Annotated in this window: 64 protein-coding genes, 5 tRNA genes and 1 pseudogene (2 of these 70 running past the window's edge); 51 read left to right on the top strand and 19 right to left on the bottom strand. The window is 49.0% G+C overall.

From position 1 onward, the window contains the following. Positions 1 to 205, top strand: partial view of an ABC transporter permease gene (locus DX130_RS13330; RefSeq protein WP_116046209.1) — the final stretch only. It extends 590 nt beyond the left edge of the window; the window shows 205 of its 795 coding nt (coding positions 591-795); the start codon falls outside the window, past its left edge; the stop codon is at positions 203 to 205. A gap of 94 nt (positions 206 to 299) precedes the next feature. Here DX130_RS13330 and DX130_RS13325 read toward each other — a convergent pair whose 3' ends face one another. Beyond that, the gene (locus tag DX130_RS13325; RefSeq protein WP_116046208.1) at positions 300 to 743 is read right to left on the bottom strand and encodes a bactofilin family protein; all 444 of its coding nucleotides are present in this window, start codon (positions 741 to 743) and stop codon (positions 300 to 302) included. Positions 744 to 792: 49 nt separating this feature from the next. Continuing rightward, positions 793 to 1836, bottom strand: a complete 1044-nt coding sequence (locus tag DX130_RS13320) for a M23 family metallopeptidase (RefSeq protein ID WP_133297929.1) — start codon at positions 1834 to 1836, stop codon at positions 793 to 795. Positions 1837 to 2080: 244 nt separating this feature from the next. Here DX130_RS13320 and cls point away from each other — a divergent pair, with 244 nt between their 5' ends. The 3 genes from cls (at position 2081) to DX130_RS13305 (ending at position 3977) form a co-directional block, all read left to right on the top strand. Next, on the top strand, positions 2081 to 3517 hold the full coding sequence (gene cls / locus DX130_RS13315) for a cardiolipin synthase (RefSeq protein WP_116046204.1): 1437 nt from the start codon (positions 2081 to 2083) through the stop codon (positions 3515 to 3517). A gap of 77 nt (positions 3518 to 3594) precedes the next feature. Then, positions 3595 to 3789 carry a hypothetical protein gene (locus DX130_RS13310; RefSeq protein WP_116046203.1) on the top strand — a complete coding sequence of 65 codons (195 nt, stop codon included), beginning with the start codon at positions 3595 to 3597 and terminating at the stop codon, positions 3787 to 3789. Positions 3790 to 3791: 2 nt separating this feature from the next. Next, positions 3792 to 3977: an H-type small acid-soluble spore protein gene (locus DX130_RS13305; protein WP_116046201.1), complete on the top strand. Its 186-nt coding sequence runs from the start codon at positions 3792 to 3794 to the stop codon at positions 3975 to 3977. Positions 3978 to 4057: 80 nt separating this feature from the next. On the opposite strand, the gene DX130_RS13300 is transcribed toward DX130_RS13305, so the two are convergent. After that, entirely contained in the window at positions 4058 to 4369 is a 312-nt protein-coding gene (locus DX130_RS13300; protein WP_116046200.1) for a dehydrogenase, read from the bottom strand. Between the two features lie 196 nt (positions 4370 to 4565). Here DX130_RS13300 and DX130_RS13295 point away from each other — a divergent pair, with 196 nt between their 5' ends. The 4 genes from DX130_RS13295 (at position 4566) to DX130_RS13280 (ending at position 8781) form a co-directional block, all read left to right on the top strand. After that, positions 4566 to 5174: a DedA family protein gene (locus DX130_RS13295; protein ID WP_116046198.1), complete on the top strand. Its 609-nt coding sequence runs from the start codon at positions 4566 to 4568 to the stop codon at positions 5172 to 5174. Between the two features lie 57 nt (positions 5175 to 5231). Continuing rightward, positions 5232 to 5798, top strand: a complete 567-nt coding sequence (locus tag DX130_RS13290) for a thioredoxin family protein (protein ID WP_116046196.1) — start codon at positions 5232 to 5234, stop codon at positions 5796 to 5798. Positions 5799 to 5801: 3 nt separating this feature from the next. Then, positions 5802 to 6446, top strand: a complete 645-nt coding sequence (locus DX130_RS13285) for an MBL fold metallo-hydrolase (protein ID WP_116046195.1) — start codon at positions 5802 to 5804, stop codon at positions 6444 to 6446. 88 nt (positions 6447 to 6534) lie between these two features. Further along, positions 6535 to 8781, top strand: coding sequence for a Tex family protein (locus tag DX130_RS13280; protein ID WP_116046193.1), 2247 nt, complete (start codon positions 6535 to 6537; stop codon positions 8779 to 8781). A 113-nt stretch (positions 8782 to 8894) separates the two neighbouring features. On the opposite strand, the gene DX130_RS13275 is transcribed toward DX130_RS13280, so the two are convergent. After that, on the bottom strand, positions 8895 to 9449 hold the full coding sequence (locus DX130_RS13275; RefSeq protein ID WP_116046191.1) for a GNAT family N-acetyltransferase: 555 nt from the start codon (positions 9447 to 9449) through the stop codon (positions 8895 to 8897). Between the two features lie 233 nt (positions 9450 to 9682). On the opposite strand from DX130_RS13275, the gene DX130_RS13270 reads away from it, so the two are divergent. Beyond that, positions 9683 to 10336, top strand: coding sequence for a nitroreductase family protein (locus tag DX130_RS13270; RefSeq protein ID WP_116046190.1), 654 nt, complete (start codon positions 9683 to 9685; stop codon positions 10334 to 10336). A gap of 137 nt (positions 10337 to 10473) precedes the next feature. Here the strand turns inward: DX130_RS13270 and cmpA are convergent, their stop codons facing one another. Then, positions 10474 to 10617: a cortex morphogenetic protein CmpA gene (gene cmpA / locus DX130_RS13265; RefSeq protein ID WP_116046188.1), complete on the bottom strand. Its 144-nt coding sequence runs from the start codon at positions 10615 to 10617 to the stop codon at positions 10474 to 10476. 82 nt (positions 10618 to 10699) lie between these two features. Next, the gene (locus DX130_RS13260) at positions 10700 to 11062 is read right to left on the bottom strand and encodes a hydrolase/acyltransferase (protein WP_116046187.1); all 363 of its coding nucleotides are present in this window, start codon (positions 11060 to 11062) and stop codon (positions 10700 to 10702) included. A 117-nt stretch (positions 11063 to 11179) separates the two neighbouring features. Here DX130_RS13260 and DX130_RS13255 point away from each other — a divergent pair, with 117 nt between their 5' ends. The 9 genes from DX130_RS13255 to DX130_RS13215 all read left to right on the top strand — a co-directional run bounded on the left by DX130_RS13255 (position 11180) and on the right by DX130_RS13215 (position 14639). Then, positions 11180 to 11659 carry a SprT family protein gene (locus tag DX130_RS13255; RefSeq protein WP_116046185.1) on the top strand — a complete coding sequence of 160 codons (480 nt, stop codon included), beginning with the start codon at positions 11180 to 11182 and terminating at the stop codon, positions 11657 to 11659. 26 nt (positions 11660 to 11685) lie between these two features. After that, positions 11686 to 11761, top strand: a tRNA-Asn gene (locus tag DX130_RS13250). 6 nt (positions 11762 to 11767) lie between these two features. Next, positions 11768 to 11858 (top strand) — tRNA-Ser (locus tag DX130_RS13245). 165 nt (positions 11859 to 12023) lie between these two features. Continuing rightward, a tRNA-Glu gene (locus DX130_RS13240) sits at positions 12024 to 12098 on the top strand. Between the two features lie 45 nt (positions 12099 to 12143). Beyond that, a tRNA-Lys gene (locus DX130_RS13235) sits at positions 12144 to 12219 on the top strand. Positions 12220 to 12277: 58 nt separating this feature from the next. Then, positions 12278 to 12359: transfer RNA gene (locus DX130_RS13230), tRNA-Leu, on the top strand. 412 nt (positions 12360 to 12771) lie between these two features. After that, positions 12772 to 13320 (top strand): hypothetical protein, encoded by a 549-nt coding sequence (locus DX130_RS13225; protein WP_133297928.1) that lies wholly within the window; start codon positions 12772 to 12774, stop codon positions 13318 to 13320. Between the two features lie 314 nt (positions 13321 to 13634). Next, a complete protein-coding gene (locus DX130_RS13220; RefSeq protein ID WP_116046182.1) occupies positions 13635 to 13976 on the top strand; it encodes a hypothetical protein in 342 nt (113 codons plus the stop codon). Positions 13977 to 14102: 126 nt separating this feature from the next. Then, the gene (locus tag DX130_RS13215) at positions 14103 to 14639 is read left to right on the top strand and encodes a GNAT family N-acetyltransferase (protein ID WP_116046181.1); all 537 of its coding nucleotides are present in this window, start codon (positions 14103 to 14105) and stop codon (positions 14637 to 14639) included. A gap of 435 nt (positions 14640 to 15074) precedes the next feature. On the opposite strand, the gene DX130_RS13210 is transcribed toward DX130_RS13215, so the two are convergent. Continuing rightward, entirely contained in the window at positions 15075 to 15671 is a 597-nt protein-coding gene (locus tag DX130_RS13210; RefSeq protein ID WP_116046179.1) for an acetylglutamate kinase, read from the bottom strand. Positions 15672 to 15910: 239 nt separating this feature from the next. Between DX130_RS13210 and DX130_RS13205 the strand changes: the two genes are divergently transcribed. The 9 genes from DX130_RS13205 (at position 15911) to DX130_RS13165 (ending at position 24147) form a co-directional block, all read left to right on the top strand. Beyond that, entirely contained in the window at positions 15911 to 16735 is an 825-nt protein-coding gene (locus tag DX130_RS13205) for a helix-turn-helix domain-containing protein (RefSeq protein WP_165861270.1), read from the top strand. A 116-nt stretch (positions 16736 to 16851) separates the two neighbouring features. Beyond that, complete coding sequence (locus tag DX130_RS13200; protein WP_116046176.1) at positions 16852 to 17280, top strand: NfeD family protein; 429 nt, start codon at positions 16852 to 16854, stop codon at positions 17278 to 17280. Positions 17281 to 17284: 4 nt separating this feature from the next. After that, positions 17285 to 18214 carry an SPFH domain-containing protein gene (locus DX130_RS13195; RefSeq protein ID WP_116046175.1) on the top strand — a complete coding sequence of 310 codons (930 nt, stop codon included), beginning with the start codon at positions 17285 to 17287 and terminating at the stop codon, positions 18212 to 18214. Between the two features lie 225 nt (positions 18215 to 18439). Further along, positions 18440 to 19555: an FtsH protease activity modulator HflK gene (gene hflK / locus DX130_RS13190; RefSeq protein WP_116047162.1), complete on the top strand. Its 1116-nt coding sequence runs from the start codon at positions 18440 to 18442 to the stop codon at positions 19553 to 19555. Beyond that, positions 19552 to 20418 carry a protease modulator HflC gene (gene hflC, locus DX130_RS13185; RefSeq protein ID WP_240644494.1) on the top strand — a complete coding sequence of 289 codons (867 nt, stop codon included), beginning with the start codon at positions 19552 to 19554 and terminating at the stop codon, positions 20416 to 20418. The genes hflK and hflC overlap by 4 nt, the downstream gene beginning before the upstream one ends. A 111-nt stretch (positions 20419 to 20529) precedes the next feature. Next, positions 20530 to 21306, top strand: a complete 777-nt coding sequence (locus tag DX130_RS13180) for a YheC/YheD family protein (protein ID WP_240644493.1) — start codon at positions 20530 to 20532, stop codon at positions 21304 to 21306. Between the two features lie 133 nt (positions 21307 to 21439). Next, complete coding sequence (locus DX130_RS13175) at positions 21440 to 22174, top strand: MBL fold metallo-hydrolase (protein ID WP_116046173.1); 735 nt, start codon at positions 21440 to 21442, stop codon at positions 22172 to 22174. After that, positions 22164 to 22733 (top strand): TetR/AcrR family transcriptional regulator, encoded by a 570-nt coding sequence (locus DX130_RS13170; protein WP_116046171.1) that lies wholly within the window; start codon positions 22164 to 22166, stop codon positions 22731 to 22733. The genes DX130_RS13175 and DX130_RS13170 overlap by 11 nt, the downstream gene beginning before the upstream one ends. 133 nt (positions 22734 to 22866) lie before the next feature. Continuing rightward, positions 22867 to 24147 (top strand): MFS transporter, encoded by a 1281-nt coding sequence (locus DX130_RS13165; RefSeq protein ID WP_240644492.1) that lies wholly within the window; start codon positions 22867 to 22869, stop codon positions 24145 to 24147. 69 nt (positions 24148 to 24216) lie between these two features. On the opposite strand, the gene DX130_RS13160 is transcribed toward DX130_RS13165, so the two are convergent. Next, positions 24217 to 24444 carry a 3-dehydroquinate dehydratase gene (locus tag DX130_RS13160; protein ID WP_116046169.1) on the bottom strand — a complete coding sequence of 76 codons (228 nt, stop codon included), beginning with the start codon at positions 24442 to 24444 and terminating at the stop codon, positions 24217 to 24219. A gap of 381 nt (positions 24445 to 24825) precedes the next feature. On the opposite strand from DX130_RS13160, the gene DX130_RS13155 reads away from it, so the two are divergent. From DX130_RS13155 to DX130_RS13140, 4 genes are all read left to right on the top strand, one after another. After that, entirely contained in the window at positions 24826 to 25602 is a 777-nt protein-coding gene (locus tag DX130_RS13155) for a sugar phosphate isomerase/epimerase family protein (RefSeq protein WP_116046167.1), read from the top strand. 16 nt (positions 25603 to 25618) lie between these two features. Continuing rightward, positions 25619 to 26644, top strand: coding sequence for a Gfo/Idh/MocA family protein (locus tag DX130_RS13150; RefSeq protein ID WP_116046165.1), 1026 nt, complete (start codon positions 25619 to 25621; stop codon positions 26642 to 26644). Positions 26645 to 26889: 245 nt separating this feature from the next. Then, the gene (locus DX130_RS13145; RefSeq protein WP_116046164.1) at positions 26890 to 27720 is read left to right on the top strand and encodes a CAP domain-containing protein; all 831 of its coding nucleotides are present in this window, start codon (positions 26890 to 26892) and stop codon (positions 27718 to 27720) included. A 102-nt stretch (positions 27721 to 27822) separates the two neighbouring features. Further along, positions 27823 to 28467 carry a 3D domain-containing protein gene (locus tag DX130_RS13140; protein ID WP_116046162.1) on the top strand — a complete coding sequence of 215 codons (645 nt, stop codon included), beginning with the start codon at positions 27823 to 27825 and terminating at the stop codon, positions 28465 to 28467. A 3-nt stretch (positions 28468 to 28470) separates the two neighbouring features. Here the strand turns inward: DX130_RS13140 and DX130_RS13135 are convergent, their stop codons facing one another. Both DX130_RS13135 and DX130_RS13130 read right to left on the bottom strand, forming a co-directional pair. Continuing rightward, positions 28471 to 29418, bottom strand: a complete 948-nt coding sequence (locus tag DX130_RS13135; RefSeq protein WP_240644491.1) for a polysaccharide deacetylase family protein — start codon at positions 29416 to 29418, stop codon at positions 28471 to 28473. A 150-nt stretch (positions 29419 to 29568) separates the two neighbouring features. After that, a complete protein-coding gene (locus tag DX130_RS13130) occupies positions 29569 to 30831 on the bottom strand; it encodes a methyl-accepting chemotaxis protein (protein ID WP_165861324.1) in 1263 nt (420 codons plus the stop codon). 269 nt (positions 30832 to 31100) lie between these two features. Here DX130_RS13130 and DX130_RS13125 point away from each other — a divergent pair, with 269 nt between their 5' ends. After that, positions 31101 to 31514 (top strand): O-methyltransferase, encoded by a 414-nt coding sequence (locus tag DX130_RS13125; protein ID WP_116046159.1) that lies wholly within the window; start codon positions 31101 to 31103, stop codon positions 31512 to 31514. Positions 31515 to 31558: 44 nt separating this feature from the next. Here the strand turns inward: DX130_RS13125 and DX130_RS13120 are convergent, their stop codons facing one another. The 3 genes from DX130_RS13120 to DX130_RS13110 form a co-directional block, all read right to left on the bottom strand. Further along, entirely contained in the window at positions 31559 to 31873 is a 315-nt protein-coding gene (locus tag DX130_RS13120) for a DUF1980 domain-containing protein (protein WP_165861269.1), read from the bottom strand. Then, a complete protein-coding gene (locus DX130_RS13115; RefSeq protein ID WP_116046155.1) occupies positions 31870 to 32892 on the bottom strand; it encodes a permease in 1023 nt (340 codons plus the stop codon). Before DX130_RS13115 ends, DX130_RS13120 begins: the two co-directional genes overlap by 4 nt. A gap of 84 nt (positions 32893 to 32976) precedes the next feature. Then, entirely contained in the window at positions 32977 to 33177 is a 201-nt protein-coding gene (locus DX130_RS13110) for a hypothetical protein (RefSeq protein ID WP_116046153.1), read from the bottom strand. A 143-nt stretch (positions 33178 to 33320) separates the two neighbouring features. Between DX130_RS13110 and DX130_RS13105 the strand changes: the two genes are divergently transcribed. Next, positions 33321 to 33530: an alpha/beta-type small acid-soluble spore protein gene (locus DX130_RS13105; RefSeq protein ID WP_116046151.1), complete on the top strand. Its 210-nt coding sequence runs from the start codon at positions 33321 to 33323 to the stop codon at positions 33528 to 33530. A 127-nt stretch (positions 33531 to 33657) separates the two neighbouring features. Here DX130_RS13105 and DX130_RS13100 read toward each other — a convergent pair whose 3' ends face one another. Then, positions 33658 to 34644, bottom strand: a complete 987-nt coding sequence (locus tag DX130_RS13100) for a metal-dependent hydrolase (protein WP_116046150.1) — start codon at positions 34642 to 34644, stop codon at positions 33658 to 33660. A 93-nt stretch (positions 34645 to 34737) separates the two neighbouring features. On the opposite strand from DX130_RS13100, the gene DX130_RS13095 reads away from it, so the two are divergent. After that, the gene (locus DX130_RS13095; RefSeq protein ID WP_116046148.1) at positions 34738 to 35034 is read left to right on the top strand and encodes a hypothetical protein; all 297 of its coding nucleotides are present in this window, start codon (positions 34738 to 34740) and stop codon (positions 35032 to 35034) included. A 12-nt stretch (positions 35035 to 35046) separates the two neighbouring features. On the opposite strand, the gene gerQ is transcribed toward DX130_RS13095, so the two are convergent. Both gerQ and DX130_RS13085 read right to left on the bottom strand, forming a co-directional pair. After that, a complete protein-coding gene (gene gerQ / locus DX130_RS13090; protein WP_420818524.1) occupies positions 35047 to 35535 on the bottom strand; it encodes a spore coat protein GerQ in 489 nt (162 codons plus the stop codon). Between the two features lie 71 nt (positions 35536 to 35606). Then, positions 35607 to 35802 (bottom strand): annotated as a pseudogene (locus tag DX130_RS13085) (cell wall hydrolase); the annotation flags it as partial. Between the two features lie 258 nt (positions 35803 to 36060). Here DX130_RS13085 and cyoE point away from each other — a divergent pair. Together cyoE and DX130_RS13075 are read left to right on the top strand one after the other, a co-directional pair. Next, on the top strand, positions 36061 to 36918 hold the full coding sequence (gene cyoE, locus DX130_RS13080; RefSeq protein ID WP_116046145.1) for a heme o synthase: 858 nt from the start codon (positions 36061 to 36063) through the stop codon (positions 36916 to 36918). Positions 36919 to 36963: 45 nt separating this feature from the next. Then, positions 36964 to 37572, top strand: a complete 609-nt coding sequence (locus DX130_RS13075; RefSeq protein ID WP_165861268.1) for an SCO family protein — start codon at positions 36964 to 36966, stop codon at positions 37570 to 37572. On the opposite strand, the gene DX130_RS13070 is transcribed toward DX130_RS13075, so the two are convergent. From DX130_RS13070 to DX130_RS13065, 3 genes are all read right to left on the bottom strand, one after another. Beyond that, positions 37569 to 37940 carry a DNA primase gene (locus tag DX130_RS13070; protein ID WP_116046142.1) on the bottom strand — a complete coding sequence of 124 codons (372 nt, stop codon included), beginning with the start codon at positions 37938 to 37940 and terminating at the stop codon, positions 37569 to 37571. The genes DX130_RS13075 and DX130_RS13070 overlap by 4 nt on opposite strands. A gap of 98 nt (positions 37941 to 38038) precedes the next feature. Beyond that, positions 38039 to 38149 carry a dihydroorotate dehydrogenase gene (locus tag DX130_RS26695; RefSeq protein WP_206098821.1) on the bottom strand — a complete coding sequence of 37 codons (111 nt, stop codon included), beginning with the start codon at positions 38147 to 38149 and terminating at the stop codon, positions 38039 to 38041. 125 nt (positions 38150 to 38274) lie between these two features. Further along, positions 38275 to 39444 carry an MFS transporter gene (locus tag DX130_RS13065; RefSeq protein WP_116046141.1) on the bottom strand — a complete coding sequence of 390 codons (1170 nt, stop codon included), beginning with the start codon at positions 39442 to 39444 and terminating at the stop codon, positions 38275 to 38277. 161 nt (positions 39445 to 39605) lie between these two features. On the opposite strand from DX130_RS13065, the gene DX130_RS13060 reads away from it, so the two are divergent. The 15 genes from DX130_RS13060 to DX130_RS12990 all read left to right on the top strand — a co-directional run. Continuing rightward, positions 39606 to 40055 (top strand): hypothetical protein, encoded by a 450-nt coding sequence (locus tag DX130_RS13060; RefSeq protein WP_165861267.1) that lies wholly within the window; start codon positions 39606 to 39608, stop codon positions 40053 to 40055. A 42-nt stretch (positions 40056 to 40097) separates the two neighbouring features. Beyond that, on the top strand, positions 40098 to 42155 hold the full coding sequence (locus DX130_RS13055) for a peptidoglycan D,D-transpeptidase FtsI family protein (RefSeq protein ID WP_116046139.1): 2058 nt from the start codon (positions 40098 to 40100) through the stop codon (positions 42153 to 42155). 347 nt (positions 42156 to 42502) lie between these two features. Continuing rightward, positions 42503 to 43468, top strand: a complete 966-nt coding sequence (locus tag DX130_RS13050) for a metal ABC transporter solute-binding protein, Zn/Mn family (protein ID WP_116046137.1) — start codon at positions 42503 to 42505, stop codon at positions 43466 to 43468. A gap of 32 nt (positions 43469 to 43500) precedes the next feature. After that, on the top strand, positions 43501 to 44286 hold the full coding sequence (locus DX130_RS13045) for a metal ABC transporter ATP-binding protein (protein WP_116046136.1): 786 nt from the start codon (positions 43501 to 43503) through the stop codon (positions 44284 to 44286). Continuing rightward, a complete protein-coding gene (locus DX130_RS13040) occupies positions 44283 to 45221 on the top strand; it encodes a metal ABC transporter permease (RefSeq protein ID WP_116046134.1) in 939 nt (312 codons plus the stop codon). The genes DX130_RS13045 and DX130_RS13040 overlap by 4 nt, the downstream gene beginning before the upstream one ends. Next, positions 45218 to 46102 carry a metal ABC transporter permease gene (locus DX130_RS13035; RefSeq protein WP_116046132.1) on the top strand — a complete coding sequence of 295 codons (885 nt, stop codon included), beginning with the start codon at positions 45218 to 45220 and terminating at the stop codon, positions 46100 to 46102. The genes DX130_RS13040 and DX130_RS13035 overlap by 4 nt, the downstream gene beginning before the upstream one ends. A gap of 126 nt (positions 46103 to 46228) precedes the next feature. Next, positions 46229 to 46975 carry a Cof-type HAD-IIB family hydrolase gene (locus DX130_RS13030; protein WP_116046130.1) on the top strand — a complete coding sequence of 249 codons (747 nt, stop codon included), beginning with the start codon at positions 46229 to 46231 and terminating at the stop codon, positions 46973 to 46975. An 81-nt stretch (positions 46976 to 47056) separates the two neighbouring features. Continuing rightward, entirely contained in the window at positions 47057 to 47542 is a 486-nt protein-coding gene (locus DX130_RS13025; RefSeq protein ID WP_116047151.1) for a DUF456 domain-containing protein, read from the top strand. 46 nt (positions 47543 to 47588) lie between these two features. Next, positions 47589 to 48314, top strand: a complete 726-nt coding sequence (locus DX130_RS13020) for a ThuA domain-containing protein (protein ID WP_116046129.1) — start codon at positions 47589 to 47591, stop codon at positions 48312 to 48314. 18 nt (positions 48315 to 48332) lie between these two features. Further along, a complete protein-coding gene (locus DX130_RS13015; RefSeq protein WP_116046127.1) occupies positions 48333 to 50012 on the top strand; it encodes a putative polysaccharide biosynthesis protein in 1680 nt (559 codons plus the stop codon). 99 nt (positions 50013 to 50111) lie between these two features. After that, positions 50112 to 51737 (top strand): copper amine oxidase N-terminal domain-containing protein, encoded by a 1626-nt coding sequence (locus DX130_RS13010; RefSeq protein ID WP_165861266.1) that lies wholly within the window; start codon positions 50112 to 50114, stop codon positions 51735 to 51737. 23 nt (positions 51738 to 51760) lie between these two features. Continuing rightward, positions 51761 to 52108 (top strand): thioredoxin family protein, encoded by a 348-nt coding sequence (locus DX130_RS13005; RefSeq protein WP_116046123.1) that lies wholly within the window; start codon positions 51761 to 51763, stop codon positions 52106 to 52108. A gap of 174 nt (positions 52109 to 52282) precedes the next feature. Then, positions 52283 to 53221 (top strand): COX15/CtaA family protein, encoded by a 939-nt coding sequence (locus tag DX130_RS13000; protein WP_116046122.1) that lies wholly within the window; start codon positions 52283 to 52285, stop codon positions 53219 to 53221. Continuing rightward, entirely contained in the window at positions 53218 to 54981 is a 1764-nt protein-coding gene (locus DX130_RS12995; protein WP_116046120.1) for a UbiD family decarboxylase, read from the top strand. Before DX130_RS13000 ends, DX130_RS12995 begins: the two co-directional genes overlap by 4 nt. Before the next feature lie 26 nt (positions 54982 to 55007). Further along, positions 55008 to 55595, top strand: partial view of a Cthe_2314 family HEPN domain-containing protein gene (locus DX130_RS12990; protein ID WP_116046118.1) — the 5' portion only. It continues 126 nt past the right edge of the window; only the first 588 of its 714 coding nucleotides appear in the window; it begins with the start codon at positions 55008 to 55010; its stop codon lies off the right edge, out of view.

Below are 55595 nucleotides of genomic sequence, written 5' to 3'. Positions count from 1 at the left end.
CTTGATGCAACTGCTGGCATTTGTCAAATACAAATGGATTGATTATGTATTGTTCGTTCACCTGGATTTGACCAAATTCGTAGGCGGCAATGTTGCCAGTGATGGGAAGACGCTCGGCTTTTCACTCTCGGTGCTCGGTGTATACTATGTGATATTCATAGCGCTGACTTGGATCATTTTCAACAAACGGGATGTAGCTTCCTAATCAATAAACAATCGAATGACTACAATGCAAAGCAAGCCGCGCCGTTCTTCCCTAAAGGGTTGGACGGCGCGGCTTTGCATCATTCAGGCATCGATTATCCGGCTTGCCTTGATTTCGCGCGATTGTCGTTTTTGTTGTCCTGCTTGGCATTCGTCTGTGATTCCAACTCAGAGAGCGGCTTATGCTTATTATCGGCAGTCTGCTCCATTCGGCAGTTACCGTTCAACATGCCGCCGTCCTGAATAATCAGGCAATGGGCTGTGACATTACCGATGAGCTGGCCGGAAGCGGTTATGATGAGCCGTCCTTTGGTCTGGATATCGCCGAACAGCTTGCCTGCCAGTGTGACGTCTTGGGCTGTAATATTGGAGCGCGCTATTCCGCATTCGCCAATAATGACATCCCCCCGGCATTCAATATCTCCGCGGTATTCACCCTCAATTCGCAAATTGGCTTCGCTCACAATCTTGCCCTCGGCTATCGTGCCTTGCCCGATCAGCGTATCGGTGGCCATGACGCGCTTATTTTCCTTGAACATATTATGAAGTCCTCCTTCAGCATGGAATCTGGAACTATGAGGCCGTCCTTCAGCTATGCTTCGCGAGAAATTTCAGTGGATTGACGGGCTCGTTTCTTTGCATAATTTGAAAATGAAGATGGGGACCTGTACTTCGCCCGCTGTTGCCGATCAGCCCGATCTTCTCTCCACGGACGACATCCTCCCCGATTTTGGTATCTATCCGCTTTAAGTGCATGTAGGTGGTTTGTAGCTCTCCAAGATGATCAATCACGATGTAATTGCCCAGTCTCGAATCATATCCCGTATCGCTAACCGTTCCGTCAGCAGCGCTGAACACGACGTCGCCGATCTCGCCGTCAATGTCAATGCCAGCATGGAAGGTGGCTCTTCCTGTGAAGGGATCCTTCCGATAGCCAAACCCTGATGTAAGCTGCTTGGATCGAGCGGGCCAGAGGGACGGGTATGCGTCCACCGTCGCCCTCTTATGTTGGGCTTTAATAAGCGTCTGCTCCATGGAAGCTTCCATAGCGTCAACCATTTCGCTTAAAGCTCCCAAATCTAGCGATGTGTGCTGTGCAAGCATGGCGATTTGCATCGTGCTGGCAGGTGAAGCCGTATACGTCGCCGCTTGTCTCTCCGACCGATTGGCCAAAGTCTGTACGACTCCGCTGGAGGGTTTGCCTGATCCGGAGGATGGCTCGCTGCTGGTTGTGTCATTGATGGACCCTCCGTATTTCTCGATAAACAGCTTAAGCTTGTTTTCGAGCTCATCAAGCTGACTCATCTTGCTCTTCATCTCTTGCGCTTGACGCGACAAATTCAGTATCTCTTGCTGCAAGGAGACGATCGCTTCATCCTTCCCGGCAATGACCCCATCCATCCCGGTAATCGTTTGTGTGAATTGTGCAGACTGGGAGAAGAGCTGATCCTCCAGATGCCTCAGTTCGTAGGCAGCCTTCAGTTGAAGGCCGGCAATAGCGCCTGTCACCGCAATTGCTGCGGCTACGGGAGCGACCACGACTGATCGCTTCGATACGGAGAATTGCTTCACTGTCTTGTCGGCGCCGCGCATCACAACAAATGACCATGACGGTCTCCGCGCTCGTTTCACTGGTTTACTCCTTCCGGCCGGCAGTATAGTCGTGCAGAACGTTCTATGACTATTTATTCTCGGAAGCTATAAAACATACCAGAAAACTTATTCCTTCATAGCGGCATAACTAGAGGGATATAAGCCATTGCTGAGAAAAATCGTGCAAAAAGCAAATTGATTGTCTCCTTGTATACATGGGAAGAGAGGGGATTAAACTAAGCAGCGGCGTTTGATTGATGCGAGCGGAGAAGAGGTGGCGGATATGGGGGGATGGCTATGGGGACTTATCGTCGTGCTGGCGGTTTATACGGCTCAGTTGGCAGCCTTATTGGCTCTGGAACATAGACGTCAGGCGCATATGACAGCCTGGATGTTCATTTGCATGGTATGTCCATTTCTGGGCTTCGCCTTGTACCTTCTAATCGGAAGAAGAAAATCCGGTCATACGATTCCTTTATTATGGGACAAAGCACCGAATAAGCGGGACAAGCCATCCGATCGCAAATTGTCGTCAAATCACAAAATGATTAAACGAGAGAAGGAGCATCCCTATCGTGAAACAGGGAAGTTGCTGGGCACACTGACTACCTACCCGATTACAGGGCATAACCGCACAAAGGTTTTGACGAATGGAGAAGCTGCATTCGAGGCCATCCTGGAAGCGATGGCATCTGCTAGGGATCATATTCATCTGGATTATTATACGATTCGCAACGATGGAGTCGGCCGACGATTTCTTGCTATGTTGACAGAAAAAGCACGCATGGGCATTGCCGTGCGAGTCGTATATGATGGCATCGGCAGCTTGAAGCTGGACGACCGTTATCTTCAATCCTTGGATGAAGCGGGAGTGGAGCATGCGTGCTTCGCTCCGCCGAAATGGGCTTTGCTGGACCGGAAATTGAATTATCGCGATCATCGCAAAATTGTCGTTGTCGATGGAAGGATCGGCTTTATGGGCGGCATTAATATAGGAGACGAATACATCGGGCTGGACCCGAAGCTCGGCTTCTGGCGTGACACGCATCTCCAGATAGAAGGGGAGGCGGTTCAGTATTTGCAGGAGACCTTTCTGAGGGATTGGCAATTGGCGAGGGGTGAATGGCTGGAGCGGCTGGAACGGTATATGCCGAAGACTTCGATCATTGATGAAGAACAGGTACTTATTGTACCTGGCGAGCCGGGCTCTAATGAGCAAGAGATTGAAGGGGCACTGTTCACTGCGTTGGCTTCTGCCAAGAAGCGAATTTATGCGGCTACCCCTTACTTTATCCCAGATGCAGCAATCGCGATAAGTCTGCGCACGGCAGCTCGGAGAGGGCTGGACGTTAAGCTGATTATTCCTGGAATTGCAGATTCCAAGCTTGTGCTGCTGGCAACGCTATCGTATGTGCAAGAGATGCTGGAAGCCGGAGTGCGCGTCTATCGTTATCAAAAAGGCTTCATTCACTCCAAAGTGCTTCTCGTAGACGATGAGCTCGCTTCAATTGGCACCGCGAATCTGGATTTGAGAAGCTTGTACAGCAATTATGAGCTGCTTGCCTTGTTGTTTGATGAGAAGCCGATTCGAAAGCTGGAGGAGGATTTTCTGGATGATCTGGCGCATAGCGAGGAGATCAACCCCGATGCTTTTGTCCGAAGATCAAAGGGACAGAAAGCGGCTGAAGCCATCATGCATATTCTCTCTCCGTTACTATGACGATGAATGAGCCGGGACGTAATGGGGTATATTTTTGTCGTAGGATAACATGATGACCATAATCAGGAGGCGACTCAATGAGCGATTCGGATAACGTGAAGGAAAGACAGGATTCTTCTGCTGAGCCGCATTATGAAGGACGCGATTCATATGACATGGATATTGACCGGATGGTGAATGAGGGACTGGGCGGCGGACAGGTTACGCTTCATAACGGCCTGGTTGCGGAATCCACTACCGATACGATGGAAGCCAAGCTGGAAGGGGAATAGGAATGGATACGGAAAGAGCTAAGCAAATCTACGATTCCAAAGATACGCATGCTGTTCATCTGGAGGGGGATTCCGTCTGGATCGAGCATGTAGATGAAGCGAACGGTATGGCTACGGTGACGGTGGGCAACAATCCCATTAATACACAGACGGTGTCTGTAGACCGGTTGAAGGAATCGAAGGAATAGGAACGAAGCATCAGGCCCGAGAGGAGCGGCAAAGTGCCGAATCGCTCGGGCTTTTTAGGGTGTGTGCCGGACGTCCGGATCTAACCGCCGTATGCCTCACGGAAAGCTTCGCAAAGGGCGGGCCTTTCCACTTCCCAAAGCTCGGCGATTTCGGCGCTGACGTTCTGATCCCACCAATCGGCTTGCGCCTTGCGGTTGCTTCGATGCTCGAAGATCCAGGTCAGGTTGGCGGCGACTTTTTTGAAGTAGATGGCTTCCGCTTGCTCCATCTTGTCGCTGGGAATCCATACTTTAAGACGCTTGGCTGTACGATACAGCTCGTTGCTGCAGGATCTTCGGATTTTGCGAGCCGACGGATAGGCTGTGGCATGTTTCTGCGCATTAGGCTTCAAATGAATCGACTCCTCTCCACTCCCAATGTATGCGCCGCCGGCAAGGTTGGTCACGGGCCTACCGGGGCGGTCATATCAGCATGCTTGGCGCATAGGATAGGACAGGTTGAAGAGTGGATGGGCACAGCTTGCGTATGATAGAATAGGAAGGGCGATCCAGCCTGCTAGGACCGCAAATCAGAGATGGAGGTATCGCATGGATAGTTGGATTACTGATTTCATGGAGCAATTCGGCTACTTGGGCATCTTGCTGATGATTGCCCTTGAAAACTTGTTCCCGCCGATTCCTTCTGAGGTCATCCTTACATTCGGCGGATTTATGACCACGTATACGAGCTTGACCGCTCTGGGTGTTATCGTGGTGGCCACACTGGGTTCCTTGATTGGAGCTATTATTTTGTTCTATATCGGCCGTTTGTTAGGGGTTGAGCGTCTGGAGAAAATAGTGGACCGTTGGGGTCGTTTTCTGCGTGTGAAGAAGGAGGATATCCGAAAAGCGGACGCTTGGTTCGATAAGTATGGATATTGGGCTGTCTTTCTGTGCCGCATGGTTCCGCTTATCCGCAGTCTCATCTCATTGCCGGCTGGCATGTCAGGCATGAAGCTGGTGCCATTCCTGTTCTTCACCACGATCGGAACGCTGATCTGGAATACGATCCTCGTCACTGTCGGTGCCGCTGTGGGGGACAACTGGACCGCAATTGTTGAATTCATGGATGTATATTCCAATATCGCTTATGCGATTATTGCGCTGGTAGCTATTATCGTATTGATTTTGTATATTCGCAGAGCACGCAAGTTTTAAGTATAATAGAACGAACAATAGAACTTACCTATACAGGATACAGAAAGAGGGATACATATGAGTAAAAGTGTAGCAGACAAGCTGGGAACAGGCATTAGCCCGCAACAATTCATAGACGGGATGACAAAGAACAAGGATGCTTTCATCGGCTGGATGGAGCAATTCAATTGGCCTTCTACGGAAGACCGCGAGTATTTCGAATCGCTGAATAGCCGAGATGATCTGAGATGTCTTATTCTAATGGCAGACTGGTGCGGTGATGTTGTTCGCAACATTCCAGTCGTATTCGGGGCGCTGGAGGTTAGCGGAATTCCAACCGAAGTGCTGATTATGGAAGAAAATCTTGATACGATGGATCAATTCCTCACGATGGGCGGCCGTTCCGTGCCGGTTGTCATTTTCACGGGTACAGATGGTGTTGTACGGGGTCAATGGGGCCCTCGTTCGACTTATGTGCAAGAGCCTATGGTTGCTTTCAAACAAGCGAATACAGATCGTGAAGCTGCGGACTACCAGGACAACCTGACTCTTACGCGTCAGGAAATTATGCGCCGCTATGGTGAAGGCCCGGGCTATCAGGCCGACGTCGTAAAAGAGCTGCGTGAATTGCTGGAGTCGTTCTAAGCGATGAGCGGCGCAACTTTCAAAGTAGAGACGTTCACGCTCGGCCCTTTGCAGACTAATGCTTATCTCCTTACTGTTCAAGACGGTGAAGAAGAGCGTGGCTTCGTCATCGATCCCGGCATGAACCCCAGACGCCTGCTGGAACGCATCCAGGGGTTGAAGCTAGAAGCTATCGTGCTTACGCATGCGCATTTCGATCACATGGGCGGAGTTGACGAAGTAAGGAAGGCAGCGGGCTGCCCAGTATATATTCATGATTTGGAGGCCGATTGGCTGACTGACCCGCGCAAGAACGGTTCCATGCGCTGGCAGGATGTTACGCCTCCGCTCTCCACAGATGCGGCAGAATATGCGCTGGATGAGGGACAGCAATTAGAGCTGATTGGCCATACCTTCCGTGTGATGCACACGCCGGGCCATTCGCCGGGAAGCGTAAGCTTGCTGTGCGGCGGCCACCTGTTCTCGGGCGACGTGCTCTTCAGGCAATCAGTGGGCAGGACGGATCTGCCAGGCGGCAAGGAGAGGGATCTCTATGATTCCATCCGCAATAAGCTGTATGTTCTTGATCCCGAGACGACAGTCTATCCGGGCCATGGCGGCAGAACGACGATTGGATTTGAGAAGGCGAATAATCCCTATACGGCTTAACGATGGAAGCATTTCTGAGGGGCGGCGAAGGCCTCTCGGGAATGCTTCTTAAGGCTTGCCGAATCGAAGCAAAGGATGGTGCTCAAGGATGGCAGACGCGACAAAATGGCCGGCTGGCGAATCATTGGAGGAGCAGAGTGGTAAGACCAAGCTTACTTCGGCAGAGAAGGAAGCGGAGAGCGCACGCATCATTACAGGTATTGCCGCTCAATTGTCCATTCCGCTGACGAAAGTGAAGTCGGCTGTAGCTTTGCTGGATGAAGGGAATACGATTCCGTTTATCGCCCGTTACCGCAAGGAGATGACCGGCGAGCTGGATGAAAACGATCTGAGATCGATTGAAGAAAAGCTGCAGTATATGCGTAATCTGGAAGAGCGCAAGCGTGAGGTTATTCGCCTGATTGATGAACAAGGTAAACTGACTGATGCACTAAGGTCATCGATTCAAGGCGCTGGCAAGCTTCAAGAGGTGGAGGACCTGTATCGACCATACCGGCAGAAGCGGAAGACAAGAGCCAGTGTAGCGAAGGAGCGGGGACTTGAGCCGCTTGCACTGTGGTTATGGTCGCAACCACGCCAAGGGGATCCGCTTGCCGAAGCTTCGCGGTATGTCCGTGAGGATAAAGGCGTGCCAACGGCGCAAGATGCTCTGAATGGGGCGAGCGACATCTTGGCGGAAAATATCGCTGACGATGCAGCCATCCGGTCATGGGTGCGCAAGTTCACATTTGACCAGTCGCTGCTGCGCACAGAAGCGAAAAATGCGGATACGGAATCCGTATACGAGATGTATTATCAATACCAGGAGCCGGTTCGCAAGCTTCCTCCGCACCGGACACTCGCCATTAACCGAGGCGAGAGAGAAGAGGTACTGCGGGTAGCTTTCGATACGCCGACTGAGCGCGTGTATGAGCATATGAAGCGTAAGGTGCTTCGCAATGGGACAGCTCCTGCCGTACGCGAAGTGCTGGAGACGCTGATCGAGGATGCGTATAAGCGGCTGATTGCCCCTTCGATTGAACGCGAGGTACGGGGTGAATTGACGGAGAAGGCCGAGGAGCACGCAATCATGATCTTCTCGGAAAATCTGCGCAACTTGCTCCTGCAGCCGCCTGTTCGCGGGCATGTCGTGTTGGGGGTTGATCCGGCTTTCCGGACGGGCTGTAAGCTGGCGGTCATCGATGACATTGGCAAGCTGCTGGATGTAGCGGTATGTTATCCCACACCGCCGAACAACAAAGTGGCCGAAGCTGAGAAGCTGGTGAACAGCTTGATCGACAAGCATAAGGTGGAACTGATCGTCATTGGCAACGGAACGGCTTCCCGCGAGACGGAGCAGTTCATCGCATCCTTGATTGGCGGACGGAAGCAATCTGTAGAGCTCAAGTATATTATCGTCAATGAGGCGGGCGCATCCGTCTATTCAGCTTCCAAGCTAGCTCAGGAGGAGTTCCCCAAGCTCGACGTTGCAGAGCGCAGTGCCGTGTCCATCGCCAGGCGATTGCAGGACCCGCTGGCCGAGCTGGTCAAGATCGAGCCGAAGGCGATCGGCGTTGGACAATACCAGCATGACGTCAGCCAGAAGCGTCTTGATGAATCGCTTGGCGGCGTGGTAGAGTCTGCCGTCAACCATGTTGGCGTTGACGTGAATACGGCGTCGGCTTCGCTGTTGTCTTACGTAGCGGGTGTGAATGCAACGCTGGCCAAAAATATCGTGAAGTTCCGCGAGGAGAATGGACGCTTCACGAAGCGGGAGCAGCTCCAGAAGGTACCAAGACTTGGAGCCAAATCGTATGAGCAATGTATTGGCTTTCTGCGCATACCGGACGGCGGAAACGCACTTGATCGTACGCCGATTCACCCTGAATCCTACGAGGTGGTTGATGGCCTGTTGGGTGAGCTGAACTTGAAGGCGGATAATATCGGATCAGAGGCGGCACGTGAGCGCCTCCTGGACCTGAACGCGGCGGAGATAGCCGCTAAGCTGAATGTAGGTGTGCCAACGCTTCGGGATATTATAGACAGCTTGCTGAAGCCCGGACGTGATCCGCGTGAGGAGCTACCGGCGCCTATCTTCCATACAGATGTTCTGCAAATGGAGGATTTGACGCCCGGTATGGAGCTTCACGGAACTGTACGCAACGTCATTGATTTTGGGGCATTCGTCGACATCGGCATTAAAAATGACGGCTTGGTCCACATCTCCCAATTGAGCGATAAGTTCGTCAAGCATCCGATGGATGTCGTATCGGTAGGCGATACGGTGACGGTGTGGGTGCTAGGTGTCGATTCCAAAAAAGGACGAGTCAGCTTAACGATGAAAAAGCCTGACTAAACGTGAATTTGGGCGTTTATCAACATAGGGCACAGGTTAGATGCTGTGGAAGCATAACAATAGGACAAGGACAGCCCGAAGGCTGTCCTTGTCCTATTGTTATGGGCATTTTGTCAGCTTGTACTCATGCGTTCCGCTTCGAATTCCGACTTCAAGAGTCCGAAGACTAGCTCATCATGTCGCTTGCCTAGTGTGAATATCATACTCCTGAGTCGGCCCTCCAGCGTAAAGCCCAATCGCTCCTGCAACCGAATGGAGCTTTCGTTGAATCCGTACACGATTGCGACAGCTTTCTCATATCGAAGCTCTTTGAAAAAGTAACGAAGCAAGAGGTTGATGGCATCGGAGGCGTAGCCCATACGCCAATGATCACGGAAGATAGCGACACCGTATTTGAATATCCCGTTTCGGCTATCGCAGCTATGTGCGTTAATGCACCCTACCAGTTCGCCATCCAGCTTTTCAATGGCAAGCATCATGGAATCCCCTGTAGCTCCCTTAGCGGCTGTCTCTTCTGTCCATTGCCTAGTGCCCGCCTCAGACCTTGGGAAATAGATAGCGTCGGATGTCCGGGCGCTATCTGTATCTTGATCGTTTTTGTGGAACTGGTGCCAGTCCTCTGCTACAATTGCTCGGAGCCTCACAGATGTCCCTGTCCAGCAATTCATTGGCCTATCCTCCTTTGTGTTGCTCTAACCTCAACATACTACATGCGAGTAGCCAAGTCTTGCTTATAATTGTTTATTACAAAGGTCTATTAAAGTGGCGGATGGATAGAAAAAATCGATTGGTAATTATAAGTAAGTTAATTGACAAACGAATGCATATCGAATTATACTGTGATATAAAATGTTACAGTTTAATTAAACAAATAGAAAATAGGATTTGGGGAGGAAATGATATGTCTACAGAGTTAAAGGTAGAGAATGCGGTGGATGCTTCGTTCAATGAAGTGGTGCAGGGTCGCCGTTCCGTGCGTAAATACGACAGCAGCGCAGTGATATCGGATAGTGAAATTATTGAGCTGCTGAAGGTGGCTACGCTGGCGCCGTCATCCTCCAATATGCAACCGTGGCGTTTTCTGGTTGTGACAGACCCCGAACTTAAGCAAAAGCTGTTACCGATCGCGAACAATCAGCAGCAAGTAGTTGAAGCGTCTGTAATCGTCTTGATTTTGGCTGATCTGGAAATGTATAAGATGGCAGGTCCGATCTATGAGGCCTCATTTGAAGCAGGGTACATGACCGAGGAAATTAAAAATCGTATGATCGAAAACTCCACCAAGCTGTATTCATCTCTGCCTGCCGAACGATTGAAGGAGATTGCTGTATTCGACACCGGTCTGGTTGCGATGCAGCTAATGCTGGCTGCTCGTGCGAAGGGCTATGATACCGTGCCAATGGGTGGTTATAACCGCGAAGAGGCGGCTAAGCTGCTTGGTGTGCCTAGTCGTTATCTGCCGACACTTATGCTGCCAATTGGCAAGGCTGCGGCATCCGGCCATCCGACTACGCGTCTGCCGATTGAACAAGTTGCCTTTTTCAACAAGTTGTAATCTGGATTATTTTCAAATCCACCTTTATAAAACGTACAAACCCGGCTTCTCCGAGGAGGCCGGGTTTTGTGTGCCCGCAAGCTGCGGGACTCATCTGCACGCGATACGATGCGAAACCGATGTATGGATATACGTAGTCATTGCATTACCGAACCGCTGTCATGCTCCTTCGGAGCTTGCTTGGTGCGGTAGAAATACCAACAATCGTTCAGCAGCTTAATCTGCCGGCGGTCCTTCTGCTGGAATGCGCGCATCATTTGGTTGCACAGCCACTGCGGCATACGCATCGTCCTCCTCCCGGGCCTTACCTGTTGTTCTACTACCATATGGCGGAGGGCGGATGTCCGTGCAGGTCCAACCGAATTAGCCTAGCTGCTCTTCCTCATATTCCTCGTACCATTGCTCTAACTGTGCTTGAAGCGCACGAATTTCGGTCAGGAGCGAGATGAGCGGATAGGATTTTTCCTGAATGCCGGCAAAGTCCTTTTCCAGACTGTTAATATACTGAAGGCCCCCAATGATGGAGATGGTGGCATCATGCAGATCGACATTATCACATTCTGCCAAAGCATAAGGCAAGCTAGGCACGCGATCCGCCGTCAATTTATCGATTTCTTTATGAAGACGCAGATTTAGCGCACTGAGTTGGTACGCATGAGATGCTGGCATCTCGACGAAGGATAGGGTATCCTTTTCTTTCATTAATACATAACGCATGGTAGCCATGATGGTGTAGCTCTCCCCTCGGTTTTGCTGCTCGATTTCTTGCAACGTATCATCAATCCTACTTGACAGTGTAGCTTATACAAGCGTTAAAATTCAAGTAGTTGGGGGAGGCTAAGTATGGATAATCAGGTTTTACAGCAATGGGTGGAGCGTGTGTCGCTGGAGTCGTTCGGCAGGCCGTTCCTGCATAAGGCTTCATTCAACAGCAGGTTAAAGGCGACGGGAGGACGTTATTTCACCCGCACTCATTATATCGAGATCAGTCCGCATCAGCTTGCCGCATTTGGCGTAGAGGAGACGGAGAAGATTATTAAGCATGAGCTATGCCACTATCATCTTCATCTGATGAAGCGGGGCTATCGCCATCGTGATGCCGACTTCAAGACATTGCTGGCGCATGTAGGCGGCTCCAGATATTGCAATTCGCTGCCAGAACGCTCGGGACGCGAGGCTATGCCGTACAAATACAAGCTGATTTGTATTCATTGCGGAATGGAATATTTGCGGAAAAGGAAGGTCGATCCTGCACGTTATGCTTGTGGTAAATGCAGGGGGAAATTAAAGCTGTTTGTGCTTGACAATGTAGACATGCCATGATAAATTATTGGAAGTCACTTTAATATTCCCTGATAGCTCAGTTGGTAGAGCACTCGACTGTTAATCGAGTTGTCACAGGTTCGAGTCCTGTTCGGGGAGCCATTATCTGGAGAAGTACCCAAGTGGCTCAAGGGGACCCTCTGCTAAGGGGTTAGACTGCGTAAGTGGTGCGAGGGTTCGAATCCCTCCTTCTCCGCCACATTTTTTCTCAGGACTCATGAGTAAGGAGGCCGGGTATCGGTCTTTTTTATTTGTCTCAAGTTCGAAGAAATGAATGATTTGAAATAGTGCTTGCAATATGGAGTACAAGTTGATATAATCATTCTTGTCGCCAAAAAGCGAAGGCAGTAAATTTACAACATGTGGCCCGTTGGTCAAGGGGTTAAGACACCTCCCTTTCACGGAGGTAACAGGGGTTCGAATCCCCTACGGGTCACCAACCATCCTCTAAGAAGCAGCTCTTATGAGTTCGTTTCCGTCATGAGAGCCATTAGCTCAGTTGGTAGAGCACCTGACTTTTAATCAGGGTGTCGAAGGTTCGAGTCCTTCATGGCTCACCAGTTTTCTTCTTCCCTCGAAGACAGCTGGCGATGAAGGGATAGGTACAATTTTAAATGTGCGGTAGTGGTGGAACGGCAGACACGCTATCTTGAGGGGGTAGTGTCCAATGGACGTGCAGGTTCAAATCCTGTCTACCGCATAAATCTGAAAACCCTTGTATATCAAGGGTTTTCGTCGTTTCTATAAGATAATACTTTAGCGGGTGCGTTTGCATTGGCTTTTGATAAGTAAGATCGCTTACTAATTAGTTCATTAACTAATCAGGAAACGGTCTTTTTTTGCGAAACTGAAGAAGTATAGAATGTCGAAGTTATTTCAGCAGCAAAAATATAGTACTTTCATTTACATACGGGCAAACAAACATATAGAACATGACTGGTATCGTTAAGCCAATAATTTCCTAGACCTAGAATGTATAATTATGGTAGTATGTTGGAAAATCTAGGGTTGGGGAAATGAGAGGGGAAGTTAAGTAGGTCGTTAGCCCTAAACGTAATTCAGGCTACTAGTAGAGTCGCTTACACAATAATATAAAAAATGGGGTTGTTTACTTGAAGAAGATTATTTCTATTATGCTAACATTCATTTTTATCATCGGCTGTGGCTCAAAAGTCGAATATGATTCTGCGATTCATGATGAAAGAATTAAGGAATTCATAGAAACTGCCAAAATAGTATCATACTTAACAAAAGACCCAATCGATAATGATTTTGCAATAAGCATATTAAAAAAAGATAAAGAAGAAATTACAGAATATGCTAAGGGTAAAATGTATATGTACACAGTATCTATAAATGTTACTAGTGATTTTTTTAAATTACCGAAAGCTCAAATATATGATCTGATTGACGAAGCTGCAATAATTTTTGGGAAAACATTGGCTGATAATGACGGTGAATTCAGGGGAATGTATTCGAAGATTTTTGTATCAGAAAGTAATTTTGATGAAAATGGTATAATTAAAAGTGGAGACGATATATTGAAAAGCAAAGGACATATAATGAACATTCAGGGTATTAGAAAAATTGATGGTCAATCAAAAAAAGATTTTAGTGTAAAATTTTATGATAAAAATAACAATCCAGTATATGACAAATAAATCATTTGTACTGACCACTAAAGACTACAAATATAGTAAACTAACAGCTTAGTGGCTAAACGAAGAAACACTAATCAAAGTCTAGCGGTATTGATGTAATAGCAGATACGCTATCTTGAGGGGGCATACTCGTGGAGGTTCGAGTCCTCTCTACCGCATACAATGAAAGTCCTGGCGAAAGCAAGGGCTTTTTTACTTGTCTAATAAGATCAAAAAACTAATTATATCTAAATCTCTAAACTTCTAAACCTTTCGTCTTCTTTTTCCGATATATGGTTTTATAATAAATATTATGAAGTTAGGAGAAGCGTAAAATGAAAACAGCATTACAGGTTACAGGAGTTTTCTTTATTTTAGTAGGGGTAATCTTTGGTATAACGCAAATCTCTGGCCTAAACGAATTAAAAGAAGATGTAGGCTATTGGGAACGAGCAGCAGATCGCAGCAGCGATAACTATCTCATTGAAGAACGATACCTCATGGAAAAAGAAAGATATGAGTCGAAGCTTGTTCTTACGATTTCATCTGTTGTAGTTGGATTAATAACGGGGCTGTTTTTTCTAGCTCTGTCTACCATTATTAATTTGCTGCAAAAACTCGTCAACCAGGAAATAAGTACTCCTAGTGTTCAAGTAAATCGTACTGAACCGGTTTAACTCCTCAGAATCTATTTAACTAAAGAAGCTTTTGTGAATGTCTAAGGAATTGTAATCTTTCATTATATCTATCCATGACCATAACACATTATATTAGTGTGTTAACATGGGATTGAGGTGGAATCTATGGATATAAGCGGAGATAAGGTGCAGTTATTTCGAGTAACGGTTGATGATCTGGATTTTCTATGCGATATCGAATGCAATAGCGAGCTTTGGGAATATGAAGAAACGGTGGAGTCAGATCGTGAGGTTGTGAGTCAGACTTTTCTTGATAAGATCAATAGTGAAGATGAGCATCAGTATGATTTCATCGTTTGCTTGGAAGCTGAAGGCATTCGAACACCTATTGGTTTAGCGCAAATATGGAGCTACAACGAGTATAGAAAGAGCTGGGAGATCGGATTCGCGATTCTTCCACTATATAGCGGGCATGGCTATGGCTCAGAAGCAGCAGGGCTGTTGCTGAAATTTGCTTTTGAAGAACTGAAGGCCCATAAAGTTGTCGGTATGTGCAACTCCAGAAACAAACGTTCAGCAGTGCTTATGGAACGTATCGGCATGACTAAGGAAGCTGTATTCAAAGAAGAGTTATATTGGCGGAATCAATGGACAGATCAATTTTTTTACTCCATTTTGGAAAAGGAATTTTTTGCAGTCTGAGCAGAGGATTCCTATTGTATCCGGACAACGAGAGCTGGAAATAGGTCAAGAAGTTGAAAAAATTCCACTTCTAAAATGGGAATCCTGTGCTTAGAATAGAAATTAGAGAGCGAGGTCATCGCTCTCTGTCCAAGACATTTTAGGCGGCATGTCCTCCGAATGATGTGGAAGAAAATGACTCGTCAGGCCGTCAACCAATGGCGAGTTATTTTCGTTTCAAATAGCCCAGCAATGCAAGAAGAAAAGTACCAAGCATGATGACTTCCACAGTTGTATATGTCATTCGGCATCTCTCCTTTCAAAGGAGGAAATGCCACTTTAGGCGTCTATACTTCATAAATATGGATTTTTTATGAAACTAGAACAATATTTTTAAGCCGTAGGGTCAGAGCCCTACGGCTTTTCGAATTGCATAGGCATTCCCTTTCAGCTCTTTTAGAATAGCGCAGGAAACTGTCGGACAATGCCGTGAGTCATCATATCCGCCATGACCAGCGCTTGCTGTTCAATGGGATCGCTTAACGCGACATTTTGTTCATATTGACCTGCAAGGCGGGTCGTTGCCTCTTCCGCTGTCAGCTTCAGATGCTCGTAGAACATCCGACGCCATTCCTGCTCGGACCAGTAGGGATTAATCTGACTTAGAAATAAGGCCAGGGCATCCGCGTTCGCATACCATCGCTTGTTGGCATCTTCGGCGGCAGCTGTGTTCCCTGCTTGGAGAGCTTTGACAAGCTCCGCCGCAATGGCGAGATGTTCTGTAAACAGCTGGTTAAATTTCGAAGCTACAGCTGCACCATATAATGGCTCCAGCAGCGCGGCAAAATCTTTAGGGTTTCGCAGCAGTCTGGCTGTCGTGACTTGTTCGTCCGGCAGACGATCGACAATACTGTTAATGGTTAAGCGGGTCCAGAAAACATGCTGCTCCCATAATGTTCTTAATTGTTGATTGAGCTCAACCATCGCTGCTGTCCAACCTTGAGAATGACTTTGTCTCCAATTGAAATAATGAAACGGAACATATCCGTACATAAGGCTGATTACACTCTCCTTTTTTAATATAGGATCAGTGTATAGGCGTGGGGCTGATATGGTGCGTAATCGTGTGAGCTCTAGAATTCAATCGCTAAATTTTCATATATATGGTAGGATGTTTTGGCATGAGAAATGGATATGCAAGAAAGGGCTGCGAGAAGCTCTTTTTTTATGTTTTTGTTGACACTTCCGTTACGTAAGATTGTACATTGCTCATGAAAGGGGATGAGAGTGCCATGAAAATGAAAGAAGTATGCAAGCGAACAGAGCTTACGGAGCGGACAATCCGCTATTATGTGGAAGAGGGACTGGTCACACCCGAAGTTTCAGTACGCAACGGACGAGAGTACCGTGAGTATTCGGCTAAAGATGTAGAGGAGCTGAATACCATTGCGGGGCTTCGGAAGTTGTTTTTTACCATTGACGAAATCAAGGATATGCAGGAGCATCCTGATCGCATTCATGAGGTGCTGTCTGCTTACAAATTGAAGCTGGCGAGCGATGCGAAGGCGAAGGCAGCGATAGTGGAAGCACTGGATGGGATTTTTCCGGGTGAACTGCGGGATGTTGCCAGCATTGCAAGCAAGCTGAAGATCATGTCCGAGAAGCTGCCGCTACCGCAGCGCGATATTAACCCGAACTTCGGGAAGTTCGAGCAAGGATCGAAAGCGGAACGTGAGCAGGAATATGCCCGATTCATGGAGCGGCAGGCGAATAAAATCAAAAGAGGCCGAATTATTGTCTATACCATTGCCATTCTGCATATTCTTTTTTCGATCGTTTCGTTTTTCTTGAGTTTTAACATCTTACAGCTCATTGTTCAGATTGTGCTCTCGATCTGCTTGATCGCGGGGGTATCATGGGTACGCTATTTGTTCGCAACTGGTGCGGCGATATCCGTTTTCTTAAGTGTGCAATTGATCATTCTGACTGTAAGTGAAGGACTTATCGACTTATTATTTTACACCATATTATTAGTCGTTTACTCTGGCATAGGCAGTTTCCTCCTCTTCAAAAGCGAATCGGTAAGCGAATTTTTATACACGCAAAAGAATGGCTGACACTCTTTTATGGGGAGTGTTTTTTTTATTTCATTTTTTTTCGACATTTCCCGGGTAATTCAGCAGGTCTTAGCCATTCCTGTGCCGAATAGACTAATTTGAAGGGGAGGGATAAGATGGACTTGTGGTTAATATGGCTCATCATAGCGGGCGTGCTCATTGTGGTTGAAATGCTTACGCTTACTTTTTATCTCCTATGGCTGGGCATAGGCGCTTTGGCTGCGGCAATTGTCGATGTGATCTATCCGGATGCTTTGCTTCTTGAAGTTATTATCGGATGCGTGGTCGCATTACTGCTCACTGTATTCACAAAACCGATCACTCGTCGATTCCAAGTAGGGAGAGGTTTTCGGGATGCCGTTGATGAATTAGTCGGCATGCAGGGAACAGTGCTGGAGGATATCGATCCGGACACACCGGGCATTGTGAAGATTGGGAGCGAGACATGGAGCGCCAAGTCGAGCGAATCGATTAAAAAAGGCGAGGCGATTATTGTGATCAGCCGCGGAAGTGCCTTTTTGCAAGTAAACAAATGGGGAGGTTAAGGCTATGGGTTGGACTGTAACGATTGTTATTATTGTACTTGCTGTCGTATTCATCGCAATGACAGTGAAAATTATTCCACAGCAGAGAGTTGCTGTGGTTGAGCGCCTGGGCAAATTTAACAAGCTACTAACGCCGGGAATCAATCTTCTGATTCCGATCATTGACCATGTACGCACCAATCACGACTTGCGTATTCAGCAAGCAAACGTACCGCCGCAAACGGTCATCACAAAGGATAACGTTCAGGTTAAAATCGACACGATTATCTTTTATCAGGTGACTGGTCCTGAGCAAGCTACATATGGAATCTCTGACTATGTATACGGCGTACGGAATATCAGTACGGCAACGATGAGGCAGATCATCGGTAAGATGGAACTCGATGAGACGCTGTCGGGACGGGAGAAAATTTCATCGGATATTCGAATCGCGCTGGATGAGGCGACCGAGAAGTGGGGCGTACGGATTGAACGCGTGGAGGTTATCGACATTCAGCCGCCAACCGATATTCAAGACGCGATGGATAAGCAGATGAAGGCGGAGCGCAGCAAGCGCGCGATGGTTCTGGAAGCGGAAGCGGCGAAGCAAGATATGATTCTCCGCGCAGAAGGTGACAAGCAAAGTAAAATTCTGAAGGCAGAGGGAGAGAAGGAAGCTCGTATTCGCCAGGCCGAAGGCCAGCGTCAAGCCCAGGAGCTGGAAGCGCTCGGGGAAGCGAAGGCGATTCAATCTATTGCCGAAGCAGAGAAACATCGTATCGAGCTGCTGCGTTCAGCTGGACTTGATGAGCAAGTACTTACTTACCGTTCTCTGGAGGCACTCTCCGATATTGCGAACGGGGCTGCGAATAAAGTATTTATTCCGACACGTGCGATCGAGACGCTCGGCAGCATCGGGGCGATTGGCGACATGCTGAAGGAGAGCAAGAAGTAACCTGTAACTCATGAGCAGCTTCCCTCCAAGGCTGGCCTTATGCCTGCATGGAGGGAAGCTGTTTTCTAGTCGTAGTGGACAGTTTTGAAGTGAATTGTTCCCACTGTTGATCGGGTTTAAATAAACACCTTAAAATAACCTTAAAAAAGTGTGACCAAAGGCAGAGTTAAACGTATATCTCTTTATGAGCAACACATATTGAAAGGAGAGAGTGTTTTGAATTTTATGAATCAGGACCCGAATGGCCAGCCGGCTCCGAATCCCAATCGTAAGCCGCCAGAGCTGAAGCCGGGAACCGTTAAGAAAATGGTGATCGGTGTTGTGGCAGCTGTTGTGCTGTTTTATCTGGGCTCGACATCGTTCTACACCGTGCAGGAGCAGGAGCGCGCGGCTATTTTGACGTTCGGTAAGTATGATCGCGAGACATCATCCGGACTTCACTTTAAGTGGCCATCGCCCATTCAAGAGGTTAGAATTGTTCCTGCCGAGTTGACTCAGCATATTACGATTGGCTATCGTCAGAACGGTAACTCCGTAACGCCGGTGGATGAAGAGTCCATGATGATTACGGGTGACGAAAATATCGTATCGGCCGATGCGGTCGTAACATGGAAGATTAGCAATATCCGCAATTATCTGACTAACATTAGCAATCCGGAGCAGTTCCTTCGTAACTCGGCCAGCGCGTCGATTCGCTCCGTTATCGGTGCACAGAAGCTGGATTACGCGATTACGGATGGCAAGACTGCCATCCAAGACCAGGCTCGCGAGCGTCTGATCGAGCTGCAAAACAAATACGAGACTGGCATTCAAATTATTGACTTGAAATTCCAGGATATCGAACCACCGGGCGGCGAGGTAGAGGAAGCGTTCCGTGCCGTTACGAATGCCCGCGAGGAAAAAAATACGAAGGTCAATAACGCTAAAAAGTATGAATTCGATATTATTCCGAAAGCGCGCGGTGAAGCGCAAGCACTGCTTGAGAAGGCGGAAGGAGAGAAGTTGTCCCGTGTTCTGAACGCGCAGGGTGACGTAGCGAAGTTCAATGCCATCTATGCGGAATATGTGAAAAACCCTGGTGTAACAGAAAGCAGGCTTATACTGGAGACACTGGAGAAAATTTTGCCGAATGCCCAAATCTTTATTACGAATTCAGGCAGTGACACGGTCAATTATTTGCCGCTGAACGAACTGCTGCGCGATCGCGGTGCCTCCTCTACAAGCAACAGCAGTAACAACAGCAGTAACAACAGCAGTAACAACAGCAGTAACAACAGCAGTAACAACAGTACTAGCAGCAATAATAACACTCAGCAATCGCAGGGAGGTGACGGACAATGAAGCCAAAACACTGGTTAGGTATTATTGGCGCCGTCGTCGTGCTTATGATCGTCGCTGGTTCTCTCTTTGTTGTAAAGGAAGGCGAGTACAAGGTGGTGCTTCGCTTCGGTGAAGCGAAGAGATCGGTTATGGAGCCTGGACTTAATTTCAAGATTCCGTTTATCGAAAGCACAACGACACTGCCTAAGTATCAAATGACGCTGGAGAGCAAAACGGGCCAAATTATGACGAAGGACAAAAAGCCAATTTTGGTAGATAACTACACCATTTGGCGCATCGAAAATCCTGGTAAGTTTTACCGTACCTTGTATGCAGTAAGCGGGGGCTCGCAACGGATAGAAGAGTTTGTCTATAACTCTGTCAGAAGAAAGCTTTCCGAAGTGGATTATGACGTCATTATTAGTGAAAACTCGTCTAGAGGAAATATCAATGACGAAATTACGAACGATGTTTCGCTTGCGCTGGAGCGTGCTGATTACGGCATCGAGATCGTAGACGTCCGCATTAAGCGTACTGACCTGCCGGACAGCAATAAGCAGAGCGTATACAACCGTATGATTTCCGACCGTCAGTCCATTGCGGCACGTTATCTGTCTGAGGGTGACGAGGAATCCAAGAAAATTACGGCCAAAGCAGATCGGACCGCTGTGGAGCTGATGGCCAAATCGGAAGCCGACGCGAAGAAGATCATTGCTGAAGGCGAGCAAGAAGCGGCTCAAATCTATAACAATGCTTACGGCAAGGACCCTCAATTCTACAACATGTACCGTACGCTAGAGAGCTATATTGTGACGTTGCAGGATAATCCAGTCATTATGCTGCCGATCGATTCGCCTTATGCGAAAATTTTGTTAGGTAAATAAGTTAAAAGAAAATACTGATGCCAGCAATCTCTCCAAAATATGCGGTTGTCCCTAGTTATGCGTACACGAGTGTCATAGATTCCCTTCATAGACTATATAGAGGTGAATCGATTGGCCAAAAACTATGCGAGCCGCAATATTAGAGGGAAGCTGCGCGTCTGCAATTACATGCTGAAGGATACCGAACTGCGCCAATACGTGCCCAGGACGGTGTCCTTCAGTCGTTCTAACTTGCAAATGATGACGGATGCCTATTCATCTATATATGTAAAGCCGGATATAGGGTCATTGGGTATCGGTGTATGCAAAGTGAAGCGAAAAAGAAAAGGCTATGAATTGAAAGCGGTGGAAGGCAAGCGGCAATGGAAAGCCTATTACGATAGCTTCTCTGGATTATTTGGAAAACTATCTGGGATGAAGCAAGGAAAGCTAATTATACAGCAAGGCATCAAGCTGGATCGGGTGAACGGCCGTCCCTACGATATTAGAGCCATGGTACAACGCAGACCGAAGGGCCAATGGATATGTACGGGATTTATGGTGAAGGTCGGGGCTGCCAAAAAGATTGTAACGAACTATTATCAAGGCGGTACGGTCTATACGCTGGGCAAGCTTCACCGTAAGCTAGGACTATCAACGGATGATTCAGGTCGTCGAGAGCGGGCGCTCACGATCGCCTCACTTCGAATTGCCAGGCTGCTGAGCGGAAGACAATCGGGGATGAACGAGATAGGCGTCGACTTTGCACGCGATTCGGCGGGTAGTCTGTGGGTGCTTGAAGTGAATTCCAATCATCCGCAATTTCATCCTTTGAAACAAATGGACCCTGAGGCTTATCAGAAAATGAAACGGTATGCGTCATATTATGGCAGACGGACTGCCAAATAAGCTTGGCATCAAAGATCGGGAGCTTATCCTGATCTTTTTTTCGTCTCCTATTAAACGTAAGACTTGAAAAACTAATGATATTAGTTTATATTAAAACTAACAACATTAGTTTTGTGAAAAGGACGTGATATCCATGAGAATGATTCGTCAGCAATCGGTGATTCAACTGACCTATATGCCCATATTGTTTCCCGTTAACTGTTATCTGGTTGAGGAAGATGACGGCTTGACGTTGGTGGACGCGGCTCTGCCGGTCAATGCATCTGCGATTATGAAAGCGGCGGAGGAGATTGGCAAGCCGATTACACGGATTGCCTTAACCCACGCGCATGGCGATCATGTCGGTTCGCTCGATGCATTGAAAAAACAGCTGCCTGGCGTAAGTGTGTCTATTTCGGATAGAGATGCGAGACTTCTGAGAGGAGATACCAGCTTGCTGGACGGTGAAGAACAATTGCCGATTCGCGGAGGGACCCCGAAAGGCATCACGACAGTGCCGGATATAAAGCTGCAGGACGGCGATCGTGTCGGCTCTTTGCTTGCCTTGTCTACCCCTGGGCATACGCCGGGATCTATGTCCTTCTATGACGAGCGTTCAGGTGTACTGATTGCAGGTGATGCCTTTACATCGCGCGGCGGCTTGGCTGTAGCGGGACATGCGAAGCTTGGATTCCCGTTCCCGGCCTTTGCAACGTGGAGCCCGGCAATCAGTCTAGCGAGTGCGAGCAAGCTGGCTGACTTGCATCCGACTTGGCTCGCGGTGGGACATGGGAATATGATTGCTCAGCCTGAGCAGGCTATGCGAAAGGCAATCGCTGAGAGCGAAAGACGACTTCTTAAGAAAGGAGTATTGGATCATGTCACCTAGAGCCGGATTGGATTTGCCGCAAATTGTGGGGACGGCGGCACAGCTTGCAGACAAGGATGGTGTGGAGGCGGTGACGCTGGCTTCGGTTGCGCAGAAGCTGGGCGTCAAGTCACCCTCGCTCTACAATCATGTGAACGGTTTGCCAGCGCTTCGCTCTCACTTAGTTATTCATGGTCTTGCGCGACTGAATGAGGTGATTCGGGAAGCAGCGGGAGAGTCTCAAGGCGATCAAGCAGTGATGAACATTGCGGCAGCTTACTTGTCATTTGCCAGAGGCCACCCCGGTTTATATTCGCTGACGCTTCGCTCGCCATCGCTTGAGCAAGAGGAACATGTCAAGCTTGGCGCTGAGCTCGTTGAGAGGTTATTGTCGGCATTATCGCCGTACAGCTTGTCTCAGGAAGAGGGTATACATGCCGTCCGGGGATTAAGAAGCCTGCTTCACGGCTTTGCCTCGATTGAAGCAGAGGGCGGGTTCGGCATGCCTGTCTCCTTGAATGAAAGCTTTCGCTTTGCGCTGGGTCGATTTTTGGCAGGATTGGAGCGGCTTAGCAGTTAGTTAACTTTCGCTGTACAAATTCGAACCTCTGTAGTAATATCCAATCAAATGACGTGATGAGTGAGGATCCTTTGCCCCTGCGAAGGGTCCTCCGTCCGTTCACACATCCCAAGACGAAGAAGGTATCAATCACATGATGGGACGTATGTCCAAAGCCAGCTCTCACGTCGTAAAGTTCGGTATGCCAATGACCGCACGGGAATGGAGGAATGCCCGTATTGACCTCGGGGCCTCCTGCTTGTTCGGGTTATTTAACGTAGTGATGAATCAATTCTATGTCGCGTTTGCCATTCAGCAAGGAGCTAGCAACCTGCAAGTTGGTTTACTTGCCGCCGCGCCCGCTGTTGGTCTGATCTTTTCGCCTTTCTGGGCGAACTGGATTGAGAAAGCGCGTAATCCCAAGCCGTTTGTTATCATTCCGAATGCAATCGGTCGGTTATTGTTGCTGCTGCCTGCATTTTTCCCTAACCCCTCCATCTATGTTGTGGCTGCGCTAATGTTCCAATTGCTGATGGGCATACAATCCCCGGCGTATGCATCGCTTGTATCGCGGATGTATCCGACCGATATACGCGGTCGATTAATGGGCTATGTACGTGTAGCCATGGGTATCTTGATGATACCGCTAGCCTATATGGTCGGCGGATGGTCGGAAGCGTTCGGACCATCGGGGCCGCTCATTGCAGCCTCCATCGCAGGATTATTGTCTATCGGACTATTCAATACGCTCAAACTATCCAAAAAAGTCGAGCGGAGCTCGCATCCGGCGGTGAATGCTGAGCCCGAGCCCGATCGAAAGAAACAACAGTTTTCGATGCGGGAGCAGTGGGAGCTAGTCAAGTCGAACAGAACGCTTGCTGTATTTTTGGCAGCTACGACATTTGCCGGCTTCGGCAATATGCTGGCAAGCCCGCTGTACCAAATTACTCAAGTTGATGTGCTTGGCTTGACCAATTTGCAGATCGGCTATGCGCGTGTCGCTTATTTCACCGCCTTGCTTCTCACCTTTTGGATAGCGGGGCTTATGATTGATCGATTCCCTATCAAATACACGCTAATGATCGGAATTGGAGCGTATGCCGTTGTTCCGATGTTATACGGTGTATGGGGAACCTATAGCGCTGTTATTGTGGGCAATGCGGTCCAAGGCATCGGCGAGGCGATATGGGATATCGGTATTTTGGCTTTTGTCTTCCGGCTTGTACCGGGCCGAGAAGCGATGGTGTTCGGCATCCATCTGATGCTGTTCGGTATTCGGGGAACGCTGGGGCCGCTGCTAGGTGCTACGCTGACATCCAGTCTGTCCATGAGTACTCTGCTTATCGCGGCATCCATCTGCGGATGGATTGGCACAGCGCTGTTCATCCTCGGCAATCGGAATAATAAGGACTCGCTAATTCACCGAGTTAAATGACAAAAAAGAGGACATCCTTCTCATTGCGTATGGCAATGGAGGTTGTCCTCTCTTGTTGTGCAGGGCAAATCAATATAACGATATCGTTAGCGTGTCTCGTTCGTAGTAAGAATGAAGCGTAGCTTCACTGCCTACAATCTCGACGCTTATAAGCGAGGTAATACATTTCTTCAACGCATTTTTACCGGTGGTCAGTTTACGGTTTAATACGGCGGCGAGCTTTTCCAGCGCTTGTTTATTCGTATCCGTTAAGTATACAGGTATCGTTTTATTTTGGAACATCAGCATAGTTTTCATGGTATGACCTCCATCCTATGAAGGATTTTTTTCTAGTGTAACGGATAAATATTAAATAAGTCTTAAAAAACAGTGATCAAAAGGTTACAAAATCGTCACTTTTCCAGTATCCATGCGCGATTTCAGTCCCAATCCCTAGTTTTAAGCTGTAATTAGTATACTGCAAAGCGATTGGATTGCAAGCAGTATTTCCTGAACTCTTTTAAAAGGAGCTGAATCAACGCCAATCGCATACATAGAGGCATCACAGCAAAATTGCATAAAAAGAAACTAATAAGACAACTGTTTTCCTGCCAGGAGGATCGATATAATGGTACTCGTAAGGCAAAATAAGACACAACATTAAGCAGCAGAATATAATCAAAAGGGAGTGCGGCTTCAATGACACGGATGGGCATTGGTTTACAGATGTATACTCTTCGGGATGTTACGGCTGTCGATTTCGAAGGGACCCTGCGCAAGGTTGCGGCATTGGGCTATGAAGGCGTTGAGTTTGCTGGCTACGGTGGTATTGAGGCGGAGCGCATGCGCGATCTGTTGCAGGAGCTTGGATTGCAAGCAATTGGAAGCCATATTGGCTTGCATCTGCTGGAAGGCAACCTGGAGAATGAAATCGCTTACCTGAAAACAATCGGGGCGAAATACGCGATCTGCCCATGGCTGCCTCAAGAGGCGCGCGATGCGGAAGCTTGGCGCGGCCATCTGGTGAAATTCGAGCAATACGGCAAACGTTTCCGTGAGGAAGGCATTGCATTCGCCTATCATAATCATGAGTTCGAATTTGAGGTCGAGCTTGATGGTCAGGTTGTATTTGACGCTTTGTATGAGCGTATTTCCCCAGAGTATTTGCAAGTTGAGATGGACATTGGCTGGGTACAATATTCCGGTATTGATCCGGTTAGCTATGTAAAGAAGTACGCGGGCAGATTGCCGCTGCTTCACTTAAAGGACTTCCGCAGTGGGGAGAAAGGCGGGCAGATCGATACGGTTGAGCTAGGCAAAGGCGATTTGCCGCTGGAAGCCGTTATTGCTGCCGCTTCTGAGTCATCTGTTGAATGGATTATCGTGGAGCAGGATGTATGCGCGAATCCGCCGCTTGAATCGGTTGCAACGAGCATAGAGTGGTTGAAACAAAATTATTTATCCAAATTTGAATAAAGGCAGGCGAATTTAGATGTCTAAAGTAAGAATTGCTGTTATTGGTTGCGGGTCTATCTCGAAACACCGTCATATCCCTGAATATGCTTCGAATCCAAATGCAGAGCTGGTAGCTTTCGTCGATCCTATTATTGAACGAGCACAGCAGTTTGCGGATACGTACGGCGCTAAGGCTTATTCCGATTATGAGACTATGTTGGCGGAAGTAAAACCTGATGCGGTAAGCGTCTGCACACCGAATGCGCTGCATGCGCCTATGAGTATTGCAGCGGCCAAAGCCGGCGTACATGTTCTTGTCGAGAAGCCGATGGCGGTTACAGATGCTGAGGCAGAAGCGATGATTCAAGCGGCTAAGGACAGTGGAGTGCAATTGATGGTAGGCCATAACCAGCGCTTTATGCCGCCGCACGTGAAGGCGAAGCAAATCCTTGAATCCGGTGTGTTAGGCAAAGTGCTGACATTCCGTACGTCCTTTGGACATCCTGGACCAGACGGCTGGAGCGTAGACGGAGCGAACAGCTGGTTCTTCCGTAAGGAAGAAGCTTTGATGGGCGCTATGGGCGATTTGGGCGTTCATAAATCCGACCTTATTCGCTGGATGCTGAATGATGAAGTAGCGGAGATCGGTGCGTTCGTTGGTACGCTTCATAAAGAGGTAACTCAGGTTGATGATAATGCATCCTGTATTCTTCGTATGGAGAATGGCGCAATTGGTACACTGGTTGCAAGCTGGACGTATTATAAAGGAGAAGACAACAGTACGATTCTGTGGTGCGAGAATGGCGTCATGAAGATCGGTACGCATCCTGACGATCAAGTTATTGTAGAATTGCGTAACGGTACAGTTGAAAAACATAAAGTAGGCGCGATCTCGACGAACGACAAGCAGGAGTCCAGCGGCGTAGTCGACGCATTCCTGGAGAGCATTGTAAACGGCACTACTCCGGCGGTAACCGGCGAAGAAGGCAGAGCGTCGCTTAAGGTTATTCTGTGCGCATTCGAATCGCAAGAAACAGGCAAGTTCGTATCGGTTAACGGTTAATGTAACCACCTGTTTCGGAGCAATTATAAAGCCTTCAATCCTATCATTTTCATAGGATTGAAGGCTTTTTTTCATGGATAGAGACTCATGAGTAGATTCTAATAATGCAGTAATGGCGGGAGGTTCACCCTGATTTCAGCGTCATTGGTAATTTTTGAGCCATGAAAGGGCTTTAACCCCATGCTAAGATTAGGGACGTCGAGAGCCGATTCGATAAATTCTAGCAATTTGGGAGGAATAAAAGAATGAAAATGCAGACGATACGCATAGGCGTAGCTAGCATTCTAGCGGCAACGATGATCGGAACAGGATGGGCAGCACCGAAAGCAGATGCCGCGGGCGCAAAGCCGATCAACTTCAATGTCCAAACGCACTACATCAATTATGAATCCTTAAATAACATTGCTCAAAAATACGGCATTGATTTGGACAAGCTCAATATCAAATTTAACGGCATCGTTATTAAGTGGCCTTCCTTCGGCGGTTCTGTACCGACGAAGCCGACACAGCCGCCGGTAACGCCGACACCAACGACGAAGCCGACACAGCCGCCGGTGACGCCGACACCAACGACGAAGCCGACACAGCCGCCGGTAACGCCGACACCAACGACGAAGCCGACACAGCCGCCGGTAACGCCGGCACCAACGACGAAGCCGACACAACCGCCGGTAACGCCAACACCAACCCAAACGCCTGCTCCTGAGACGGGCACACTGCAATCGCAGGTTGTCGCTCTTGTCAACCAAGAGCGTGCCAAGCTGGGACTGCCAGCCCTACAAACTGACTCATTGCTCAATAAGGTAGCGACTGAGAAAGCAAGAGATATGGATGTAAATAATTACTTCAGTCATACATCCCCAACGTATGGTTCGCCATTCGACATGATGCGTACCTACGGAGTGAAGTACTCCTATGCGGGTGAAAACATCGCATCTGGACAACGGAGCGCAGCACAAGTGATGAATGATTGGATGAACAGTCCAGGGCATCGTGCCAATATCGTAAACGGCAACTTCACGAAGATCGGCGTAGGTTATGTGAATGGCAAGTGGGTACAAATGTTTATTGGTTAATGAACGTATTGGATCATTAAAAATTCATCGGGTTCGGAACGTCGGCGACTTATCGTCCAGACGTTCCGAAACTCACCAAAATAATGTTGGAGGTACTTCGTTTTGAAGAAAGCTTTCCTAGCAAGTGCAGCAATTGCCTTATCCCTTACTTTTTCCGCCGGCTCGGTGCACGCATCGGCTGGTACACATACGGTAACAAACAATGATACATTCTGGACATTATCGCAGCAATACAAAGTTCCACTTCAGTCACTCATGAAGGTTAATGCATCGGTTGATCCGATGAATTTGCAAATCGGAATGAAGCTGTCTATTCCAGGTCAGACATCATCGTCCCAATCACTGAAAGCGACGGCTGATTCATCAGCACCGGTTATGCTGACAAAAGGCGGGCATGTGCAAGGGCCTGGAGGCTATGACTATGCTTATTCCGAAAAGGTGTCTGTCACAGCTACAGCCTATACGGCTGCGGCATCCGAGAACGGCAAATGGGGCGGCGTTGATTACTTCGGCAACAAGCTCAAGGTGGGTACGATTGCAGTCGATCCCAACATGATTCCGCTTGGCACAAAAATGTACATTACCGGTTACTCCTATGATGGATTGCCGAATGTAGGCATAATTGCGACAGCATCAGATATGGGCGGTTCGATTAATGGCAACCGTATTGACATCTTCGTTCCGGGTTCCACTCAACAGGCCATGAAGTTCGGTATGCAGAAAGTAGAAGCTTACATTCTGAAATAACGATTACCGATATGCTTTTCTTCCGAGCAGCTCCGGCAAGGTTACGATGTCGTAGCCTTTGCTTTGCAGCATTTCGATCAGAACGGGGAGCGCATGTATCGTTCCCGATAGATCCTGCTGATCTCCTCCTCCGGCGTGCTGGAGGATGATCGAGCCAGGCTGAAGCGTCTTCTTAATATTAGCGAGGACGCGTGCGCTGCTCGGATTATTTCTCCAATCCTCCGAATCAACATCCCAGTTCACTATGGTGAATCCGTTTTGTTTGCCCCAGGCAATTTGCTGGGGCTTCATTTCTCCGTACGGAGGTCGTACCAGTCTAGGCGATACCCCGACAATTCGTTTGATGATACCGTCGGTCTTCCATATTTGCTGTTGAAATTGAGTCAGCGGCAGCTTGGACAATATCGCATGATTATACGAGTGATTGCCGATGACATGCCCTTCCCTCATGATTCGTTTTACAAGCTCCGGGTTTTTGGCTGCCCGGTCTCCTACAATAAAGAAGGTAGCCCGTATGTGATAGTGGCTTAACGTGTCCAGAATGACAGGAGTTACACGTGGGTCGGGCGCATCATCAAATGTCAGAGATACGTTGCGTTTGTCCCGGGAACCGCTGAGAGCGAAGGTTCCGGGGTATTTTTTTTGCAAATGGACCCATGACATGTCCTCACTTCGGTTGCTGGCTCGTTTTATACTGGAGCGGTTCACTTTTTTGTACTTGCCTCGAGGCTGTTTGTTGTTTATGTTCTTTTTCTTCTGACGTACAGTCGATTGCTTTTGTTTCGATTGTGGTTTGGTAACTTGTGGCTTGGTCGGTTCTGCTGTCCATGATGAAGCTGAGTCAGCTTTGCTTGCAGATTGGGCAGATGCTTTTGCCCCTGTTCCTGTCAAGATGCCTGTGGCTACGGTTAAGACTATAACGATTTGCAAAAGGATTTTTTGTGTTGGCATACCCGATTCATCCCGTTCTTCTGGCTTAGTTTGCATGATGCTGTACATATAACCTTTCCGCCAAGGATAAGGTTCATTCACGGGATGAAGGATTGCTTGATTAACAAAAAAAGACTCGAACCGTATCCGGTCCGAGTCGAGCATTAATGCTTATTTCATTTTAAACACTTGAATCGTACGTTGCAGTTGAGTGGCCATCGTAAGCATCCGCTCCGTTTCTTGTACAACAGCTTGTACGGATGAGATTTGTTCGTTCATAGAAGCCGATACTTGCTCCGTACCCGCAGCCGATTGCTGAGTGATAGCAGAGATGTTCTGAATCGCGGCGGAAATTTTCTGAGCGCTTTCCAGCATCGCATCGCTTTCCTGGGAGAACGCATAAATCTGATTCGTAATGAAGCCGATACTTTCTTCAATTTCTTTGAAGACATGCTCGGATTGGCGAATATGCTCGGTCTGAAGGTTAACTACTTCCTCGTTGACCTTCATATTATTGATGGCTTGCTGAATGCCTTCATCGATGCTCTTCACAAGATTGAAAACTTGTTTCGTCGATGTTGTCGATTCTTCAGCTAGTTTCCTTACTTCTTGAGCGACAACAGCAAAACCTCTGCCATGCTCTCCCGCCCGTGCTGCCTCGATAGATGCATTCAAGGACAACAGGTTCGTCTGCTCCGCAATGTCGGAGATCGTCGTCGTAATGGCCGAGATGCCCTGTGCCTTGCGAGCCAGATCCTCGATCGTTTCACCGACCTTGGCGGTAGCCTCCACGTTGCGCTGCATGCCCTCTGACTGGATCTCAAGGGCGTTGCGGCCTTTCTCTACCAGCGCGATCGTCTGCTCGGAGCGCTCGTTCATTTCTTTCGTAGATGTAGCATAAGCCGATACTTTCTCTTCGATCTCGGTAATGGACGCGCTCATGTCGGTCACATCCTCGGAGATCTCATTGGCGCCGGTTGCAAGCTCGTTCGCGGAGGCAGCTACCTGCTCCATTGCCGTTTTAATTTGGTTGTTCTTCTCAAAGATGCTGCGGCTTGTGTCCGCAACGTGCTTGATGATGCTGGACGTTTCCGTCAGGATATCGCGAAGCTTGTCCACCATGCTGTTGAAGGAATGACCCAGCTCGCCGGAGCCAGAGCTTGCGGACGTGTCGATCTTCTGGGTGAAGTCGCCTTTGGATATCCGATAAGCTGCACCGGATATTTCATCGAATGATTGCGTAATGGATTTCTCAATAAAGGATACAATGGGAAGCGCGGCTATTGCCAGAATGGCTGCTCCAATCAGGACCGGGAGAACTTTCCCTCCCAGGATCGCAGTCATGAGAACCGTGACAATGGCAAATAGTACTAGATTGAAATAAGTGGTAATCAACAGTTTACTGCGTACCGACTGAGAATAGTACCATTGAATCATTATGTAAGCGCTCCTTTATATGGAATACCCATATTATATCACCGTGTACGAAAATGGTCTATAATTGTCGACGGCGAATTCAGGGTCTTTAGTCTTAATTTAATAGGACTGAAAGCGCAATCTTGAATTCGGAAATTACCAATAATTTTTTCGGTGAACATTCCTATAGGCGATGCTACCATTATAAGCAATTCGATGTTAAATTTAGAGGAAATTTGTCGGATTTACAATCGTAATGTCGAACTTAAAGAGGAGGATTATGGGAAATGGAAACAAACTCAGTATCTTTGGCGCGTCAGGTAGACTTTGTATTCAGACAGCTTGAGGGAGAGTTGACGAACGCAGCGGCAGGTACGGTATTAATCCACATTCGCAACAATTCGGTAGGGAAGTTCGGCTTGCGGCATCACCCGATCGAGACGAGGAACGGTAAGATCGAAGGAACGGAGAAGGGACTATCAAGCGCCCAGGTACAAGCCTTCAGGCAAATGGCAATCGATGCTTTGAAGCTCAGGCAGGATTGGACGCATGGTGAGATCCTTTATGATTTTTCTGTACGTCCCAGTACAAATTCATGGTCGGCAAGTATTCTGTATGAATCAAATTACAATATGGCCACGTGGAATAATCGTTACGTTCCGCAGAATCGGCCTCAGCATATGTTGCGCGAGTATTATTAGTGAGGATCAGAGGAGCAATGGCTGCGGAAGCGAGCCATTGTTTTTTATTGTCCGGACAGCGGAAGAAAGGCTAGTAGAAGAGGCAGTGCAAATAATCCGTACAGCAACAAGCTCTGTAAAGCGGAGGACGGGTGGTGACTATGTCCGCAAGCGCAATCCGCATCATGTCGATGACGCCGCATTTGGAAGCCAGTGTGGAGCTGAAAGAGTCCAGCAATCAACAGTCCCGCAGCTGACAGCTTGACGAGCGGCACCAGATAAGGATCGACATACAGCGAGAGGGAGTCTGTTCGTTCTATGTATAGAATCATTAAGGAAAAGCAGACGAGAATAAAAGCTCTGATGAAGTGATGTTTCATAACCATACCTCCGCAAGAAGTGCGCCTGCCAGCGTCAGGATGGAAGTCAGTCCAATTAGAATCAACACGATTCTAAGCTTGAAGGTGGAGAGCATCATCCATGTGTTCTTAAAGTCGATCATCGGACCGAAGACAAGAAAGGCAAGCAAAGGCCCTTGCTGGAATGTTCCGCTGAATGAAGCAGCAATGAAGGCATCCGAGGTGGAGCAGATCGAGAGGATATAAGCAAAAAGCATCATGAATAGGTAGGCTACAAGCGGCTGATCGGCAAATTCGGCAAGAGCGTCGCGGCTGATGGAGGCTTGGATAGCAGCAGTAAGGAAAGCACCGATAATTAGATATTTGCCCATTTCAAAAAATTCGTCAGATGCATGACGCGCTATCGAGCCTGCTCTGCCCGTGAAGCCGCCCGATTTGCCAGTTATGCCGGAATGGACGGGCTGCGGGGATATCATATGAAAACCGCCAACGGCTTTGAGTGGACTTCCTTTCATCCATTTGGCGAAGAAAAGTCCGATAACAGAAGCAACGCCGAAGGCTAGCGCCATCCGCATGAAAGCCATCTGAGGCTCTGCGCGGAACGCCACATAAGTGGATGAAAATACGATGGGATTAATAATGGGACCGGCCAGCAGGTATACGATGCCAATGTAGGCCGGCATGCCTTTTCGAATCAGACGACGAATAACGGGAATCATGCCGCATTCGCATAGCGGGAATACGATGCCTAGCAAAGCGCCGAACAAAACTCCAGTTATGGGCCGTTTGGGCATAAATCTGCGAATCAGCTCATCGGAGACGAATACCTGCAGCAATGCGGAGAAGAGCACGCCAAGCAGCACAAATGGAATCGCTTCTAACAATACGCCGATAAAAGCGGTTTTGAATGAATGCAGACTCACGGATTGGAGAATAGCAGGGAATACTGACGGCCAATTCCTGTCCATTGCAATAAGAAATAGCATGAGTAAGCAGCCAAAGGACAGCGCCGGTGTCCCTATGCGGTAAATCCATTGCATCCTATATCATCCCTTTAGCAACCGTTACGATTGGACATCAGCCCTTGTATATCGTATGCGGCGTGACGCGGCGATAGGACAACTTCAAGGTTTATCTGATGATGAGGATTGCTGCTCGGAGCGTCTTCTAAGCCGAGCTTTCACAATAAATCCGGCTCCTACGCTAAAGAGGGACAGCAACCCGAACAAAAGTACGAGCCAGCCGCTGTGACTGATGGAGATAGCAGTCGCGCTTAAGAACAGAATAGACAGAGAAGCGAAGAACAACGATAGTGTTTTTGACATGTTGATTAACTCCTTATTCAGTAACCTTTTATTAAGGTTAAAATATTTTTTGCAGGTCAGCATAGTTTCTGATTCGATGCACATAATATCTTTGCAAGCTTGCATCACACACAACGTGCAGAGGACGAAAGGAGATTATCCCTATGAGCAGAAGCAACCAACTAGTTGTTCCACAAGCTAATCAAGCACTACAACAAATTAAACTTGAGGCAGCGCAAGAGCTGGGTGTACAAATCCCGGCAGACGGCTATTATGGCAACGTATCGACTCGCGACGCAGGTTCGCTTGGCGGATACATCACGAAGAAGCTGGTTCAAATCGCTGAACAACAACTGTCCGGCGGTATCCGCTAATCACTTCTCATACACAACTGATGCATCAACCATCGAAGTCCAAGGGAAACCTTGGGCTTCTTTAATTTTGAAGCCAATAAGCGGAGCCCCTTCCCATTGTGCAGGAAGGGGCTCCGCCTCGTCAATCTTAATACGTATCCATTCGCAGTCTTTTCATCAATCGATCATCGCTCAGCCAGCCGACGTAAGATCCCACGGTTTCATATCGCTTGTTCATCATCAGCACGCCAACGAACGGATATTGCTTGCGGTGGCGATAGCGCACATCCGCCCACCTTACTTCGTACCCCCAACTATGTTCCTTCACATCTGCACAGGCGAAGTTGGTAAAGTAAAGGAAGGAGCGTATAGCAGGATCATTTTTTGATTTTTCAACTGCAGGATGACTGGAGCATTTTGTTTCGTCCAGCCATGTCAACTGTCCGTTCCGTAGGTTGCCGATATGGAATATATGGTCTTTCGATTGCTTGACCACATTCCAGATGGAGAGCGATATGGTCGGAATAGCAATGTAGCTGTCGCTTGACTGGTAGCCTTGATCGAGTCGAGGGAGCCTTCGAACCATTTGCCTTGCCGAGTATGTGCGCCATGCATAATACATGACCAGAAGCAGGTACATGAGCGGAAATAGTACAGCGGGATTTACGAGCCCTGCCGCCCACAGTAAAATAGCTATGAGATGTACGGTGAAAATGACGGGGTCGAAGATATGGATAATATTCCAGGATATCCATTTCTCATTGAATGGCCGCATCGCTTGTGTGCCGTATGCATTGAACAAATCGGTAAAGACATGAACGGCCACGGAGAGCAACACCCAGCTCCCGACATGAAGCCAAGGAAGGCTTCCTCTGTAGATCAGTTGAAGCAAGCCTGTAATTGCAATGGTCCAAAGCAGTACAGCGGGAAGGGAATGCGATCTTCCCCGGTGATTGCGGATATAGCAGGCATTGCCCTTAAGCCGAAGTAAGTTGTCCAAATCCGGCGCTTGGGAACCCGCTATGGTGCCAATCAGCACTGCAGTATGCACGGCCGGACTGGCTGCTACAACAGGATCGACCATCGCAAGACCGGCAAGGCCAATGCCCATGACAAGATGCGTTCCAGTATCCATTAGACAAGCCCTCCTGATTAATTTGAATGGTATGCGTAGTATCGGCGAAGCAGAGTGACTTTATCAATTCAATCGAGAGGAGACTCACGCCAAATGTACATTTGTTTTGCAGAATATAAGATTAAGCAAGAAAACAGGGAAAATTATTTAGCGGAAGTCGAGAAGCTGCGTTTACAGGAAAGAGAGCTTGTCCATATATATGAAGGGACGGACCAGCCTTCCCTGTTTGTAGAGGTATGGAATTGCGAGGATGAGGCGCATGCCCTGCGCGTCAAGGAGGAACGTCTGAGCGAACGTTCTCCTTGGTTCGCGCTTTCCAGCTGGATTGTGGGGGAACCGGCCAAGCTTCACGTTTGGACATTCAAACCGGTTGCATCCAGCATGAGGTAAGGGGAATCAAGCTTATTCGCTGGCGGGTGTGCTTTCCGTAATGGTGCCGCCGAGAAAAGGATATTCATATTTGATTGGCTCGTCGAACGTTACGTAGTCCAAATTAAGCATCAGAAGCAGGTAACGCATGCCCGTATTGGAATCGCTAATGATAATGTGATCCCGTCCTGCAGCTTCAATCCTGCCCTTGAATATTTTGGCATTCCATTCCCGGTTGTTCTCATAAGTCATGTAGAATGTTCCGATCTTGCCCCGGTTTAGGCGCAAAATATTTTCGACGTAGGATTCTTCATTTGCCGGAACCGTTACAATATTGCCTCCGCCCGGCGTAATAACCGAGCCGCTTGGTACAGGAGCGGGCATCGTGCTTGCTGCCGTATAATTGGAGATCATGGCTTGCTGGGCATACGGCTGCGCGTAGCCGCCATATCCAGCGCCGTATCCATAGGGGTTGCCGTAGCCTGCATTAGGCCCCATATTAGGTCCTGCGGCGTTGGCCATGTTAACATGCTGCTTATAACCATAATTCGTCATGCTGTTGATCCTCTCTTTCGGTCGATAAGAATGAAGTGAAACGAGTAGCCTTTTGTAATGGCCTCAAAACCGCCGGGACTGTGATAAACCATGTCGGGAATGGAGCGTATGTTTTTGAAGTCAAGGCAATTGCCGCGGACGCGATTGACGCCGACGTTGCCAACCTTCAGCCTCTGCCCGAATAAGTCTTGCGAGCATTTTTGTCTGTTCCGCGTTTGCTTTGATAACAGCCATAAAGAGTGGACTCACATCCCTTCGAGATTGTCGTAATCTAATAGGCGTTACACCACACGGTTAGTGTATGGTTGGGCCAGTCGAATGGTTCCAGCTCAATTACAAATGAATTGTCACATATTGAGTGTCGAATTCATGAACAAGGAGCACGAACATTGTCACCGCTCTGTTTTTTCGGTATGATAAGATTCGATTCATCATCAATGAAAGATAGATGCGCACGGCGCATCTTGTCGTAGAACTTGGGAGGCTAGCTTTGTGCTGAAGGACTTAATTGCTTTAACGAAACCGCGGCTCCTTCGATTGAATATGTTCGCTGCGCTTGGCGGGTTTTGGGTAGCTTCGAAGTGGGATATTGATATCCCGCTTATGATATGGATGCTGATTGGCTCCACTCTGACGATGGCTTCGGCTACTGTCGTGAACAATTATTGGGACCGCGAATTGGACCAGAAGATGGAACGAACGAGAAACCGTACGCTGCCGATGGGCAGAATGAAGCCGTCTGCCGTATTGGCTTACGGCATTATTCTTGGTGTCACAGGCATAGCGGTTTTGTTCCTGTTGGTCAATTCGATAACGGGATGGCTTGGATTGCTGGGATGGTTTGTCTACATTGTCATCTATACGATGTGGCTGAAGCGGACATCCACTTGGAGCACTTCCATCGGCGGCATATCCGGAGCGATGCCTCCAGCTATCGGCTATTGTGCAGTTACCGGTGAAATTGATGCAGGCGCTTGGATATTATTTGCCCTGCTGTTTCTGTGGCAGCCTGCTCACTTCTGGTCGCTGGCCATTCGACGTGTTGAAGAATATCGCGAAGCGGGATTTCCGTTGCTGCCTGTCGTGAAGGGCATTCAGCGGACAAAGCTGCAGATGATTCCTTATGTCCTGCTGTTGCTGCCATCGGTTATCCTGCTGTACTGGTTTGGTTATGCGGGCATATATTTTCTCATCATTTCCGTTGTATTGAGTCTCGTGTGGCTGGTCCATACGCTTCAGGGGATTAAGGCCAAAGATACGGAGAAATGGGCAAAGATCAATTTTTTAATTTCGGTCAATTATTTGATGGTCGTCTTTATTGCCATGATCGCCAATACAACTTCGGCTTAAGAACGTTGGAGTGGTGAATGAGGACCAATGGGGAGAGAGATGAAGATGAGTTTTTTGCGCAAACACAGCTTTAAAATCGCCGTGCTGGCATTATGTGCGGCAATGGGCATTTATTTATTGTATATGTACGGTCCCAAGAAAGCAGAGCCGTTGCCAGTACATAAGGCCGCACCTGCTTTCGAGATGAATGATATTGACGGCAAGCCGGTATCGCTGGAATCGACTAACGGGAAAGTTCGCATCGTGTACTTCTATTTTGCGAATTGTCCGGACGTCTGCCCGCCTACGACCTTTATGCTGGGTGAGGCGCAAGACATTCTTCGAGAGCAAGGAACGCTTGGGGATAAAGTAGAGCTGATCTCCATTACATTCGATCCCGAAAGAGATACGCCTGATGTAATCAGACAGTTCGCGGAGCGGACTTCAGCGGATCTGGACGGCTGGCATTTCCTTCGCGGCGAAGAGGATGCAACTATTCAATTGGCCCGCGATTTTGATGTTGGGGTCATTAAAGTTGAGAAGGAAAATTCATTTGCGCATTTCAACGTCATTACGCTCGTGGATCAGAATGGCCAAATTCGTGAGTGGATTAACGGCAGTGACGAAGAACTGACACCGGAATATATCGTTAAGCAGATTAATACGCTGCTCTAAAATTCATCTTTAATCCATCTGGAAGCGGGATCGGTCGCAGGATACACAATATGCGCATCGAGGCCCGCTTTCTCTAATTGCTGTATCAAATATTCGTCAGGCGTATTCTCTACTCCCGCGTATCCTCGGCGTGTATAGATGTGCTCGGCATCCGGGAATAGGTCACGCAGCATCCCGCGAATTCGCTTGCCCGACGAATCGTTGTCTGTGAATATAAACGTGGTAAGCTCTCCGATTTCCTTCCGAAGCTTCTCTAATTGTTCCGTGCCCGGCGTACCATACGTGCAGTAGATGCCTACCTCATCGCTTAACACCCGCCGAAGCTTGCTTCTGTCATTTTTCCCTTCCACTACGATGGCGTATTCCATGTTCAGTCCCCCTGTTCCACTATAGTGTACCATCGTACGCCCCGGAATAAAAAGAAACGACCCGATAAGCGGGCCGCTGCTTCATTGATATCTATGGCTTACCAAAAACCGGCACACACAATGATGACGAGCAGAATAAACAGAACAAGAATTGTGCCTACGTTATTATGGCCGTGATGACCAAAGCCTCTGTGATCTACGCCTCCCATGGAGTCACCCCTCTCCTTGATTCAACGCGAGAGCGTTTGTTGCTTCGCCCTCGAAGTGTGGTAGTCGTTTGACACAATGTATAGTATGTGCGGAGGAGACGAATGCCTTGTGCATTTACCCATACTCACGAAAAATGGGTGTTTGGCGTCATCGTCCTGATCCGGTAGAAGGGCAGGAGAGTAAGGCCAATCATTAAGCCGAGAAACGCAATGTAATAAGGGGATACATGTCCGCGCAGTTGACCTGCCAGCATAGGGCCGAGGAAGGCGCCAATCGAAAAGGCGATAGACAACATGGAGAAGGTGCGTCCATAGCGCGCGCCGCCGCTAAGCTCGATGAGAAGCGTGGATAAGGCGGGCAATACGATTCCCTTAGCCATCCCGATACCGAGCAGCATGACCGGCAACGGCAATGGCACATCCGTTGCGATGCCGAAATAAAGCAGGGCCAGGCATACCGAACCAAATAATGTACGATGGAAGGATGGGAACCGGTTAAGAAACATCATACTCAGCGTAATCAAAGCACCAATACTGATAACGGAGAAGAGAAGGCCGGTCGTCATCATGGCTTCCTTGGTCTTGGCCATAAGCGGAAGCTCGAAGGAGAGGATGCCCTGAGCGCAGCTAATGCCTACTGGAAGCAGGAAGATGAGCCAAGGCAAGGCGGGCAAGGACGGGGTCAATTGTTTCTTCTTCAAGGAAGAGACAGCGTCGCCTTCTGCCGTCTTGTTTGCGTCGAGCTTGCGGTTCATATCCTTAATGAAGAAGAGTGCGCATATAGCCGTAACGACCAGGATCCATCCCAGTACAGTGAAGGCGACAGCAAATCCGATCTTGGCAACCAGATAAGCGCCAGCCGCAGGAGATACGACAGAGGCAAGGGTATGGACCAGACCGTTGCCCGCCATAAGCTTTCCTTGCTCCTTGGGATCATCTGTAAGGCGTGCCAGCAGCGCAAGGCAGGCAGGCGACAGGAAGGCGAGCACGAAGCCGCTGATTGAACGAAGCAGCAACAGCTGCCATGGGTCAGTTACGTGTGATTGGAACAGGAGGATGACTCCGGCGGCAAGCAGACTGAATACGATGAACAAGCGGCTCCCGTATCGGTCAACCCCGAATCCGGCAATCAGATTGCCAGGGAGGTGAGTAATCGAATACATGCCCATCATCAAACCGATGAATGACGGCGCTGCCCCGATCGAGATTGCGAACGGCGTCAGAATCGGATATTGTGCGTGCAGATCAAAAAACGCGACGAACAGGAACAAATAAAGCCAAACAGCGGTTTTCATAGGCAAATATCTCCTTTGCTCGGTGCCTTCTATCTACTTGTACGTGACAATGGGACAGGATATGTCTGCCTGTACTGGAAGAGAGCGTTTACGCTCCCTCTCCCGTAGGCTATAATATTTTGTAATCGGGTTTTGTACGAGATATAATGGAGGGGATCGTAATGAGTTTTTTGGATTTTACATCGTATGACACGGAGACTTGGACGACATTTTTCAAGGATAACTGGCTGGTGCTCGTTATTGCGCTTGTCGTGTTGTTCTTGGTCATTCGAATTGTGAAGACTGTCGTGAAATGGGCAATCGTAGCAGCGCTTGTCATCGGACTTGTGCTGTACAGCGGGTATTCGCTGGATGATGTCAAGGGCCTTGGCTCGAAAGTGATGGACAATGTGAAGCAGGAAGCGCTGAATGTTATGGTAGGAGACGGGAAGGACGCAAATTACAGCTTGAACAAGGATGGAAGCTATACCGTTAAGACTAATAATGTGGAGCTGAAAGGCGAAGTAGGAGCGTCGGAAGTGAAAGTATCCATTCACGGCGCGCCATATATTACATTCCAAATTGACGGTGTTATCCAAACTTTCATCGATCAAGCAAAGCAAAACGGTTAGCCTGCAGGTTACTTACGCCTGCATGGATTGGGAGTGGATAACATGCAGGATGATCCGCAGAAGCGGGAAATAGACAAAAGACGGAATTTTACATTCCGCTTGAACTTTTTTTTCTTTATTACATTTGCGCTGTTTAGTTTGCTGATCGTCAGATTAGCGGTGCTGCAGTTCGTAGAAGGTCCGCAGCTTAGCGCAATCGGGGTAGATACGAGCACGAGGAAAAACCAGATACCGCCGATACGGGGCAATATCTATGATGCGAACGGCTATCCAATTGCCTACTCGACGTCGACACAGTCGCTCTATTACAGCATTCAGCCAAGTACGAGATCGAAGAAGTATGATGAGGCTGCGATAGAGACAGCGGAGAAGCTGGAAGAGGTCTTCCAGAAGTTCGGCGATCCGAAGCTGGAGATGTCGGTGGACGATATTATCCGCCAGATGGATTTGAATTTCCAACGGAACTATTTGTATGTACCTAGACGGATCAAGTCGGGGCTGACGAATGAAGAAGTGGCTTACTTTATGGAAAATATGTCGAATTTCACTGGCATTGAAATCATGGAGGAGAGCGTCCGTAATTACGATAAGAGCTCCGTCGCGGTACAACTCGTCGGTTATTTGAAGAAATATAAAGGCGTACGCCAGGATAACGAGTTCTATAAGAACAAGATGAACGAGACAGATCCCACATTGAGATATTTGGAAGAGGAAGAGGTTGGTCTTGACGGGCTGGAGTTCATGTATCAGGATGTGCTTCGCGGCAAGAATGGGTTGAAGACCTATCCGATTAACAATCAGGAGCATATTATCGGGCCGATGCGGATCACGAATCCGGAGAAGGGCTCAGACCTTTACTTGACGATTAACAAGGATGTTCAGCTACAGACGGAAGACGCAATTATGACCCATCTGGAGAAGATCAGAACATCGAGCAACAAATATGAGCGTGCGGAGTATGCCCAGACGGGATTTGCTGTCGCGATGGAAGTGGATACGGGCAAAGTGGTGGCGATGGCCAGCATGCCTGACTATGATCCGAACATATGGGCAGGCGGGCGTATTAGCCCGGAGGATTATGAGAACTTCGGCTACGTACTGTCGAACGGTACCATTCGTACCGTCTACGGGCCTTACAAGACGACTGAGGAGCGGAATCGTCATCCTTCCTCCATCGTCCCGCTTGGCTCCACAATGAAGCCGCTCACGGTATTGCTAGGGTTGAACGAAGGACTCTTTTCGACATCGACCAGATATAATGACACCGGAGCGTTTTATTATGGGAAGGCCGGCACGCATCAGGTGCGGATCGGTAACTCGCAGGGCAAAGTATTCGGATACATCGACGGTGCAAAAGCGATCGAAAAATCATCCAACCCATTTATGGCGTCGATGATAGGAAATGCCTTGTACATGCGCGGGCCGGTGAACGGCAAGTCCAGCGTAGAGATATGGGACGAATACATGAAGCAATTCGGTCTTGGCGTCTTGACGGGGAGCGGGCTGCCCGGAGAGTTGGCCGGGGTCATCGAATACTTCGGCGAGGCAGAGCGCGCGAGCGCGCAATCTGCATTGGTACAAGCGTCCTTCGGTCAACAGGGTCGTTATACGACGTTGCAGTTAGCTCAGTACGTCGCGACGCTAGCGAGCAGAGGAGAGCGGGTTAAGCCGCAGTTCGTTAATGAAATACGCGATGCCGATGGCAATGTCATACAAGGATATACGCCTGAGATCCTCAATAAAATCGACATTCCGGATGCTTATTGGAAGGAAATCGAGACGGGCATGTCCAAGGTTGAAGTGCAGGGCTTCGAAGGCTTTGAGCATAAGTTCAACCGGAAGACGGGTACATCCGAGCAAGAGGTATCGAAGCGCCGCGCGAACAATGCGGTATTCATCGCATACGCGCCAGCGGACAAGCCTAAGCTTGCAGTTGCAGTCGTTGTGCCGGATGGCGGCTTCGGCGGTTACGGCGCGGCTCCTATTGCCAGAAAAATCTTCGATGCCTACGATGCGGAGATTGGTCTTACGGGCGTGCCTAACAAAGCGCTGAAAGCCAAGCTGTCTCAATCGCAGAACGATTCGTCTGAAGATCAATAGGATAAGAAGTTCGATAAGAAGTTCGATAAGAAGTTCGTGCTATCAGCATAGCAAATGGGTTGCAGGACGGAAGAGAAATGAAATAGCGATACCAGGGAAGCATTCTCTGGTGTCGCTATTTTCATTTTGTTTAAAGATTTTCAATGATTATTAACCAGTTAACGTCACAATTACTGGTTGGTCTGTTATCGCGGATTCAACCTGGAGGCTGTACCATAAAATAAATGTTGCATAAGAGAAACTTTTTTGTGTATTATTAAAAAAGAGGCGTTAGGCTAAATAAAATTGACAGGGGCAAATCCAACTCTTTAGTAGTTATCGTGATTGGCTTATGGGGAGGCATACTTATGCAGTTACGTATATTCGGCAATTCAGCCATGGAGCGATTAATAATCACTCTGACATTCCTGATCGTATCAGTCGTGACAATGTCCGCATGCAGCAGTTCAACTGGCGGCACGAATGACAGCGGCAAGCTGCGCATTACGGCGACAACCGGCATGATAGCAGATGTAGCGAAGCAGGTTGGCGGAGATTATGTAGAAGTAACGGGATTAATGGGGCCGGGAATCGATCCCCATCTATATAAGGCATCACAAGGCGATGTCAGAAAGCTTGATCACGCAGATATTATTTTCTACAACGGTCTTCATCTGGAAGGCAAGATGGGAGAAATCTTTGAGAAGCTGGAGAAGAGCAAGCCGGTTGTAGCAGTTGCATCCAAATTGATTGAAGCCCAGTTGCTAAGCGATCCTGCTGCGACAGGTGAAGCTACTCATGATCCGCATATCTGGTTCGATGTGAAGCTCTGGATGTCTGCAGTAGAAGTGATAAGGGACGCGCTCATCGAGAAGGATCCGGCACATGCCGAGCAATTTAAAGCTAATGCCAGCGCTTATCTGGAGGAGATGGAAAAGCTTGACGCATATGCGCGTGAGCAGATTGCTTCGATCCCGGAGAAGAGCCGCATTTTAGTTACTGCACATGATGCTTTCGGATATTTTGGCAAAGCATACGGGTTGCAAGTAACAGGTCTGCAGGGCATGAATACGATGTCGGAATATGGCTCTAGGGACGTAAGCGAGCTGCGGGACTTTTTGGTCGACAATGCCATTAAGGCAGTGTTCATCGAGTCCAGCGTATCCTCGAAGTCTATCGAATCCGTCATTGAAGGAGCCAAGAAGCTTGGTCACGAGGTTCATATTGGAGGGGAATTGTTCTCCGACGCCATGGGTGATGCAGGAACGCCTGAAGGAACCTATCTTGGCATGGTCAGACATAATGTAGATACGATTGTAGAATCGTTGAAATAAATACGGGATGTTAAAGAGAGGGAGTGGCCTTAATGAGTCAGACAGCAAATAAAGAATATACGGCAAGCGAGGCCGCGGCGCCATTGACCATTAGCGGACTTAGTGTAGCTTATCAAAAAAAGCCTGTTCTTCGGAACGTCTCCTTTCAAGTGAAAGAAGGCGAGCTAATCGGCATTATCGGACCGAACGGAGCAGGGAAATCGACGATGATGAAGGCGGCGCTTGGTCTTATTCCGTCGATAAGCGGGGAAGTGCTCGTGTATGGCAAGTCATATAAGGAGCAACGCAAGCTGATCGGCTACGTGCCGCAGCGGGAGTCCGTGGATTGGGATTTTCCTACGAACGCACTTGATGTTGTGCTGATGGGAACGTACGGCAGGCTCGGCTGGTTTGGCCGGCCTAGAGGGAAGGATAAGGCTTTTGCACTGGAATGTCTGGAAAAGGTCGGAATGGCGGAGTTCGCCGATCGGCAAATCAGCCAGCTGTCAGGCGGACAGCAGCAGCGCGTATTTCTGGCAAGAGCGCTAGCGCAGAACGCCAAGCTGTATTTTATGGATGAACCTTTCGCAGGTGTTGATGCGGCCACGGAGAAAGCGATTATTACGCTTCTGCAAGAGTTGAAGAAGCAAGGGAAGACGGTCATTGTTGTTCATCATGATCTGGCGACGGTAGAGCAATACTTTGACTCCGTATTGCTTCTGAATGTGGAATTGCAGGCGTTCGGCCCGACAGCCGACACATTCACTCAAGAAAAGCTCCAACGCACTTACGGCGGAAGATTGGCTTTCCTGGATCAGGGCAGAGGTGAGCGGTTATGAAGAACTTCATGTCCATGCTGGCCGATCCCAATATGCAGTGGATCTTCTTTGGCTGCATGCTGCTGGGACTTAGCAGCGGGGTAATCGGAAGCTTCTCGTACCTTCGTAAGCAAAGCCTTGTCGGAGATACGCTGGCGCATGCGGCGCTCCCCGGCATCTGTATTGCTTTTATGCTGACCGGTATCAAGTCGATTGGCGTGTTTCTGATCGGCGCGGGAATTGCGGGCGTCATTGCAACCTTCGGAATCGGTTTTATTACGCGCCACTCCAGATTGAAGCAAGATGCGGCGCTCGGTATCGTATTATCGACGTTTTTTGGACTCGGCATAGTCCTGCTTACTTTTATCCAACATGGAGCTTACGGCAATCAAGCGGGACTTGATAAATTTCTGTTCGGGCAAGCGGCAGCGATGGTGGGGTCTGATGTGGTGACGATGTCCATTATATCGGCAGCGCTTGTAACGATCTGCACCTTGCTGTTCAAGCAGTTCAAGCTGATTTCGTTCGATCCCGGTTTTGCCAAAGGACTCGGCTACCCCGTAGCCTTTCTGGAACAGCTGCTTATGCTGCTTGTTGTTGTAGCTGTAGTTGTAGGCATACAGGCGGTTGGCGTCGTGCTGATTGCCGCTCTATTGATCACACCTGCTGTATCGGCCAGATACTGGACGAATCGTCTGGGTGTAATGGTTGCCCTATCGGGAATGTTCGGAGCGCTTAGCGGCGCGCTTGGCACCTGGATCAGCTCCTCGGTATCCAATCTGCCGACAGGACCTGTAACGGTGCTGGCTGCAACAGCGTTTTTCCTGCTTTCGATATTATTCGGCCCTCAGCGTGGCCTGGTCGCAAAGCGGCTGCTTCGTCAGCGTGTGAAAAAACGCTACATGATGGAGGGGGAGTTGCGCGCTGAACGGATGAAAGGAGAGACGGCTATATGAGCGACTTTTGGATATTACTGACGGGATCGCTAGTTGCAGCATGCTGCGGCATTGTCGGCGTCTTTCTCGTTCTTCGCAAGATGGCCATGATCGGAGATGCCATCAGTCACTCCGTAATGCCGGGTATTGTCATTGCTTTTCTAATTAGCGGCTCCAGGGATTCCTTGCTGATGATGTTCGCCGCGTTAGTATTCGGCGTGCTGACGACTTTCTTGATTGGTATGTTCCAGCGGAGCGGCATTCAGTCGGATGCCTCGATCGGTGTTGTGTTTACAGCGTTGTTCGCCATCGGCGTTATTCTGGTCAGCTTGTTTGCAAGGCAAGTGCATCTGGATCAGGACGCAATCCTGTATGGCGAGATTGCATTTGTCCATTGGAACGTGTGGGAGATCGGGGGCGTCAGCCTGGGTCCAAAGGCTGTATGGCTGCTCGGTGTTACGCTAGTCGTAATTATCGCCGTAATCGGGTTGTTCTACAAGCAGTTCAAGCTGTGTTCCTTCGATCCGGCGCTTGCCGCAGCAATCGGTATCCCAGTCGCATTCTTCCACTATCTGCTTATGGGGCTGGTCTCCATGGCTACGGTCAGCTCCTTCGAGAGCGTAGGCGCCATTCTTGTCGTAGGGATGCTTATTATCCCGGCATCAACCGCTTATCTGCTAACCGACAAGCTTGGCAGCATGATTCTGATTAGCGTTGCGGTCGGCGTGGCAAGCACGATTCTGGGTTATGGAGTATCGGTTGTGTTGGATGCCTCGATTGCGGGCTGTATGGTGTGTGCGGCAGGTCTTCTTTTCATTATGGCTTTCCTGTTCTCGCCGTCTCACGGATTGGTTATTCGCAAGCTGAGACAGCGCTCATTGGCTTCATCTGTGAATGTATAACGAGTAGGATGTCGATAAGAGATCGTCCCCGGCTTACCGGATGGACGGTCTCTTTTTCGTTTGGTTTCGGCCCTTTATGTGTTAAAATAGGCTGGTACGTCAGGAACGGATAAGGAGATGGGCAGCATGACGAAGTACAAATTGATTGCACTGGATATGGACGGAACGCTATTGAACGAGCAAAGCGAGATTAGCGCAGAGAATGCCGAATGGGTGCAGCGAGCGCTTGATGCAGGCATCACGGTCAGCTTCTCCACGGGCAGAGGCTTCGCCAGCGCTTTGCCTTTTGCAGAGCAGCTTAAGCTGACGACGCCAATGATTACGGTTAATGGCGGCGAGGTTTGGACACAGCCGCATGTGTTATACAAGCGAACGGAGCTAAGTCCACTCTATGTGCAGCAGCTTCATGAGCTTGCAAAACAGCATCCCGAAGTATGGTTCTGGGCCTATACGACTAGCGAGATTTACAACAAGGAACGCTGGTTCGATGCTTCAGAGAACTACGATTCCTTCAACTGGCTCAAATTCGGCTATTACACCGAAGACGATCGGGCAAGAGAACTTATTCTGGCTGAGGTACAGAGCTGGGGAGGGCTGGAAATTACGAATTCATCCCTGCAAAATATCGAGTTGAATCCGCTAGGCATATCAAAAGCGAGCGCGCTTAAGGATTTGTGCGAGTGGATGGGCATCGAGATGTCCCAGGTCGTTGCGGCAGGCGACAGTCTGAATGATATTGCGGCGATTCGCGAGGCCGGTCTTGGGGTTGCGATGGGCAATGCGCAAGATGCTGTGAAGGAAGCGGCGGATGTCGTTACGCTGACCAACGATAAGCACGGGGTCGCAGAATTGATCAAACGCTACGTTTTGTAGTCTCATTCCGTATCATAATATATAAACACAGACAGCCTGTGCCGATCGATTCCGAACTTTAAGGAGAGATAGAGCATGTTCTTGGATATTTTGGGATGGACGCTCGTTATATTGCTGTTCATCATCGGTATGGCAGGAACGATATATCCGATACTGCCGGGGGCTATCGCGATTTACGGGGCCTTTTTTGTATACGGATTGTTTTTTTCATTCGAACCGTTTGGTGTGTTTTTCTGGATCATACAGTCTTTGATCTTCATTGTGCTGTTTATTGCGGACTACGCAGTGAGCGCATGGGGGGTCAAGCGGTATGGCGGGACCAAAGCTTCGATTATCGGAAGCACGATCGGTTTAATTGCAGGCCCCTTTGTTATCCCCGCTTTTGGTCTCATTATTGGTCCCTTTGCGGGCGCGGTCATTGGAGAGTTGATCGCAGGCGCGAACTTAGAGCGATCGCTTAAGGTAGGATGGGGCTCGCTTGTAGGCTTATTTACTAGTGTTATCGTAAAGGTGATTCTGCAAAGCGCCATGATCATCTTGTTTGTATTGTGGCTAATCTTCAATTAGGTGGATAGCAAGAGAAACTAGACTACATTAAAGGCGGTTATTGGACATGGTAAAAGTAACAGTATGGAATGAATTTCTGCATGAGAAGCAACATGAAGAAGTGAAGAAGGTATACCCAGACGGCATTCATCAGGTGCTGGCAAAAGGCATCGCAGCAGGTGACATTGAGGTGTCTACTGCAACGCTAGAGGAGCCGGAGCATGGCTTGACAGAAGATCGGCTGAACGAGACGGACGTGCTCATCTGGTGGGGGCATATGGCGCATGACCAAGTAGATGACGCGATCGTGGAGCGGGTGCAGCAGCGCGTGCTGAATGGCATGGGCCTTATTGTGCTGCACTCGGGACATTTCTCTAAAATTTTCAAAAAGCTCATGGGAACAGGCTGCGACTTGAAATGGAGAGAAGCAGGCGAGAGAGAACGTCTGTGGGTCGTCAATCCCGCACACCCGATTGCATCCGGCTTGCCGGAATATATTACACTGGAGAACGAAGAGATGTACGGCGAGCACTTTGATATTCCAGCGCCGGATGAATTGATATTCGTCAGCTGGTTTGAAGGCGGGGAAGTATTCCGCAGCGGTTGCACGTTCAGCAGAGGACAAGGCAAGATTTTCTACTTCCGTCCTGGACATGAGACATATCCAACTTACTACAATCCGCAAATCCTGCAAGTCATTCAGAATGGCATCCGCTGGGCGGCTCCGTCTCGGACGGCAGTGCCGGTACGCGGCAACCATCAGCCGCTGGAACCGATCTCAAACCAATCGTAAGGGGACGAGCCAAGGGTTATGTTGAAGAAAGAATCCTTATTAAAGGGCACGATCATATTGGCGGCAGCAGCGCTCGTCGCCCGGTTCCTGGGCTTGTTCCAGCGAATCCCGCTGGACTATATGCTTGGAGACGAAGGCAATATTGCCTTTACGAATGCGAATCAGGTTTATATGATCGTACTGATGATCGCGACGGCAGGCTTTCCGAGCGCCATCAGCAAGATGGTGTCGGAGCGCTATGCGCTGGGACGGCCTGACGAGGCGCAGCGCATCTACCGCGCCGGGCTCCTGTTCGGCTTGATCACGGGCTTTATTCTAGCTATCGGACTGTATATGCTGGCTCCGTTATACGGGGCGGTCTCCAAGGAACCGGGCAGCGTACTGGCGATTCGCGCTATTGCGCCGGCCCTCCTATTCTTCCCTCTGGTCGCTATGATGCGAGGCTACTTCCAGGGGCGTCAGATGATGTCCGTTGGCGGTACTTCCCAGATCGTGGAGCAATTCGCGCGCGTCATTCTGGGTTTGCTGCTTGGCTGGCTCGTGCTGGAGCTGGGATGGGGAGACCGCTGGGCGGCTGCGGCCATAACATTCGGCAGCGTATTCGGAGGTATTGCTGCTTTTGCAGTCATGCTGAAATTCGCTCGCAAGCTGAAGAAGCAAGACGCCGCAACTACCAAGTCAAGCCGTCCGATGAATGCGGAAGCCTCGGCAGCTCTTCGATCGTCTATCGGCTCGCAAGCCTCTAAGACTCCAGCGAGCAGATTAACTAATCGAGGAATTTACAAAGAAATACTAAGCATGTCCATGCCGTCATTGGTTACATCTATGTCGATTAATCTCTTGCTGTTGTTTGACGTGATGATGTTTAAACGATTGACGGTAAGTTATTATACGTTAGCGGAATCCACGGCAGTGGCCGCTGATTACGGCATCAAAGCGATCTCGCTAGCAGGCATCCCGCCGATTCTGGCGATTGCGCTGGGATCATCCATTATCCCGATTATCTCATCCGCCTATTCTCTGAAAAATATGGATGAAGTGCGCCGTCAGGCGTCCGTGGTTATGCGTATCGTATGCTTCACCGGTGTTCCAGTCGCTTTGCTGCTGGCGGTAGCTTCCTATTCCGTTACCGGGTTGCTGTTCGCGGGACCGAGCGGCAGTGGTCCCGTAGCGGCGCTGTCTGCGGCGGCAATTTTGCAAATTACGATGATGACCTCAAACTCCATCATCTACGGCATGGGCAAGCCGAAGCTGTCCATGGTCCATACCTTAATAGGATTGGGTTTGAAAGTTGCAGTCAGCATTGCGCTGGGACCCATCTTGGGTATTTACGGCCTTATTATCGCATCGGCAGTATGTTTTATTGTCGTTACGATGCTGAACTTGAGAAGCATCAATGGCATTGTGAAGCTTCAAGTGCTTGGCGCCCGCTGGTTGCCGTACATTGCGGCAGTAGCCATATCGGCGCTTGCGGGTTGGGGAGCGGAGCTTGGTATATTGACGCTAACGAGCGCATGGCCGGGCAAGCTGTCTTATCTTTTGTCTGCCATAGCCGCAGCCGCAGTAGTAGGCGGCCTATACGTGGCGTTGATGCTCATTCTGCGAGTGATACGACCAGAGGATGTAACTGCGCTGCCAAGGCCGCTTAGAGGACCGTTCAACAAGCTATTCCGCGTCCTGCAGCGTTCAGGAGCATAGATTAATTCCAGATTATGCACATCAGACATTTACAATCTTTGAACCTCTCAAGTACAATGAATTCAGTTCATTTATATGTACATAAGAGGAGAGATAAGAATGAGAAAATGGCTGAAAGCAAAACGATTGTCCATGCTTTTGCTTGCAATGACGATTTTGGTCGCGGCAGGTTGTCAGTCGGTAGGCGGATTGGACTTTAACCAGACGCTGAAGAACTCACTGAAGACAACGTCCAGCGAAAGCAAGAGCACGATCCAGTTCAAGCTGAATCTGGATGAGAAAGCGATTAAGAGTGCGAAGGATAATGAAGAGCTTGCTGACGAAGAGCTGGAGCTGCTTCGGTTGTTCTCCAACGTGAAGTTGGAGCTACATCAATTGCAAGCGGGACAAACTCAGGTGTCCGTTGAGGGCAAGCTGATTCTTGGCGAAGAGAAGCCGGTATCCGTCGGCTTCACGGCCAAGGCAGATGAGAAGACGCTCGTTATCGAATTGGAAGGCGCGAAGCAGCCGTTCACGTTCGATCTGACGGGCGAGACTTATCTGGAAGTAAACGGCTTCGGCGAGGATGAAGCGGCACCGACTGAGAGCGTTGACCATGAGTCCCTGACCAAGCTTGGCTTTGATATAAGAGACATTATTTCTAATTATGCCATTAACAACTTGCCTAACCCGAAAGATCTGAAGGTAACGCCTGTATCGGAGCCAATTAACGGCGTTGAGACAGGGCTGATGCATGTTCAGTTCAGCATGGACAGCAAAGGACTATGGGATTGGGCGGGCTCGTATTTAGACGCATTGATTGCAGATCGCGCAGGTCTGCACACTATGATTAAGGGCATCCTGGAATTGCTTGATTCCAATAAGGCGCTGCTGGACTCGGTTAACGGAAACTATGAATACTATACTGGCGGCGTGCTGGATGCGCCTACAACGGGCGAGCAATCGGATCAGTTAACGGCTGAGATCGAGGAACAGCTTGTGGCTTTGCGGGATGAGATGAAGCAGCTGGAGAAGGAAGATAAGGAATGGCTCGATGCATTCTTCAATGAAGCTCTTAAGCTGGACGCGAATGTCTATGTGGACAGCAGCCTGCATATTCGCAAGACGCAATATGAGTTAAGCTATGCTCCTGCAGCTAGCTTGGAGGAAGAGTATGCATTGCCGTTCACTGGATTTTCCTTTAAAGTGAGCACGGAGCAATGGAATGTGAATGGGGATGTGAAGCCTGCCCCTCCTGTCGTAACCGATCAAGCCATTGCCCTTGAGGAAGTGGAGCTGATGGAAGGCTTTGACGTCGTGAAATTATTCGACGAAGATTCCTTTGTCTACGATTTGTTGAAAAACAAGCTGCACATTACGTATCAAGGTTACTACGGATTCCCTGAATCGTTCTATAACCCGCCGATCGTAATGCCGGGCTATATTACGATGGTGGCTGTCCGGGACGTAGCGGAAGATTTTGGCGCTGAGGTCACCTACGATGCGAAGACGCGTACCATTACAGTTGCAGACCGCGGCACGGACACGAAGATTCAGTTCCAGTCGGGAAGCGATACAGTTGTCGTTAATGGCGTCAAAGAAGTATGGCCGCTTCCGGCAATCGTTATTGAAGGCACAACTTATGTGCCTGCTCGCAAGCTGGCCGAGACGCTAGGGGCAAGCATCGAGTGGACAACGTTCTATGAGGATGGAGACAAAGTGCTCATTATCGAGCGTGAATTGTAAAACGTTTTGGGGGTAACGGAACCATGAACAAATTGAAAACAGAAGCGGAGTTCCGGCAAACGGTTTCCGGTGAAGAGCTGACGATTGCTGTATTCAAAACGACCTGGTGCAGGGACTGTCACTTTATTGATCCCTTTATGCCGGATGTAGAGAAGCAGTATGAGGGCCGCGCCCGTTTCTTCGAGATCGATCGCGACGATATGCCGGATCTATGCTCAGAGCTGAATATTCTGGGCATCCCCAGCTTTATCGCATTCACTGATGGTAAGGAATTGATTCGTTTCGTCAGCAAGCTGCGCAAATCGCGGGAAGAAATCGAACAATTCGTGGATCGTGCTATTGCGGTAAGCGATAATCTGGCACAAGCCTAAAGTTCAAGGAATGGCATACTAAATCCGTATGGTATCGGCACGATTGCCGCCGATGCATACGGATTTTCCTTTTGAAGGACAGCCATCCGAATCGTCACATTTTCAACATGGCTTTTGCCCAAGCTTATCGCTATAATTGAAGGGTCATAACTTACGGAAAATAGGTGATTTTTTATGGTAACCGGCCGTTTTCGCGCGTTTGCTATCGCGGCGTGCATCGGAATGCTGCTTGTACTTCTAGCCGGGGCTTTGGTCACGAATACAGGTTCAGGCAGAGGCTGCGGCGACGATTGGCCACTCTGTCACGGCAAATTTATTCCTGCTTATACCTTCGAGTCCATGCTGGAGTATTCCCACCGCGTCGTCAGTGCGCTGGAGGGCTTTCTTGTTCTCGGCGTAACGATCGCCGCGTACCGCATGTACAGACGCAATCCTGACATTTACAGAGAGCCTTATTATTATGCGGGATCTGCGCTTCTGTTCACGGTTGTTCAAGCGCTCATGGGGGCGGCTGCCGTCTTATGGCCGCAATCGCCGCCAATTATGGCTATTCATTTTGGGATTTCCATCGTTGCCTTTGCAGCAACAATGCTGCTCGTCATCTGGACGTACCGCAATCGCAAAGAGCCGCAAAAGACATTTGTTGTGCCGAGATCCATTTTGCCTCGCGCTTTGATTACGTCGTTGTACTGCTACATCGTGATCTACCTTGGCGCGTTCATCCGTCATACGGAAACGGCAGGCGGCTGTGAAGGATGGCCACTGTGCAATGGTCAGGTTATTCCTGAGATGTCCGGAGCTACCGGCATTGTTTTTATTCACCGTGTAGCAGCACTGATACTGGCGATTATGATCGCTGGACTGTACTATCATATTCGCAAGGCCAGTCCTGAAGAAGCTGGATTGACACGGTCTGCGGGCTGGGTGCTGCTGCTGATCGTCGCTCAAGTAATGAGCGGAGCTTGGCTGACATCTACCGTTGGCAATGAAAACTGGTTTATTTTTACGAGCTTAATTCATAATTTGATTATCGTAGGCCTATTCGGCCTATTAATGGACATTGTTATTCGTTCATGGCGGTTTAGGGAGCGGGAAGGAAGTGTGAAGGGATGACATTCGCGAATTTGCGCGAGTTTCTGGAAGTGCTGAAGAAGGATGGCGATCTGAAAATAATCGAAGCCCCGGTAGATCCCTACTTGGAGCTGGCTGAAATTCATCGTCGCGTGATTGAACAGGAAGGTCCGGCGCTGCTCTTTACGAATGTGAAGGGCAGCCCTTTCCCTGTCGTGACCAATCTGTTCGGAACAAGCAGAAGAGTTGACCTGGCGTTTGGTCCAAGACCTGAGGAGCTAATGAAGCAGATTGTTGGTGCGACAGAGAGAATTATGCCACCGACACTGAAGGCTATTTGGGGAGAGAAGCAATTGATTCTGGATATGATGAAGGTCGGCATGAAGGATGTGCCAGCATCATCTGCTCCAATTCTTGGCACGCTCAAGAAAGACCGTCCGCTTGCCGGCTTGCCGGCGATCACAAGCTGGCAGGAAGACGGCGGACCGTTCGTTACGCTGCCGCTTGTCTATACGGAAAGCATGGCTTCACGCAAGAAACATAATCTCGGCATGTACCGGATGCAGATTTTCGACGACTCCACGACGGGTATGCACTGGCAAATACATAAAGGCGGAGGCTTCCACTATTATGAAGCAGAGCAGCGCAATGAGGCGCTTCCTGTAACCGTATTCCTGGGTGGACCGCCTGCGCTGATCGCTTCGGCGATTGCTCCGCTGCCGGAGCACCTCCCGGAGCTGCTGATGGCTTCGCTTATTTTGGGCGAGAAGCTTCCTGTTGTTCAGAACCCGCAAGGCGGTCATCGCATCCCGGCTCAAGCGGAGTTTGCGATTAGCGGCAAGGTGCCTCCGCATCTGCGCAGACCGGAAGGTCCGTTCGGCGATCACTTCGGCTACTATTCCTTGACCCATGATTTCCCTGTGTTCGAGGTCGACCATGTGTGGCATCGTAAGGATGCCATCTATCCGGCTACTATTGTCGGCAAGCCGAGACAGGAAGATTATTATTTGGGCGAATATTTGCAGAGGCTGCTAGCCCCGGCGTTCCCGATGGTTATGCCAGGCGTGAAGGAGCTATGGGCTTATGCGGAAGCAGGTGTGCATGCATTAGCTTCAGCTGTTGTAAGGGAATCCTATTCCCGCGAAGCGCTGTCTACTGCATTCAGTATCCTGGGCCAAGGACAGCTTACGCTGACCAAATTCCTGATGCTGACGGATCAGCCGATTGACCTGTCCAAATTCGATGTGTTGATGGAGACAGTGCTGGAGCGATTCAATCCGGCTACTGACTTGTTCGTCTTTGATGAGACATCTCATGACACGCTTGATTATACGAGCGGCAAGCTGAATCACGGCAGCAAAGCTGTTATGCTTGGTGTTGGCGAACCAGTAAGAAAGCTGCCGAAAGCCTATACGGAGGGCATCATTAGCGAGATCGACAACGCTCAGGCGTATTGCCCGGGCTGTCTGGTTGTGTCAGGCGCATCCTATGAAGCGGAGCCTGCACTCGCAGAGCGTCTGCTTGAACGGTTAAGCGAGAAAGGGACGGATTGGCCGCTTGTCATACTAGCCGATGATGCCAATATTGCGAAGGGCCAAACGGCTTTCCTGTGGACCGTATTCACGCGATTTAATCCGGCCGATGACATCTATGCGATGTCGGACGTACGCAGACATCACTTCGGCTATAAGCTGCCAATCGTCATTGATGCGCGTATGAAGCCGGGGTATCCGGATGAGTTGTTCCCTCGCGAAGATATCGTGAAGCTGGTTGATACGCGCTGGAACGAATACAAACTATAATGGCTTGAGGCAAGGAGCGTTAGTCTATGCTACATTTCATGTTCGACGAACCGGAGAGAATAGCGGACGGCGCACTCGCCGAAACATTTGATCTCATGGATCAATTCGTTGCGATGCTGGCGCCCCGTATCCGGGATGAAGGGGATACGGATCAGAAGCTGCGTAAGTTTGAAATATGGACAAAGGGCTTGCGCGCTTCGTTAATTGAGCTGGAGCAGAGTCATTATGCAGCGACTCGCTTTAAGGAAAAAGTTGCGTCCCACTCGGTAGAAGACATGTCCAAGGATGAGAAGCTTCATTATGACAGATATGTTTATTTCGATAAAAACAGCTTTATACGCGTCTTCTCCTTGCTGGATAAGATGGGAACCCTGCTGAATGAGTTGCTGGGGATGCGCACGGAAAAGATTAAGCCTCACTTTTCCTACTTTACGGTTCTCAGGAACATGAGGGAGCGGAGGGCCCATCCTGCCCTGACTTGGAAACTGAATGATGTGAAGGAACAATATAAGGATTCCATGAACCGATTGCGGAAGCGCAGAAATACGGAAATCCATTATATGAACTCCGAAATGCATGACGATTTGATTCAAAGTCAGCGTTTGTACGGCGAG

Source organism: Paenibacillus paeoniae, from assembly GCF_003388735.1.
GTDB classification, from domain to species: Bacteria; Bacillota; Bacilli; order Paenibacillales; family Paenibacillaceae; genus Pristimantibacillus; species Pristimantibacillus paeoniae.
Note: the sequence above shows the minus strand (reverse complement) of the source record. Positions and strands in the feature narration are given on the sequence as shown.

Bases quoted from the DNA above. Each gene is read 5' to 3' on its own strand.
- DX130_RS26695 (WP_206098821.1), bottom strand. From the start codon at position 38,149: ATGGGAGGCGTAGATCACAGAGGCTTTGGTCATCACGGCCATAATAAC.
- DX130_RS13325 (WP_116046208.1), bottom strand. From the start codon at position 743: ATGTTCAAGGAAAATAAGCGCGTCATGGCCACCGATACGCTGATCGGG.
- DX130_RS13040 (WP_116046134.1), top strand. From the start codon at position 44,283: ATGAAGAACTTCATGTCCATGCTGGCCGATCCCAATATGCAGTGGATC.
- DX130_RS13255 (WP_116046185.1), top strand. From the start codon at position 11,180: ATGGATAATCAGGTTTTACAGCAATGGGTGGAGCGTGTGTCGCTGGAG.
- DX130_RS13310 (WP_116046203.1), top strand. From the start codon at position 3,595: ATGAGCGATTCGGATAACGTGAAGGAAAGACAGGATTCTTCTGCTGAG.
- hflK (WP_116047162.1), top strand. From the start codon at position 18,440: ATGAATCAGGACCCGAATGGCCAGCCGGCTCCGAATCCCAATCGTAAG.
- cls (WP_116046204.1), top strand. From the start codon at position 2,081: ATGGGGGGATGGCTATGGGGACTTATCGTCGTGCTGGCGGTTTATACG.
- DX130_RS13305 (WP_116046201.1), top strand. From the start codon at position 3,792: ATGGATACGGAAAGAGCTAAGCAAATCTACGATTCCAAAGATACGCAT.
- DX130_RS13295 (WP_116046198.1), top strand. From the start codon at position 4,566: ATGGATAGTTGGATTACTGATTTCATGGAGCAATTCGGCTACTTGGGC.
- DX130_RS13060 (WP_165861267.1), top strand. From the start codon at position 39,606: ATGAGTTTTTTGGATTTTACATCGTATGACACGGAGACTTGGACGACA.
- DX130_RS13145 (WP_116046164.1), top strand. From the start codon at position 26,890: ATGAAAATGCAGACGATACGCATAGGCGTAGCTAGCATTCTAGCGGCA.
- DX130_RS13020 (WP_116046129.1), top strand. From the start codon at position 47,589: ATGGTAAAAGTAACAGTATGGAATGAATTTCTGCATGAGAAGCAACAT.
- DX130_RS13200 (WP_116046176.1), top strand. From the start codon at position 16,852: ATGGACTTGTGGTTAATATGGCTCATCATAGCGGGCGTGCTCATTGTG.
- DX130_RS13070 (WP_116046142.1), bottom strand. From the start codon at position 37,940: ATGGAATACGCCATCGTAGTGGAAGGGAAAAATGACAGAAGCAAGCTT.
- DX130_RS13135 (WP_240644491.1), bottom strand. From the start codon at position 29,418: ATGCCAACACAAAAAATCCTTTTGCAAATCGTTATAGTCTTAACCGTA.
- DX130_RS13005 (WP_116046123.1), top strand. From the start codon at position 51,761: ATGAACAAATTGAAAACAGAAGCGGAGTTCCGGCAAACGGTTTCCGGT.
- DX130_RS13000 (WP_116046122.1), top strand. From the start codon at position 52,283: ATGGTAACCGGCCGTTTTCGCGCGTTTGCTATCGCGGCGTGCATCGGA.
- DX130_RS13065 (WP_116046141.1), bottom strand. From the start codon at position 39,444: ATGAAAACCGCTGTTTGGCTTTATTTGTTCCTGTTCGTCGCGTTTTTT.
- hflC (WP_240644494.1), top strand. From the start codon at position 19,552: ATGAAGCCAAAACACTGGTTAGGTATTATTGGCGCCGTCGTCGTGCTT.
- DX130_RS13170 (WP_116046171.1), top strand. From the start codon at position 22,164: ATGTCACCTAGAGCCGGATTGGATTTGCCGCAAATTGTGGGGACGGCG.
- DX130_RS13150 (WP_116046165.1), top strand. From the start codon at position 25,619: ATGTCTAAAGTAAGAATTGCTGTTATTGGTTGCGGGTCTATCTCGAAA.
- DX130_RS12995 (WP_116046120.1), top strand. From the start codon at position 53,218: ATGACATTCGCGAATTTGCGCGAGTTTCTGGAAGTGCTGAAGAAGGAT.
- DX130_RS13175 (WP_116046173.1), top strand. From the start codon at position 21,440: ATGAGAATGATTCGTCAGCAATCGGTGATTCAACTGACCTATATGCCC.
- cmpA (WP_116046188.1), bottom strand. From the start codon at position 10,617: ATGCCGCAGTGGCTGTGCAACCAAATGATGCGCGCATTCCAGCAGAAG.
- DX130_RS13160 (WP_116046169.1), bottom strand. From the start codon at position 24,444: ATGAAAACTATGCTGATGTTCCAAAATAAAACGATACCTGTATACTTA.
- DX130_RS13270 (WP_116046190.1), top strand. From the start codon at position 9,683: ATGTCTACAGAGTTAAAGGTAGAGAATGCGGTGGATGCTTCGTTCAAT.
- gerQ (WP_420818524.1), bottom strand. From the start codon at position 35,535: ATGGCCAACGCCGCAGGACCTAATATGGGGCCTAATGCAGGCTACGGC.
- DX130_RS13210 (WP_116046179.1), bottom strand. From the start codon at position 15,671: ATGTACGGATATGTTCCGTTTCATTATTTCAATTGGAGACAAAGTCAT.
- DX130_RS13045 (WP_116046136.1), top strand. From the start codon at position 43,501: ATGAGTCAGACAGCAAATAAAGAATATACGGCAAGCGAGGCCGCGGCG.
- DX130_RS13195 (WP_116046175.1), top strand. From the start codon at position 17,285: ATGGGTTGGACTGTAACGATTGTTATTATTGTACTTGCTGTCGTATTC.
- DX130_RS13120 (WP_165861269.1), bottom strand. From the start codon at position 31,873: ATGAAACATCACTTCATCAGAGCTTTTATTCTCGTCTGCTTTTCCTTA.
- DX130_RS13205 (WP_165861270.1), top strand. From the start codon at position 15,911: ATGAAAATGAAAGAAGTATGCAAGCGAACAGAGCTTACGGAGCGGACA.
- DX130_RS13215 (WP_116046181.1), top strand. From the start codon at position 14,103: ATGGATATAAGCGGAGATAAGGTGCAGTTATTTCGAGTAACGGTTGAT.
- DX130_RS13115 (WP_116046155.1), bottom strand. From the start codon at position 32,892: ATGCAATGGATTTACCGCATAGGGACACCGGCGCTGTCCTTTGGCTGC.
- DX130_RS13155 (WP_116046167.1), top strand. From the start codon at position 24,826: ATGACACGGATGGGCATTGGTTTACAGATGTATACTCTTCGGGATGTT.
- DX130_RS13035 (WP_116046132.1), top strand. From the start codon at position 45,218: ATGAGCGACTTTTGGATATTACTGACGGGATCGCTAGTTGCAGCATGC.
- DX130_RS13105 (WP_116046151.1), top strand. From the start codon at position 33,321: ATGAGCAGAAGCAACCAACTAGTTGTTCCACAAGCTAATCAAGCACTA.
- DX130_RS13075 (WP_165861268.1), top strand. From the start codon at position 36,964: ATGAGTTTTTTGCGCAAACACAGCTTTAAAATCGCCGTGCTGGCATTA.
- DX130_RS13260 (WP_116046187.1), bottom strand. From the start codon at position 11,062: ATGGCTACCATGCGTTATGTATTAATGAAAGAAAAGGATACCCTATCC.
- DX130_RS13285 (WP_116046195.1), top strand. From the start codon at position 5,802: ATGAGCGGCGCAACTTTCAAAGTAGAGACGTTCACGCTCGGCCCTTTG.
- DX130_RS13275 (WP_116046191.1), bottom strand. From the start codon at position 9,449: ATGAATTGCTGGACAGGGACATCTGTGAGGCTCCGAGCAATTGTAGCA.
- DX130_RS13110 (WP_116046153.1), bottom strand. From the start codon at position 33,177: ATGTCAAAAACACTATCGTTGTTCTTCGCTTCTCTGTCTATTCTGTTC.
- DX130_RS13030 (WP_116046130.1), top strand. From the start codon at position 46,229: ATGACGAAGTACAAATTGATTGCACTGGATATGGACGGAACGCTATTG.
- DX130_RS13055 (WP_116046139.1), top strand. From the start codon at position 40,098: ATGCAGGATGATCCGCAGAAGCGGGAAATAGACAAAAGACGGAATTTT.
- DX130_RS13010 (WP_165861266.1), top strand. From the start codon at position 50,112: ATGAGAAAATGGCTGAAAGCAAAACGATTGTCCATGCTTTTGCTTGCA.
- DX130_RS13125 (WP_116046159.1), top strand. From the start codon at position 31,101: ATGGAAACAAACTCAGTATCTTTGGCGCGTCAGGTAGACTTTGTATTC.
- DX130_RS13100 (WP_116046150.1), bottom strand. From the start codon at position 34,644: ATGGATACTGGAACGCATCTTGTCATGGGCATTGGCCTTGCCGGTCTT.
- DX130_RS13290 (WP_116046196.1), top strand. From the start codon at position 5,232: ATGAGTAAAAGTGTAGCAGACAAGCTGGGAACAGGCATTAGCCCGCAA.
- DX130_RS13220 (WP_116046182.1), top strand. From the start codon at position 13,635: ATGAAAACAGCATTACAGGTTACAGGAGTTTTCTTTATTTTAGTAGGG.
- DX130_RS13050 (WP_116046137.1), top strand. From the start codon at position 42,503: ATGCAGTTACGTATATTCGGCAATTCAGCCATGGAGCGATTAATAATC.
- DX130_RS13280 (WP_116046193.1), top strand. From the start codon at position 6,535: ATGGCAGACGCGACAAAATGGCCGGCTGGCGAATCATTGGAGGAGCAG.
- DX130_RS13015 (WP_116046127.1), top strand. From the start codon at position 48,333: ATGTTGAAGAAAGAATCCTTATTAAAGGGCACGATCATATTGGCGGCA.
- DX130_RS13165 (WP_240644492.1), top strand. From the start codon at position 22,867: ATGATGGGACGTATGTCCAAAGCCAGCTCTCACGTCGTAAAGTTCGGT.
- DX130_RS13095 (WP_116046148.1), top strand. From the start codon at position 34,738: ATGTACATTTGTTTTGCAGAATATAAGATTAAGCAAGAAAACAGGGAA.